The organism is Candidatus Symbiopectobacterium sp. NZEC127, assembly GCF_025962675.1.
Classification (GTDB): domain Bacteria; phylum Pseudomonadota; class Gammaproteobacteria; order Enterobacterales; family Enterobacteriaceae; genus Symbiopectobacterium.
Genome location: NZ_JAGFPG010000003.1, coordinates 288,358 through 346,028 on the forward strand (window position 1 = coordinate 288,358; position 57,671 = coordinate 346,028).

Below are 57,671 nucleotides of genomic sequence, written 5' to 3' on the forward strand. Positions count from 1 at the left end.
CCCAAACTGTCAGATGTGATTGAACAACAGCTGGAGTTTTTGATCCTCGAAGGAACCTTGCGCCCCGGCGAGAAACTCCCCCCGGAGCGCGAACTGGCGAAACAGTTTGATGTCTCCCGTCCTTCTTTGCGAGAAGCCATCCAGCGTCTGGAGGCAAAAGGCCTGCTGCTGCGTCGTCAGGGCGGGGGGACCTTTGTCCAGAACAACCTGTGGCAAAGCGTGAGTGACCCGTTGTCGGAACTGCTGAGCACCCATCCTGAATCTCAATTTGATCTGCTGGAAACCCGCCATGCGCTGGAAGGCATCGCTGCCTACTACGCGGCGTTGCGTGGTACTGAAGAAGATTTCCAGCGCATCCGCGAGTGCCATACCCAGATTGAGCAGGCACGTGCCTCGGGCGATCTGGTCGCAGAGTCAGAAGCCGTTATGCATTATCAAGTGGCTGTCACAGAAGCAACGCACAATGTGGTTTTGCTACACTTGCTACGCTGTATGGGACCGTTACTGGAACAGAACGTGCGACAGAATTTTGAATTGTTGTATCTGAGCCGAGAAGTTCTGGCCCAGGTAAGCAGTCATCGCGCCGGGATTTTTGAGGCGATTGTCGCTCGCGAACCTGAAAAGGCACGCGAAGCGTCGCATCGTCATCTGGCGTTTATTGAGGAAGTACTGCTGGATCTTAACCGGGAACATAGCCGAAGAGAGCGTTCGCTACGTCGGCTCCAGCAACGCAAGGATTGAGCGCTCTGATTGGGGCGTTGAACGCGTAAATGACGAGATTGGACCTGTCTTACTGTGCTTTGACAACCGTCGATGACATGACAGCCGTCGATGCTATGACGACAATGGCAGAGTACAGCAAGACAGGCTCCAGAAAATTAACTGATTAGAAACAGATAAGGAATACACCATGTCAGAACGTTTGAATAATGACGTGGATCCGATCGAAACTCGCGACTGGCTACAGGCGATCGAATCGGTTATCCGTGAAGAGGGTGTTGAACGTGCGCAGTACCTGATCGATCAGGTATTGTCAGAAGCGCGCAAGGGTGGCGTAAACGTAGGGGCAGGCAGTGCCGTTAGCAACTACGTAAACACCATTGCTGTGGAAGACGAACCCGCCTATCCGGGTAACCTGGACCTTGAGCGCCGCATTCGTTCCGCTATTCGTTGGAACGCCATCATGACCGTGCTGCGCGCGTCCAAGAAGGATCTGGATCTGGGCGGCCACATGGCGTCCTACCAGTCTTCCGCGACTTTCTACGAAGTGTGCTTTAACCATTTCTTCCGTGCACGCAGTGCACAGGATGGCGGCGATCTGGTGTATTTCCAGGGCCATATCTCTCCGGGTATCTACGCGCGTGCCTTCCTGGAAGGGCGTCTGACCGAAGATCAGATGAACAACTTCCGTCAGGAAGTACACGGTCAGGGGCTCTCCTCTTACCCGCACCCGAAATTGATGCCGACCTTCTGGCAGTTCCCGACCGTATCTATGGGTCTGGGCCCGATCGGTGCCATTTATCAAGCTAAGTTCCTGAAGTATCTCGGAAACCGTGGTCTGAAAGACACCTCCAAACAAACCGTTTATGCTTTCCTGGGCGACGGTGAAATGGATGAGCCGGAATCCAAGGGTGCTATCACCATCGCGACCCGCGAGAAACTGGACAACCTGGTGTTTGTCATCAACTGTAACCTGCAACGTCTGGACGGACCGGTTACGGGTAATGGCAAGATCATCAACGAGCTGGAAGGCATCTTCGGTGGTGCTGGCTGGCAGGTGATCAAGGTCATGTGGGGCGAGCGTTGGGACGAACTGCTGCGTAAAGACACCAGCGGTAAACTGGTCCAACTGATGAACGAAACCGTTGACGGTGACTATCAGACGTTCAAATCCAAAAACGGTGCCTACGTGCGTGAGCACTTCTTCGGCAAATACCCGGAAACGGCTGCGCTGGTTGCTGACTGGAGCGACGATCAGATTTGGGCCCTCAACCGCGGTGGTCACGATCCGAAGAAAGTCTTTGCTGCACTGAAAAAAGCGCAAGACACCAAGGGTAAACCGACCGTTATTCTGGCGCACACCATCAAAGGTTACGGGATGGGTGATGCGGCAGAAGGCAAAAACATCGCTCACCAGGTCAAGAAAGTTAACATGGACGGCGTGCGTTACTTCCGCGACCGCTTCAATGTGCCGGTGGCTGATGCTGACATCGAAAAACTGCCACTCATCACTTTCGACAAAGATTCTGATGAATACAAATACCTGCATGAGCGCCGTCAGGCTCTGGGTGGTTACCTGCCGTCTCGTCAGCCGAATTTCGACGAAAAACTGGAACTGCCGACGCTGGAAGACTTCAGCTCTCTGCTGGAAGAACAAACCAAAGAAATCTCTACTACCATCGCCTTTGTGCGTGCCCTGAACGTGATGCTGAAGAACAAGTCGATCAAAGATCGTCTGGTGCCGATCATCGCTGACGAAGCGCGTACCTTCGGTATGGAAGGTCTGTTCCGCCAGATCGGTATCTACAGCCCGAACGGCCAGCAGTACACCCCGCAGGACCGTGAGCAGGTGGCTTACTACAAAGAAGACCTGAAAGGTCAGATCTTGCAGGAAGGCATCAACGAACTGGGTGCCGGTTCATCCTGGCTGGCGGCGGCAACGTCTTACAGCACCAACAACCTGCCGATGATCCCGTTCTACATCTACTACTCCATGTTCGGGTTCCAACGTATTGGCGACCTGTGCTGGGCAGCGGGTGACCAACAGGCGCGCGGCTTCCTGGTCGGCGGGACTTCTGGCCGCACCACGCTGAACGGCGAAGGTTTGCAGCACGAAGATGGTCACAGCCACATTCAGTCGCTGACTATCCCGAACTGTATTTCCTACGACCCGTCCTTCGCTTACGAAGTGGCTGTGATCATGCATGACGGTCTGGAGCGCATGTACGGTGAAGCGCAGGAAAACGTCTACTATTACATCACCACGCTGAACGAAAACTACCACATGCCAGCCATGCCGCAAGGCGCGGAAGAAGGTATCCGTAAGGGTATCTACAAACTGGAAACGGTAGCGGGCGCGAAAGGCAAGGTTCAACTGCTGGGCTCGGGTTCTATTCTGCGTCACGTTCGTGAAGCGGCACAGATTCTGGCCAACGACTACGGCATCGGTTCCGATGTTTACAGCGTAACCTCCTTCACGGAACTGGCGCGCGATGGTCAAGACTGCGAACGTTGGAACATGCTGCACCCGACCGACGCGCCGCGCGTACCGTACATCGCTCAGGTGATGAACGATGCACCGGCTGTTGCGTCCACTGACTACATGAAACTGTTCGCCGAGCAGGTACGTACTTACGTTCCGGCCAGCGATTACCGCGTACTGGGTACTGATGGCTTCGGTCGTTCTGACAGCCGTGAAAACCTGCGTCACCACTTCGAAGTGGACGCGTCCTACGTAGTAGTTGCCGCACTGGGCGAATTGGCTAAACGCGGTGACGTTGACGCTTCTGTGGTGGCTGAAGCCATCAAGAAATTCAACATCGATCCTGAAAAAGTTAACCCGCGCTTGGCATAAGAGGGAAAGAGTAATGGCTATCGAAATCAACGTACCGGATATCGGTGCAGATGAAGTTGAAGTCACCGAGGTGATGGTGAAGGTGGGCGACAAAGTAGAAGCTGAACAGTCGCTGATCACCGTGGAAGGCGACAAAGCCTCCATGGAAGTACCTTCTCCTCAGGCTGGCGTGGTGAAAGAGATTAAAGTGGCTGTCGGCGACAAAGTGGCGACGGGCAAACTGATCATGGTCTTCGAAGCAGAGGGTGCGGCAGCAGCGGCACCGGCTCCGGCGGAAACCAAAGCCGCTGCGCCTGCCCCTGCGGCAGCAGCCAGCGCGGCGAAAGAAGTGGCCGTGCCGGATATCGGCGGCGATGAAGTTGAAGTTACCGAAATCATGGTGAAAGTGGGCGACAGCGTAAGCGCTGAGCAGTCACTGATCACGGTAGAAGGTGACAAGGCTTCCATGGAAGTCCCGGCACCGTTCGCAGGTGTGGTGAAAGAGATCAAAATCAACACCGGCGACAAAGTGAAAACCGGCTCGCTGATCATGGTGTTTGAAGTCGCAGGCGCTGCTGGCGCGGCGGCTCCGGCACAGCAAGCGGCTCCGGCGGCTGCGCCTGCCGCTGCGGCGTCTGGTCCGAAAGAAGTGAACGTACCGGATATCGGCGGCGACGAAGTTGAAGTCACTGAAGTGATGGTGAAAGTCGGAGACAAAATTGCCGCTGAGCAATCGCTGATCACCGTAGAAGGCGACAAAGCCTCTATGGAAGTTCCGGCACCGTTCGCGGGCACCGTGAAAGAGATCAAAGTCAGCACCGGCGATAAAGTGAAAACCGGTTCGCTGATCATGGTGTTTGAAGTAGAAGGCGCTGCGCCTGCTGCTCCGGCCGCCAAACAAGAAGCCGCACCGGCAGCGCAACCGGCGAAAGCCGCAGCACCGGCACCGGCTGCTGCCAAGGCAGATGCCAAAGGCGAATTTACTGAAAACGATGCTTACGTTCACGCAACGCCGGTTATCCGCCGCTTGGCGCGTGAGTTCGGTGTAAACCTGGCGAAAGTGAAAGGCAGCGGTCGTAAAGGCCGTATCCTGCGCGAAGATATCCAGGCTTACGTGAAAGACGCGGTTAAACGCGCTGAATCTGCACCTGCTGCGGGCGCTGCGACCGGCGGTTCTCTGCCGGGTCTGCTGCCGTGGCCGAAAGTGGACTTCAGCAAGTTCGGTGAAGTGGAAGAAGTTGAACTGGGCCGCATCCAGAAGATCTCGGGTGCCAACCTGAGCCGTAACTGGGTGGTTATCCCGCACGTTACGCACTTCGACAAAACCGATATCACCGATCTGGAAGCGTTCCGTAAACAGCAGAACGTGGAAGCAGAAAAACGTAAACTGGACGTGAAGATCACTCCTGTGGTGTTCATCATGAAAGCCGTTGCCACTGCGCTTGAGCAGATGCCGCGTTTCAACAGCTCGCTGTCTGAAGATGCTCAACGTCTGACGCTGAAGAAATACATCAACATCGGTGTTGCCGTTGATACGCCGAATGGTCTGGTGGTTCCGGTGTTTAAAGACGTGAACAAGAAAGGCATCATCGAGCTGTCTCGCGAACTGATGGCTATCTCCAAGAAAGCCCGTGACGGTAAGCTGACTGCGGGTGAAATGCAGGGTGGCTGCTTCACTATCTCCAGCATCGGTGGCCTCGGCACCACGCACTTCGCGCCGATCGTCAACGCGCCGGAAGTGGCTATCCTGGGTGTGTCCAAGTCTGCGATGGAACCGGTCTGGAATGGTAAAGAGTTTACGCCGCGTCTGATGATGCCGATCTCTCTGTCCTTCGACCACCGTGTCATTGACGGTGCTGATGGTGCTCGCTTTATCACCATCATCAACAACACCTTGTCTGACATCCGCCGCCTGGTGATGTAATCGAAAAAGCCGGCCTTACGGTCGGCTTTTTTCTGATAAGCTGTTATTTGCTACAGCTGTCAGTGATTAAGGACAAATCGTTAGTCGCTTGTTGTTTCAAAATTGTTAACCATTTTGTAAACTACAGTGGCAAAAGACACGTCCCGGTGGAAGAGGGCGTTAAGACTCAATAATAATGACGTCACAGACCCGCCGGAAATCAATTAAGAGGTCATGATGAGTACAGAAATTAAAGCTCAGGTAGTGGTACTGGGTGCTGGCCCTGCGGGTTACTCTGCGGCGTTCCGCTGCGCGGACCTGGGGCTGGAAACCGTACTGGTAGAGCGCTACTCCACGCTGGGTGGTGTGTGTCTGAACGTGGGCTGTATCCCTTCTAAAGCGTTGCTGCACGTAGCAAAAGTTATCGAAGAAGCCAAAGCGCTGGCGGAGCACGGTATCGTGTTTGGCGAACCGCAAACCGACATCGACAAAATCCGTCTGTGGAAAGAGAAGGTTATCACCCAGTTGACGGGCGGTCTGGCCGGTATGGCGAAAGGCCGTAAAGTGAAAGTGGTCAACGGTCTGGGTAAATTCACCGGTGCCAATACGCTGGAAGTTGACGGTGCCGAAGGCAAAACCGTGATCAACTTTGATAACGCGATCATCGCCGCCGGTTCTCGTCCGATTCAACTGCCGTTTATTCCTCATGATGACCCGCGCGTGTGGGATTCCACCGATGCGCTGGAACTGAAAAGCGTTCCGGGACGTCTGCTGGTGATGGGCGGCGGTATTATCGGTCTGGAAATGGGCACCGTGTACCATTCGCTGGGTTCTCAGATCGACGTGGTTGAAATGTTCGATCAGGTGATCCCGGCTGCGGATAAAGACATCGTTAAAGTCTTCACCAAGCGCATCAGCAAGAAATTCAACCTGATGCTAGAAACCAAGGTGACGGCGGTAGAAGCCAAAGAAGACGGTATTTACGTCTCGATGGAAGGCAAGAAAGCCCCTGCTGAACCGCAACGTTATGATGCGGTGCTGGTGGCTATCGGCCGTGTACCGAACGGTAAAAACCTCGATGCCGGCAAAGCGGGCGTGGAAGTTGACGAGCGCGGCTTTATCCACGTTGACAAACAATTGCGCACCAACGTGCCGCACATCTACGCTATCGGCGACATCGTCGGTCAGCCGATGCTGGCGCACAAAGGCGTGCATGAAGGTCACGTAGCCGCTGAAGTTATCGCGGGCAAAAAACACTACTTCGATCCGAAAGTGATTCCGTCCATTGCCTACACCGAGCCGGAAGTGGCATGGGTTGGCCTGACAGAGAAAGAAGCGAAAGAGAAAGGTATCAGCTTCGAAACGGCTACCTTCCCGTGGGCGGCGTCTGGCCGTGCCATCGCGTCTGACTGCGCAGACGGCATGACCAAACTGATTTTCGACAAAGAAACGCACCGTGTTATTGGTGGCGCGATTGTCGGTACCAACGGCGGCGAGCTGCTGGGTGAAATCGGTCTGGCGATCGAAATGGGCTGTGATGCGGAAGACATCGCGCTGACCATTCACGCCCACCCGACGCTGCACGAATCTGTTGGCCTGGCGGCTGAAGTGTTCGAAGGCAGCATCACCGACCTGCCGAACCCGAAAGCGAAGAAAAAATAAGTTTTCAGGTTTGCAGGCATGAAAATCCGGCGCTCAGACGCCGGATTTTTTTTATCTCTGTTTTATCCCCGACAAAAGCTAGCACGCTAACACTTTTTACTTTTCCTGCTATACATCGAAAATCAAAACGGTATTTTAAAAACCGGCATTTTAAAAATAGAGCAGGTTGATAGAGGAAAAGAGATGGCAACCATCAAATGGGCAATCATGGGCACCGGCACTATTGCGAAAAGCTTCGCACAAGGGCTGGGCCAGTTAAGCGATGCGGAGCTTTATGCCGTAGGTTCTCGTTCTTTGCAACATGCCGAACAGTTTGGCGAGCATTTTCCCGCGCAGAAATACTACGGCAGCTATGAGGCGTTGGTGAGCGATCCCGATGTCGACGTGGTCTACATTGCCACCCCCAACAGCGCCCATAAAGACAATATCTTGTTATGTCTGAATCACGGTAAATCAGTGCTGTGCGAAAAGCCGTTTACCCTGAATCGTCATGAAACCGCAGAGGTAATCCGTGTCGCGCGCGAAAAAAATCTTTTTCTGATGGAAGGCATGTGGACGCGCTTCTTCCCGGTTTATAGACAAGTCCGTGAATGGCTTGATGCCGATACTATCGGCCCGGTGCGTATGGTCAGCGCCGATTTCGGTTTTCGCCGTGAAGGGCCCGCCGAGGATCGCAAAGTGGGCTTGCATCGCGGCGGTGGCGCATTAATGGATGTCGGGGTTTACCCTATTTCATTTGCGTCCTGGGTCTTCCAGCAGGTTCCGTCCACGATCACCGGCGTTGCCAGCCTGTATGAAACCGGTGTGGATGACCTTTCTGCCATGACGCTGCTCTACCCGGATGGACAAGTGGCGGTGTTGTCCTGCTCGATCAACACCCCAACGCAAAAAGAAGCGCGGATTATCGGCAATAAAGGGACCATCGTTATTCCCGAATTCTCCAAAGCGACCTCCGCCACGCTGGCGGTGATCGGCGAAGCACCTATAACGGTAACCTCCCCGCTTGAAGGCAATGGCTATAACTACCAGGCCGCCGCTGTGATGGCATGTTTGCGCGCAGGAAAAACCGAATGTGAGCTGATGCCGCTCGATGAGAGCCAGGCGATTATGGCGCAGATGGATGAATTGCGGCGGCAGTGGGGGGTTGTGTTTCCGGGGGAAAATAAACAGTGATTTAAACAAGGTCGTGTGTGCGTTGGGCAATCACGACCTTGGTCTCTCTATTAGCAAATACGTTTTATTTGACAGCTTAAGTCGGAGTACGAGTAAATATGGGCGCTTGTTTGTTTTGCTCAAGCAAAGTGCCCGTCAATATCGCATCTTTTAAACTCGTATGTGACATTTTGGTGTTTGTCAGGCTGGCATATGTCAGGTTTGATTTGTCTAATCTTGCTCTCGTTAGATTTGCGTATCGGAAATTGGCATTGAGGAGTTTCGCGTCGACCACGCTTGCTCTGCTCAGATTGGCGTTAGAAAAATTGGCGCGCTCTAAATCAGCCCTATTCAGGATGATATTGTGTGCTTTGGCATGTGAGAAATTGGTATCAAAGCCCGTCACCGCCACTAATTTTGCATCTTGAAGATTTGCTTCTGTGAAGTCGGTTGCACTGAGCGTTGCCTTATCCATATCCGTTTTGGACAAGTTCGCCCGGGAAAAAGAGGCTCCAGCCAAGTTGGCACCCGATAAGTTAGCCTTGTACAGATTTGTGCCTACTAACAATGATCCCGTCAGATCTGCGCCGGATAAGTCAGTTTTTGCCAGTTGCGCACCGCTCAAATCCATGTTGGTGAGATCGTTATCAGCTAATGAGGTTTTGGCTAAATTAACATTGCGTAAATCAATTTTTCCTTCATTGGTTAACGGGGAAGAGGGAAGAGGTAGGTGATGTTGGGCTCGAAATACCAGAGACTTACATACGTTTTGATAGATGGACGATTGAATTTCCCCCTGCGCTTTTTTACCATTCTTCTCAACCTGAACATTTATTTGCGCACCTTCGTTATTTTTACCAGGAGAGGTGAAGGTGATGGTGTACCCCGAATGGTAGACCGTCATTATTTCGTGTATTTCTCCCTCATGAGTATCGGCGACAAGGGTGTTTGTTAATGCCTGAATAAACGCATCGTGCTTTCTTGCATTGGTGTCACGTATACCGCCAAAACTAAAGAAATTCATAATGTATTCTAATAGTGTGCGGGGAGCGATGGCTTTGTCTTTGGCCGAATCAGTGCCTACACCGGTAACACAGGATACTATTTCTGACATGCTTGCGATGCTCATCTTTCGATCCCTCAATAAAGTGAAAGGATTTATAATGACGAATTCCTTTTCTAATGCCATAGGGTGAAAGGAGGGGCTGGGAGGGTGACTGCATCAATTCCATTGCCAGTATGCCCGTCGTTGTGTCTTCTGCGGGCAGTTGGCTGCCTGCAACGTGAAGCATGACGGGTATATGTGGCTAAAGAAAGCCACATATACCCTTGATACTCAGAATAACCTGTTGTTACATCTTGTTTTTACAGCGTGAAAAGGCCAGGCGCAACGCGGCACCTATTTCTTCCGGCGTGCTGTTATCAGGAATGATAACGTAATCGGATTCAGCAATGCCATTTCCTGACCAGCCATCGAGTCTGTCATGTACGGAAGGTCTTATGGTGATGATGCCATTGAGTTGTCGCACTCCGCAACTTAACATATTTTTAAACAGTGCCCTCTTTGTTTTGTAGCTGTAAGTATTCATCATCTCACCCACCCATTGTTTGAATGAAATAGCGGCGCTATCACGGTCGAAAAAATCATGATCATCAGGGTCGACAACCCTACTGGCCGATAATGCAGTCAGTAGGGTAATTCCGAGTACTTCATTACTGCATTCTGGCATAAGGAGATGACTTTTGGTTTCAGGGTCATCTCGTAATAATCCATAACCAGAATATGTTTCAATGCAATAAAAATCGTTATTAAATAGCGCGCCAGCATTAAGCCCCTGCTTTTGTGCCTGATTCATTCTTTCACCACCGTGATTTTAACTTTCACATTTTTCTCAGAACCATAGACTATGGCTTTGTTGATTTGTTCCCACTGCTGGGTCGATGTGGTTTTCGGGATTGCAATGATAACTTCTCGTTTAGTAATATCACTAGGTTCTAGTATCACTTTTAGTTTCCTATCACCTTGAAACTTCACCACATCATCAATATTCCCCTTTATCGATGTATAAAGCTGTTTAGGGTCTTTTATTCTTGACGGCGTATTGGTGTTTAATGTTTTAACACTGATCGCCGTTTTGGTTTTCACATCATAAAAATCAAAGGCTTTAAAACCTTCTGGCAAACGACTCCCCTTTGGTAACTGTGTCACCATATAGTCTTCGAAGGGATACCCCTGCTTATAGTTTCCTTCCATCCAGGACATTTGTGTTTTGCTGCCGTTCTTTTCGATACGCACCACATTACGAATATCGACCAGACTATGAGCATCTTTTACTGCCGCTTTTTGTAACGCCTTGACCGTATTCGCGGTTAGCTTTGTGCCGATTTTCGCAATGCCTGCGCCACCGACCAGAACGCCCGCCGCCTCTGTCGCCAGCTTACCAAACTCCAGACCGGAGTAATAGGCACCCTCCACGCCAGCTTTCTCGTAATATGCCTTCATGGTATTGATGCGGTTGATATAGCCTTGTTTTACGCCAGTACTCACCTTTTCCCAGGCATCGTCCTCGTTAATGAGTGCTCTGAGCGCATCCCAGGCTTCTCCGGGGTTGGTGACCAGTGCAATCAAACTTTGAGCGGTTTCGACAAACTCGACAGGCACACCGGAGACCACGCCAGCGGCAAATGCGCCATCCTGCTTGCCGCTGGTCACGCCCCAGCGCGCCAGTACAAAGGCTTTATCCAGCATGGTTTTCGCTGCGGCAAGATCTTTATTCATCAACATTTTTTGTTGATGGCTTAGGTAGTTATAGCGGAACGCGTTTTCTCCACCGGTGGCACCACTGTAGACGCCACTGGCTTTTCCGGTAAAGGCACCACCGGCGACGGCGCCTAATACCCTAGCCATCTGGGCCTGTTGTTCAGATTTTCTCTGCCACGCTTCGGGTTTGATCAGGTTATCGCCAAGCATCACCCCTGCCAGTTCTGCCGCCAGTGCGCCTACTGCGGCCCCCTTAGCATTTCCTCCACCAATTTCGGCAGCGACGGCGGATACCACGGCATGGCTCACTGCTTTGCCAGGGATATCAAGAATCTGGCCGTTATCCCCAATCAGGGATGCCCCTTCCGCGTGCAGTTGACTACCGATATTGCTTAACAGAGCGAGTTTGAGGTTGTCAGCAAAACTGCCGCCCTGAATGGCGGTGCCCAGCGCAGAGCTGACGACGGAGTGTGCCGCAACGCGTTGGGCAACGCTGTTCCAGGTGGCATTATCCGTGATAAGCAGCTTACTGGTGACGGGCGTGGTGCCCCCTTTCACGGCTGCGGTCCACCCCATGGCTTTGTCGAGTCCACCCAGGGCACCGCCAATAATCATGCTGGTGGCGAGTGATTTTACCGAGTCGCTGTTAGCCAGCGTTTTAAAGGTGGCGGGAAGGTCTCCTTTGTTCTGGGCCAACGCAACGGCGGCCTGTGAGGCGATGGTCGCCAGGCCCGCTTGTGCGGCGGCACCGGCGGTAGCGGATGCCATGGCGGCGGCGGAGGCAGAGGCACCAGCACTGGCTGCTGCACTGCCTGCGCTGCTGGCCGCCATACCCCCTACTGTCGTGGCTAACGAGGAACCATACGTTACCACCGCAGCGGCAACGGCAATAATGGCACCGAAGACCGGGTTGAGATTTGACACTTCATCGTACCAACTGGTGTAGGTGTCTTTGACCTGATTCCAGTTAACGTTCTCTTTGCTTTTAAGCGGTTTTAACCATTCGTAGCCCGGCGAGTTGCCCAGAATATCGATGGCCTGTTCAAGGGATTGACCCGCTTTGGCTTTGACATCGGCATTGATGCCTTTTGCCGCAGTGACCGTGAGCTTACCCCCGGTGTAGATGCTGGGTAGTACCCATTTTCCGTGAATAAAGCCTTCGTCTTCATGGGTGATATAGACGCTTCTGGTTTTTGTTATGGTTTGCTCAAAGCGGGTATCTTTCACCGCCTTGTAATTGATTTTCCCTTTTTGACTGGTGAGCTTGGCATTCTTGGCGGTGTTGATTTTGGCGGCTTCCAGCGTGATATCATCACGGGCCATCAGGGTAATATCGCCCCCGGCAGTGAATTCGGTGACTTTATTGGCTGCATGGGCTCTGTGTTTGGTGATGGTTTTTTTGCCTAAAGGGCACCAACCACCAATGCCAAAACGCCCCTTACATCTTTTCTTCTCTTCTTCCCATCGATAAAACTCTTCCATGGCCTGAGCGTAGAGAAATCCGCCTTTTGCGGCGATATCCATCGCGCCTTTGGCCGCTAGTTTGGTCGCCTGAAATAAGATGCTGCCATTGGATATTACGGTGAGATTGGCACCGCTGTTTAATTCGGTGCTTTGTTGGGTGTAGTTTTCTGTACTGCCATCAATCTGGATATTGCGGACGGATTCAAAACGCATATTGCCATTGCTGGACAATCTAACATCACCGGCAGAGTGCAATTTGCTGCCGTGTACAGTAAGCGCACCGTTTGCCGCCAGGGTTAATCCTTTGCCACCCTGGATATCGGCTCCCCAATGGCGATCGTCTTTAGGATTTTGTCCAGGGTTAGGGATGGCAGAGTAGGGAATGGCACCTATCGTAAGATTTCTTCCGGCAAATACCGTGGTGTTGTTCGCCGCACTTGCTGTGACACCTTGCAGATTGATATCCCGTGCTGCGTTGAGGGTGATATTGTCTTTCGCGGTTAACTGCGTACGCATTTCCGGGCGACGTTGGAATTTAAACACGTCATCATCGTTATTATTGCTAGCGCGCGGAGCAAGATTGATGTCCTGGCCTGCGCCTAAGGTGATGGATTTATCACTGGTTAACGTCATCCCTTGCAGTAGTATATTTTTTCCCGCTGAAAGGGTGATATCGCCGCTGCTTTCCCACAGTCCAGCCTGTTTTATCAGTACGTCATCAATGGGTAATTTTGTGCCGAGTAACGGATATGTCAATGTGCTCTCATTGCGAGCAACCTGAATATCGCTACCCGCAGTGAAGGTGATCTGTTTAGGTTTTTCTAATGAGACATTTTCAAAAGAGATTGTTTTTCCTGCAAAGATATCCAGATTACCCTGTGCAGAAATCTGTGATATTTTCTGTTTTTTATCGGGGCCATAATCCCGAGGCTCAATGGGATTGAAGCGTACATCACCAGTTCGTGATAGTAAGTTGATATTCTTACCTTTTAGCTGACTTTGTGTAGTGGTGATATTATTAATGGATGTTATTGCAAGTTCATTTCCCGCCTGAAGTATTGCGCTGTCAATACTTATAGTATTGTCGACGATAGCAGTGAAGTTTTGACTCGCTTTAAAACCGCTGTTAAGGGTGACACTCTTACTTTTTATTAAAATATTTTTTGCGGTGGCGATGTCAATGTGGTTTTTTAATGCTCTGTTGGGGTAACCATACTCCTTGATTTTTGCCAGAGTTCGATTTCCAAAGGCAATGCTATCTTTAAAATCAAGAATCAGCCCTCCCCCTGCCTGTAGCTTTCCTGAGTAGGTTTCATCATTTACCCATATTTTTTCTGTAACTTTTTTATTGGAAGGCAGTAGCAGGTTGGTTGCAATTTCGAAACCGGTTATCAGCCTTGAACTTTGGAAATTATTCCCGGTTAAAATGAGGTTTTCTTTGGCTGTAATATCACTTTGGTTATTATTGAGTGAGTCGGCTCTGAGGTAAATATTCCGTCCACTGGCGATAACCGATCTGGGTGTTTGTGATTTTAGTATGAATTTTTTTATTGTGGTCTCATTTGGGTTTATCTTTATAGGCGTTGGTTGTACTCTTTTTCCCATGGGAAAATCCATGCCCCAAATTTCGCGATATAATTGGATTTTTTGATTATAAAACGGGAGTGTTTCATGGGTAGTCTTGTCAAGTAACGAATTTTTAGTTTCTCCAGAAATATTTTCGGCAGGGATCTCAAACTTCTCCCTCCGATTCTCCAACTTCTTAGTCCGAATAATCACATCACCCGTATTTGTCTCAATCGTGCCTGAAATATTATCCACTAACGTACTCAGCGCGCCGGAGGCGTCTTTTTGTATCCACAAATTATCATTGGCCTGAATGAGCGCGTTACCTCCCTGGTTGGTCGCGGTATCCGCAAACAGGCGCATATCCTTGCCAGCCACGATTTTGCCGGTGTTTTTCAGTGTGTGGGTGGCAAGCGTAATGTCGCGGCCCGCATTGATGCTGCTGTTATTAACCTCAATGGCTGAGCTGCTCACATTAAGGTCGGTTTTGGCATTGATGTTGCCAAGAGAGACTTTGCCATCCACCGTCAGGGTGAGGTCGTTTTGTGCAGTAACGACGTTGGCCAGATTAACGCCCACGCCGCTTTCACTGGCGACCAGCCGGATTTTATTGGCATACATGCCGCCCAGCGCTTTGGTGTCTACTGCCAGTGTCGGACGGGTGCCTTGCCCGGCAAGGTTTTTGACTGAGCCATCACGGTAGCTGATGCGGTTAGCCCCCTGTGTCAGCGCCAGATTCTGTGCGGTTATCTTGCCGTTCAGTTCCGTGGCACGGCTGATGATGTCAACGTACTCCTGTGCCTTTACGTCCATCCCTTTGCCGCCGATGATGACACTGCCTTTTTGCACCTCCAGCGCATCCAGTGCGCCCTGCTTGTCAAACTGCGGTTTGCCGGTGGTCAGCGTGACGTTAGGGGTATTGATAAACCCGCAGCCGTCGCAGGTGATGCCGTTGGGGTTGGCAATCACCAGTTGGGCTTTATTGCCAAATACTTCCAGTTTGCCCATCAGCTCAGAGCGGCTGCCGCCCGTGACTTCATTGATAATCAGTTCAGCCGCGTTGCCCTTGAGGTTGGCGTTTGCATTCAGTTTGCCTGCCAGTTGCGATGCTCCCGCTGCGGTGGCGTTATTGAGCACGGCACCGGACGCATTGACGTTGAAATCCTGATACACATTGTGGGAAATGCCGGCGGCGTTGGGCGTTGCAATATTCACCACCGGCACATTGCCTGCCTGCACGTGGGTGTTGCCATTAGCGGACTTGATACCCGCCGCGAAGGCAGGGTGTAGCGGATACACCGCCGTCATATAAATCAGCAGATAGCTGATACCGCGGCTGATTGGGGGGGAAGGTGTCTTCATCGTGTTATCTCCTTTCAGTGTTGTCCATGTTGTGTCGGGTTGACGTAACCTGTTGAAACTAGAAAGCGAGTGTGGTTTGCCAGTAAAGTGCCCAGCGATCGGGGGCCAGCGTATCGGGATGGATGAGGGGTTTTCCGAGCGTGATGCTGTGAGCGAAATGTCGTGCATTGAGCGTCAGACCTAATGCGGCACCGACGATGCTGCCACCCTCGGTGCGGCCACGCTGTTTTTTTACCCAGCCACCGTCAAGCGCGGCAATCAGCGTTATATCGCCCAGTGCGGAGAAGATGCCCGGTTGCCAGTTGATCTCGTTGCGCCAGTACGCGCCCTGTATGCCGCTGAGTGATTGCTCTTTAAACCCGCGCACCGAGTAATGGCCGCCAACCGCAATCTGCTCGTTGGTGTGAAGATTGTGTTGCGAGGTTTGGGCATAGGCGCTGGTGAGGTAATAGAGCGAAGGGGCGAGGGGAAAGAGATAGCTGGCGCTGATGCTGTATTTAAGGAACTGGCTGCGCGGGGCATCTGGTGCATGCGGTCGATCTTTTGTGGCGCCCAAGCCGCGCAGCCCCCAGCTCACGGTGGGATTAAGGGTGGCAAATCCCTTGCCTATCCGGCGGCTGTAATGTGGACTGAGAGCTACACTGTTTACCGTCGTGCTGCTATTGGTCAACACACGGTCGGCGAGGCGGTTCTCTGTGCGTCGGCGTGTGAGCGCCACATCGAATGCCAGTTTCTGGTTACCATCACGAAACAACGTGCGGTTAATGCCAAAGCGCTGTGACTGCGACATCCCCTGATAGCGCCAGCGGCTACCGGGAATGGGCTGATGAAAATCATTCCAGTGGTGTTGATAGCTAAACAGCCAATAGCCATAAGGTAATGTGACGCCGCCTGAAAGACTACGATTACGCCTGTCTCTCTGAAATGTCGCATTGTGGGTAGCTGAGAGATTCCAGCGTTCGGCAAGCTGGAACGGGTTATCCAGCGTGGCGGAGCTGCTCATCTGGGCAACGCCGGTTTTTTTTTGTCCGCTGTTATCTGCACTGAAACTCACGCTGGCGGGAAACGCTTTGCGCTTACTCACAATCAGTATCCGCGAGTAGCCTGATTGATGACCGGGTTGGATATCGATCGTCACCGGTTGGGATGTCAGTCGGTTGAGCTGCTCTAACCCTTGCTCGAGATCGCGCAGGTTTAAAAGGCGTCCCTGATTGCCGGGAAAAACCATGGCAAGTGAGTGCGGTGTTTTTCCCTGCTGAGTGATGGACTCGATTCGGCCTTCTGTTATGGCAATGCGCAAGACGCCCGTGGAGACATCCTGTTCCGGTAACCACGCCTGTGAGGTGACATAGCCGCGCTCCAGATAGCGTTGAGAAATCGCGCGCACCAGTTGGCGCATGTGAGAGACCGTCAGGCAGCGATGCTGCCAGGGCGCAACGATGGTTTTTTGGGTAGGCAGGGAAAGAACGGTACTTCCCTCTATAGCGATGTGGCGGACATTGCGGCACACACCTTCGTCTTGTTCAGGCTGTACTTCTGGCGGGGCGGAGGGAGACTGCTGTTGCCGCAGTGATTCACGCTGCTGTTCCGCCTGTTCTAACAGCGCTTTTTGCTGCTGTTCCACTTCTGTTCGGTCTGTGGGGAATGTTTCACTGGCTGAAGGCGTTGTTCCATAAGCATGCATGGATAAAAACAGTAATAACAGTGATATAGACCTCATAATGCATCTCCCCTTTACATGGAATTACATTTTTCTCAGTCTACGCGCGGCGAAATTTTCAGGTTTAAATAGGATTGAATCGTATATTTATGGTTTAAAATATTGCAAATAATGATCATTATAAAATTTATTATTGTTCGCATTGAAATGTGCTGTATGTCACGTAACAGTGCGCGCAATACAACATATTCGCCTGCTAAGGGATGCTTGCGGTGATTGCTCATAGTGTGGCGAGCGCACATTTATTTTTTTCCCAGCGCCTTACAATAAATTCTCAAAAAGAAACGGTGTTTTATTTTAAGGGCTCTTATCATGCGCATTCCGGTACGTTTCTGCGCTGCGCTTATGGCGGCGTGTTTCTGTAGTGCTTCAGCGATGGCGAACGACATGACTTACCAAACGTCTGCGGTAACCGAAGAGGGGTTGCCGGTGTTCTATCCCGAACTCAAACAGCAGCTTACCTATTCGGGATCCTGGCTGTCAGGCAATGAGAAGGATTTTGCTGCTTGGAAAATCGAGGCGCGCCAGAAACTGCGGGCAATGTTGCTGACGCCGGATTCGCACCGCGATTTTGCCCCTGCGACCCTAGAACGCGAAGAGCGGGATGGCTATATTGCCGAGAAGGTGGCATTCAATATCACCGACCAAAGCAGGGTGGCTGGGCTGCTGCTAACGCCCAAAACGCCGGGTCCGCACCCAGCGGTTATCTTGTTGCACGATCACGGCTCGAAGTTTGATATCGGCAAAGAGAAGATGATCAAGCCGTGGGGCAACGCTGAGAAACTGGCATCGGCGCAGGCGTGGGCCGATAAATTTTTCACCGGGCGTTTTGTCGGTGACGAGTTGGCTAAACGCGGCTATGTGGTGTTGGCGGTAGACGCTATTGGCTGGGGAGATCGCGGCCCGCTGAAGTATGAGCAGCAACAGGCGCTGGCGAGCAACTTCTTCAATCTGGGCCGATCGCTGGCGGGCGAGATGGCATATGAAGATATGCGCGCTACCGATTTTCTCGCTTCGCTCAAGCAGGTGGATGCCAAACGTGTAGGTGTCGTCGGGTTCTCGATGGGGGCTTACCGCGCCTGGCAACTGGCGGCGCTTTCCGACAAGGTGGCGGCAACGGCCGCCGTTTCGTGGATTGGCACCTATGACGGGCTAATGACGCCGGGCAATAACGTGCTGCGTGGTCAGTCTGCGTTCTATATGTTGCATCCCGGTTTGCCTGCGCAGTTTGATTTCCCCGATGTGGCAAGCGTAGCGGCACCCAATCCTATGCTGTTCTTTAACGGTGGCAAAGATAAGCTGTTCCCAGAAAGTGCGGTGCAAGGGGCCTACGATAAGATGCACCGCGTGTGGAAATCACAAAATGCCGACAGCAAGCTGGAAACCAAAATGTGGCCTGAGTTAGGGCACGTGTTCTATCAGGAACAGCAGGCGGAAGTGTTTAGCTGGCTGGATCGTTACTTAATGCCAAAACCGTAATGTCATAGGCGCGGGGTACATCGCCGCGCCTATGGGTAGCGCTTTCTCCGTTAACTGAGCAACAGCTGATTCAGGTAGGCGATATCGCCCGGTTTATTCAGCGCGCAGCTTGCCTGAATCCGCGCAATGTCGAGCTGCGGCAGTGAGTGGATGTTTTGTCGCAGTTTGGCGTTCAGGTCTGTTTTGCGCGCTACGGTTTGCTGACGTGTGACGCACTCAGTCAGGCTTGAGCCATCTGTCAGGTGCAGCGTCACACGGTGAAAGCGCGCGTCAGGGTTAAGCTCATCCGGCGGTGCGCTGGCATCCGGTTGACGTTGCACTTTATCCGCCAGCGCCGCGATAACCTTATCAACCGGGCCTTCGGCAAAGCGCGCCAGCGTCAGTTCTCCTTCCAGCAGGCCCGCCGCAATCACATACTCCAGGCTGAAGCGTCCCTCCATGCCGGTGGTGGCTGTATGAATAAACGGCGCAACGTCTCCACCGGGGGGATACGCAACGGTAATGCTCTCAACGCGGGCGATCAGCGAGTGGATATCATCGTGCTGCGCCAGCCATTGCTGGCGTAGTGCAAACGCGGCTTCTCCCGCGCTGTGTGTGCCGCCACAGGTGGGATAGCTTTTGAATTCCAGACCGGGCGTGACAATACGCCAGGGCGCACCCCAGTTTTCGTGCAATTTCTCTGGGTGTTGCTGACCGTCACCGTGTGATGACAGAAAATCATCCAGTACCTGCGTGGCGTTTCCGCTAAACCCCGCCAATGCCAGCTTAGTGGCGGTTAACCCGGCGCGCGCCGCCAGCCCGGCGTGCAGCGGTTTTACCGCCGATCCAAACTGCGCACGCAGCCCTGCAGCCTGCGTTGCCGCCAGCCCGAGAATGTTCTGTGTTTGTGCCACCGAAGCGCCGAGCAAGCGCGCAGCGGCAGCCGCGGCGGCAACCGCACCGAGTGTCGCGGTATTGTGATAGCCGAGGCCGTAGTGACGTGCGCCAGCCGCGAGCCCGATGCGCCCGGCAACTTCCACGCCAATCACATAGGCGGCAAGAAAATCCGCTTCGCGTAAGCGGGTATCTTCGGCGCTCAGTGCAAATAACGCAGGTAGAATCACCGTGCTCGGATGGCCGCGAAAGGCGGGATGGTAGTCATCAAAGTCGAGCGCGTGCCCCACATAGCCCAATATCACACTGCGCGTCAGGCTGTCCGGCGCGGAAAACACCTGACGCAGTGGCGTCAGATTGCTGTCGTGAATGGCACCTTGGGCAATGGGCAGGGCAGTGGCAACAAAATCCATCACGCCGTCGCGCGCGGCGTCGAGCGCGGCAGTATCCGGTAGGGTATTAACGATGTGATGAGCGAGCGTGGCGGTGATATCGTGCGATGTGGTCATTTGAAAAGGCAATCAAGTAAATACATGAATGCCTATAGGTATAATTGAAACCACCGTACGCTGTATAGCGCAAATTTTGCATTATACCCGTCATACTTCAAGTTGCAGGTGCGTTGGCTGCCCTCACTCACCCGAATCACTTACCTGAGTAAGCTCATCGGGATAAATGAATCTCATCCCTGAGATTCACCCTACGGGCCAGCGCAGGCGCTGTTCAAATCTGTTCCAGACAGATTTGTCCCTCGCTTGCCGCCTTCCTGCAACTCGAATTATTTTGGGTATAGCATTGCATCGCGATCAGAAACGGTCTTTAAGCTGTCCCGGTGTGATGCCAAAGGCGCGGCGAAAAGCCGTGGAGAAGTTGGCCGGGCTGTTATAGCCCGCGACATGGGCGGCCTGCGCGATACCGAGTCCCTCTTTTTGCATGGCGACCATGGCGCGTTGCAGTCGATTGCGGCGCAGGTACTCAAACACGCTCATATTAAACGCCTGACGAAAATGGCGCTGTAAGGTGCTTTCACTCATGTTGACCTGCTTAGCTATCTCTTCCATCGACAGTTGATCCGCCGCGCCGCTTTCCAGCATATCGCGTACTTCCTGCACCCGATGGTAGATACGCAGGGGTACACGCGCATTTTTTTCCTGCGCGGTGCTCAGCAATGAGCTGAAGGCTTCAACGATCAGGCTCAGGCATTGGGATTCCAATTGCAAACGCTGCAACGGCGTGGAGCAGGGATCGGAATTGAGGATCTGCATGGCGATCGCCATCGCCTGACGTGACGGCATCCAGTGGTGCACCGCTAAATGCGTCTGGGTGAAGTCATAGAGCGTGCGCCACTCGTCAACGGAGTCCAAAAGATTGCCGTACAACCACTCGCGGCTAAAGGTGAGCGACAGGGTGCGTTCGTACTCATCGCGCTTGCCGATGCGGGTGAACAGCACCGGAGACATCAGCGATACCAGCGAGGCGGGCTGCGCCTTGTTGAGAAGCAATTGCTGGTGGTCATAGCTGACCTGTGCCTGTCCATTGACCACGATAGCCAGTTTGATCGCATCTTCCAACTGACCCTGCGTTTTCATGTTGTGCAAATTGATCACATCAGCGGTGTGCAAAATCAGGTGGCGATTGAGCGGCATCACGCTAAAGCTGCCGTACAACACCGGTGTTTCATCAATCAAGCGCGGCCCGACAAAGCGGTACTGGTTAGAGACCAGGCTGGACTGCTGAACGATATGATCTTTGTAAATCGCCTTGGAGGATGGAACGCTGCTATGCACGAGTGTCTATCACCTATGGTTAACGTGGTTTTTTACCATCCATATTGGCGCTTATGCAAAAGACTTTGCGTCTGGCGCAAACCCTTTCCAGAAGCACAAATGTAACAATGTCGGCGTCAAATTGGTAATGCAAATACTTCTCAGTAGCATTTTTCGTCTTTATGATGTCGAATGACTGCAATGAGAGTGGCGCATGCCTGACAAGCGGAGAGGGTAACGCCATACAGAAGACCATGACGCACTGCGCACCTTCCCGATAAACCGCCGCTCCCGCCGGTTTTCTCTCCGACTTCGACAACTATTTTCCGATGCCGCCCATGTGCACATTCGCCATGGCTGAGGGCATTTTTCTTACTTATGACAGCATTACAGGGCGACTCTGATGAAAAAACGATTTTCCCGCCACACTCTGGCGACCTTGATCGGTGCCAGCTGTGGCGCTGCGTCTTTGCTGGTCTCAGCGCAAGCGGCAACCCCCACTGAGGTTGAACAAAACAGCGGCGATACCATGGTGGTGACGGCAGCGGAACAAACGCGTCAGGCACCGGGCGTGTCAGTCATTACCCAGGAAGATATCCAGCGCCGCCCGCCGGCGAACGATCTCTCTGAGATCATCCGTACCATGCCGGGTGTCAACCTGACCGGTAACTCGAACAGCGGATCGCGCGGCAACAACCGCCAGATCGACATTCGCGGCATGGGGCCGGAAAACACCTTGATTCTGATCGATGGCAAACCGGTTTCCAGCCGCGCATCTGTACGTTACGGCTGGCGCGGTGAGCGCGATACCCGCGGTGACACCAACTGGGTACCGAGCAATATGGTTGAGCGCATCGAAGTGCTGCGTGGCCCGGCGGCGGCACGCTACGGCAACGGTGCTGCGGGTGGCGTGGTGAATATTATCACCAAGCAGCCTACCGATGAGTGGCACGGCGCGTGGAACAGCTATATGAGCTTCCCTGAGCACAAATCGGAAGCGGCCACCAAACGTACCGATTTTAACCTGATGGGCGGCCTGACCGATACCCTGAGCATGCGTCTGTACGGTAACTACAGCAAAACGCAGGCCGATGCCTGGGATATCAACAATGGCCATCAGCTATCGCCGAAAGCGGCTATTCCTGCCGGGCGTGAAGGGGTGCGTAACAAAGATATTAACGGCTTGCTGCGCTGGGAGTTTATGCCACAGCAAACGCTGGAATTTGAAATGGGTGCCAGCCGCCAGGGTAATATCTATGCGGGTGATACCGAGAACAACAACGGCAAAGTAGATACCCAGTCGCTGTACGGTCAGGAAACTAACCGTATGTACCGTCAGAAATATGCGGTTACCCATCGTGGTTATTGGGATAGTGGTATAAGCACGCTGTCTTACCTGCAATATGAAAGAACCCAGAACACGCGTATTGATGAGCCTACCTCGGGTGGTCCTGCGGGACGTCCGTTGCCGAATAAGCCATACAGCACCATCAAGTTAGATGCATACACTGCCCATAGCGAAATGAATATTCCGTTTGAGGCGTTGTTTAATCAAACGGCGACAGTGGGCTTGGAATGGGTTGAACAGAAGATGCAGGACCCTTCCTCTAATAACCAAGCGACAGATGAAGGCGGAAGCATCGGTACTATTGCGGATACTAACCGCAGCCATGATATCTCTGCCCGTATTGCTTCCGTATTTGTCGAAGACAATATCGAAGTCACCGACAGCACCATGCTGACACCAGCACTACGTCTCGATCATCATAGCATTGTGGGTACCAACTGGAGCCCGTCGCTGAATCTATCACAGCAATTGGGCGAGGACTTTACCCTGAAAATGGGTATCGCGCGTGCTTATAAAGCACCAAACCTCTATCAACTGAACCCGAATTACCTGCTGTATAGCCGTGGTAATGGTTGTAATGGTGCGGGCTCGTGCTACTTGATGGGGCGTGACGATCTCAGCGCAGAGACTAGCGTCAATAAAGAGATTGGCCTTGAATTTAAACGTAATGGCTATCAAGCGGGTGTGACGTATTTCCGTAACGATTATCGCAATAAGATTGAATCTGGTGTTACCAAGATTGGTAACGCTGTTGGCGGAAGCACGACAGGAAGCACCGCGAGGTATGCCAATGCCAACATTTTCCAATGGGAAAACGTACCTAAAGCGTTGGTGGAAGGGCTGGAAGGTTCTTTGACGGTACCTGTTACGGAAACCATCAGTTGGAATAACAACATCACCTGGATGCTGCGTTCTGAAAACAAAACGACGGGAGAATACCTGTCGATTACGCCAGAATTTACGCTGAACTCCTCTGTTAGTTGGCAGGCAACCGACGATCTTTCCTTCCTGGGTAAAATGACCTGGTATGGTCGTCAAAAACCGAAGAAATACAACTATCAGGGTACGCCAGTGGCATCAATTCCACTGACGGCTGCCTATGATACTAACGAGGTGAGTCCGTATGCGGTGTTTGGTTTAAGTTCAACCTATAAAGTGAACAAAAACCTGAGCATTACCGGAGGGGTGGATAACCTGCTCGATAAACGTCAGTTCCGTAAAGGCAATGCTCAATCATTGACCAGTACCGATGATAACACTGGAGTGACTTCAATCACTAGCTACGGTGCAGGCGCAGCCACCTTTAACGAACCGGGTCGTACGTTCTATGTAAGCGTCAACACCTCGTTCTAAGCGGTATAAAAACCAAACCCCCTGCGAGCGCGAAACTCGCCGGGGGTTTTTTTATGCGGTGTAGAACCGTGGATTAGCCGATAATCAGCTTGCCCAGCGTCAGCCCCACCACCACGGAAACCACCACATTGACCAATCCAGGGCGCATAAAGCTGTGGTTTAGCACGTACTTGCCAATGCGAGTGGTGCCGGTGTCGTCAAAGGCCAGCGCGGCGAGGCACTGTCCGGCAACCGGAATAAAGAAGTAACCGTTTACCGCAGGCCAGGAGCCAATCAGCGCATAAGCCGGTAACCCCAGTGCCAGCCCGAGCGGCAGCAGGATCAGCGTGGTCGCCGCCTGACTGCTGACCATGGCTGAAACAAAGAACATCATGATGGCAATAAGCCAGGTGTGGGACTGAAGCAGGGTCTGCACTTCCGCTTTGATCAGCCCAATATGGCTGCTGACAAAGGTTTCGCTCATCCAGGCCAGGCCAAACGCACACACGATAGCCAGCGCACCGGCACGAAATACGGTGCCGCTCAGGATGTTATCAATCGGTGGGCGACACAGCAGTACGATGATGCAGGAAAAACTCAGCATCACCATTTGAATGGTGGCGGACATCGACAGCGGCTGAAGGCCCTTGGCGGTTTCCACCAGCGGGCGCAAGCCGGGGATCAGGCCAAGCAGCACAATCACCACCGCACCGGTCAGAAACAGCAGCACCGACAGCTTGGCATGCGGTGCGATTTCGACGCTTTTCTGCGTGTGTTCGACAGGTTTAAGCAATCCTGCCGCCAACCGGCGCTGATATTCCGGGTCATCTGCCAGCTCTTTGCCCTTGTTAAACGTAGCCACAGCGCCAGCCGCGACGCCGATCAAGGTGGCAGGTACGCAAATCATCATAATGGTGGCGATAGAAACCCCCAGTGGTGCCATCAAACCGATCATGGCTGCCATCGCGGCCGAGATCGGGCTGGCGGTAATCGCCTGCTGCGAGGCAATCACGGAAATCGACAGCGGACGTTCCGGGCGGATCCCTGAGCCACGGGCAACTTCAGCGATGACCGGGAGCAGGCTATACACCACGTGCCCGGTGCCCGACATAAAGGTAAAGAGGTAGCAGATAAAGGGGGCCAGCAGGGTAATGTGGCGCGGGTGGCGGCGTAGCATTTTCTCCGCTAACCGTACCAGAAGATCCAGGCCGCCGGATGCTTGCAACGAGGAGGCTGCCAGCACCACAGCCAGAATAATTAAAATCACGTCAATCGGTGGGGAAGAGGGTGTCAGGCCAAAAACAAACACCAGTACGGCGACGCCGAGACCGCCCACCATCCCTAAAAATACCCCTCCGACCCTGGCACCAAAAACCAAAGCAACGAGAATAAAGGCTAATTCCGTCCAAAACATACCTACCCCCAGATTATTACGGGCTGAATGCCAGACATCAGTACCCGTCATACTTCACGTTGCAGGCGCGTTGGCTGCAACCCGAACTATTAAGGGTAAATTGTATGAAGGGCCTTTTATTATTCGGAATACGATTTTCCGAACCCGAAGGCACCATAATGATTAAGCACATGGCGTGCCGCTGTTCCGCCTGCCGTCATGGCTCGAAGGACGTCGTCTTCGCTCGGTTCAGACGGCTTGGCGGTTAACAGCGAGAGCATAAAGCCGGTTAAAAATGCATCTCCGGCACCCAGCGTATCGACCGGTTCGATATATTCTGGCTGCCAGGTGATACGTATTTTTTCAGAATGGTAATAAACATGTTCATGTCCCCGGGTGGCGATAATATGGCGACAACCGTAATCATAAAGTTGCCTTATTTTTATTTGTGTTTCGTCGGGTGTTAACGTACCGCAGGAGACAAAACCATAATCCACCCACGGGCAAACCTGTTTAAAATAGTCATCTGTTCCTCGCGCGGAGAAATCAAATGACAGAGTGATATTGCGCAGTTTTATTTTTTCCAGTTCCGTTTCGAGGTGTCCGTTTAAACTGGAATGGACCAGGTCAAACTGTGCGATATAATCCATATCCTCGGGTGTCAAATGCAGGGGATGTTCGCGCAATACGCCATTCTTATTGCTGGTAACAAACTCCCTGTCTCCCTGATTCAACCGAATGCAGGCATAGCCGTTCTCGCCGTCGTAGTGACGACAGCGCTGTGTATCAACGGCCAACTCGCGCAGCGTTGCCAGCACGTGGCGAGCGGCATCGTCACTACCGAACGCCCCTAAAAACGCACTCTCATGACCGGCGAGTCGCGCATAGGCGGCAAAATTCAGCGCATTGCCGCCGGGATACATGATGCCGGTGTGCAGATATTTATCGACGACATTGTCACCAATGCCTATCACCTTAATGCTCATCGTGATTCCTTATGCGCGAACGTTATTGGGGGCGTCCCTGCCAGTCTATTTCCCCAGGTGGTATCAGTATTCCACTTTCCACATATAACGGCGGGTGGTTAATGGGTGTTGGCGAATCTCTGCCAGCGCGCGGTTATATACCGGGTACACGTTGTTAAACAGTGAGTGGTTAAAATAATCAATCACGCTGGGTTTGATGGTGGAGAGGCCCAATTCTTTCGCATCTACCACTTCTATCCGACGGCCATATTTTTTCAGAAAGTTAAGGGCGCGCTCATCGACGGCGCGCGTGCTGCCTTCAGAAAACTGGAAAAAGAAGGGGGTGTTGGCATCGGTAATTTCAAAAGGACCGTGGAAAAATTCGCCGCTGTGAATACAGGCAGAATGGATCCATTGCATTTCCATAAAAATGCAGATGCTTTGCAAATAGGCCGCACCGTAACCGGCTCCGCTGGCCATGGTATAAATCACCTTGTCATCTTTATATTCCTGAGCGAAGGCCGCAGCCCGTTTGCTCAGGTGTTCACAGGCACGATAAACAATGCGGTTGATTTTGCTCAGACCATCCTGGAAATCATCATAATGGGCATAGCCTTCGGTCTGGTGCAGGATCTCTACGGCGCTGATAAGCCCTTTCAGCGTTTTCTCCTGCGCGATATCTTTGCCATCGCCAAAGCTGTAGCTTTCAACAAAATCGCAGTGAGCTACCAGCGGTGAATCCGTTACCCAGGTTAACCCGATAACCGGCACGCCACGGCTTTGCGCCAGCGCTGCCGCCTGAATGGTTTCCGGCGTGTTTCCCTTGTGAGACGCTACGACGACGATGGCATTTTCACCCAGTGCTACCGGCGGGTTATGGATAAACTCTCCGCTGTTATACAGCCCGACAGACACCGTTGTTGCCTCTTTCTCAATAAAGGCTTTCGCCGGATAAAACGCCGCATAGGAGCCCCCGCAGGCGACGTAGTAAACGTGCTTAACGCCCCCTTTCTCCGTTTTGCTGGCTACGATGTCGCTGATAATCTGTTTAATACTCATCACTTTTCCTCTTCGGTCGCTGCCGACATTGGCGCTATCACGTCATGCCTTGCACATTGAATCTTCAATGTATCTAAATGTATTGTTATATGTGTATAACATTGAGATACATTTATGGCAATACACGCGACCATAAAAAATCGGGACCCGCGATGCGGATCCCGATTTAAGCCGTAACAGGACGCGATGAACACAAAGAAAAAGTGATTACACGGTGAAACGCAGCTTGTCACCGACCACCAGTTGGTGGGAAATGCATGAGATATCGCGGTGGTTGTCTACCATTTCACTCATGATCGAGATGAGCGGATGGCGCTCGGCGACGCCAAGGTAGTGTGCGACGTCGAAATTGGCGTACACCAGTTCGATTACTTTGCTGGAGTGGGTAAACCACAGATCGTAGCGTTGGCGCAGGACGTCATACAGCGAGTTATTATTCAGATCTTCGTTGATCAGGAAGGCAAAACGCGGCGGAAACCATACGGTTTCCAGCGAAACGGGCACCTCGTCGGCATAGCGAATGCGCTCCAGCACCACCGCTTTTTCCTCTTTGCCCATGCCAAAGCGCTCACGAATCTCTTTACCGGCGGGTTCGAACACGGATTTGATGGTGCGAGCGCCGGGTCGCCGCCCCTGTGAACGACACAGTTCACTAAAGCTCATGATACCCGTCATGCTGCGCTGAAATTTCTCTTCTGATACAAAGGTGCCTTTACCCGATACGCGGGTCAGCAGCTTCTCACGCGTCAATGCATCCAGCGCTTTGCGTACCGTGACGCGGCTGACATTCCAGCTGGCGCTCAGATCGTTCTCGGTCGGGATTTGCTGGCCGGGCGGAAATTCACCGCTGAGAATCGCCTCTTTCAGCGCTTCTTCAAGCTGTTTATACAGCGGTGTTGCACTCGTGGTATCCGGCAGATTCACATTAAGTATCCTTTTGTATTATCCTCGCCCTCGCGCAAGGATAGCATACAATACTTTCTCTTATGGATACCGTTGGCCTGCGTCACGCATACCGGTCGTGTGCAACGCCCGCTGTCGTTGATTTTAACCGCTCAGGAAGAGGCCGCCAGACGCGGAATAAACGCGGTTGTCTGCTCCTGATAGCGCGGTACATCGTTGACCTGGAAAATCGCCACCGCCTGCGTGAGCTGGCGTGCTTGTTCTTCCAGCGATGCCGCTGCGGCAGCGGATTGTTGCACCAGCGCGGCGTTTTGTTGCGTGACGCCATCGATATCATTAATTGCCTGGCTTACCTGATGGATGCCCTGACTTTGTTCATCGGACGCGGTAGCAATCTCTTCGATCAACGCATTCACCTGACCGATGGCCTCAATAATGCTATCCATCACATCGCCGGTGCGGGTTACATGACGGGCACCGGCATCGACGCGCTCGACGGATTCGGCAATCAGGGTTTCAATGTCTTTGGCGGCCTGCGCACTTTTTTGCGCCAGATTGCGCACTTCACTGGCAACCACGGCAAAGCCTCGTCCTTGCTCACCGGCGCGCGCCGCTTCGACCGCCGCGTTCAGCGCGAGAATATTGGTCTGGAACGCGATGCTGTTGATCATGCTGGTGATGTCAGTGATTTTATGCGAGCTGGCGGCGATGCTGTCCATAATGCCACCCAGCTCTTTGCCCATTTCCCAGCCCTGTTTCGCCACGCCGGTGGCCTTTTCTGCCAGACGCGTGGCCTGATGGACATTGTCGGTGTTGTGCTTGAGCGTGGTCCCCAACTGCTCCATGCTGGCCGCCGTTTGTTGCAGTGCTGCCGCCTGCTGCTCGGTACGGCTGGAGAGATCGTTATTGCCCGCATATATCTCCGACGTACCCACGTAGATGGCGTCGGCGCTGCCGCGAATAGCAACGACGGTTGCCTTCAGGCTGTCCTGCATTTCCCGTAAATAGGGCACTAACTGCCCGGCATCGTTGCGGCCAAAGCCATCCAGATTTTTCTCCAGCTTGCCTTCGGTCAGGGTGCGGAAATGATGGCGGATCGCGGTGAGCGGCTTGATGACGCAGCCGACCAGATAGCGATCGGTGAGCAACAGAATCACCGCACCGGCCAGCAGTGCCGCCATCAGGATGTTTTTGCACCATGACACCAGACGATCGATGGTTTGCACGGTTTGGTTATCGGCGGCGACCGCCTGATAGCCATTGACGGCCGCAATAAACTTTTCATTCAACGGATGAAAATCATCGCGGAATACGCGCCGATATTCGGCAAATTTTTTCTCTTGCAGCGCGCTCATCATCGGTTGCAGACCCTGTTGCAGGACGTTCTGCCAGTTTTGCACGGTTTCATCGACCGTTTGCTGCGCAACCTGCGGGTGGGGCATGACTTTGAAGGCGTCCAGACTGGCGGCGCTGTTTTTGTATTCGTCGACCGCCTGCGCCAGCGTGGCATCGACGTCGGTCAGTTTGCCGCTTTGCATCAGCGTCACCACCTGATTAAGGCGGATTGCGGTGTTCATGGATTGATTGGCACCCTTGGTCAGCATATTCAGCCCTTCCACCTGGGTGTTACCCACGATCAAATAGTGCGTTGCCTGATTAAGGGCGGAGAGCGTAAACCACGCCACGCCGCCCCACAGCAAAAGAAACAGCGTCAACACCATCAGCAGCACCTTTCTGATGGTCATATTGCGTAAAAAAGACATGGTGATACCTATCCATTTTCCAACCCCTGGTGATGTTAAGCTACGGCAAGATACGGGAATTCTTACATACGTCTTTTTTATAGGTCGAGGGCAGTATAACAAGCTGAAATTGTTGAAAGTTACCTAATGTAAACCCCAATCGCGTTCGGAGGATATGTCGATAAGGGATGCTCGTGGTATGCTCAAGTAAAAAACGTTTATTCCCATCATGCTTTACAGGGCGTGTGCCTTTGCGTGAGCAGCCAATGCTGCGTTATTTATGTTGCTTTTATGTAAACGGAATTAACAAAACGTTCAAAAATTGATATGCTGGAGTGCATGACGATCTTACTGCCGGATACGCCACCCTACATTTTCACAGGCGGAGGACACATCGCCTGACGCGTAACCGGGTATGGACATCACAACCGGGAGCGAGAGCGCCGGACATAACGAAGACAATGAGAGCGAGGAGAGAATCGTGCTAGAAGAATATCGCAAGCACGTGGCCGACCGGGCTGCACAGGGCATCGTACCCAAGCCGTTAGACGCTTCACAGATGGCAGCGCTGGTAGACGCGCTGAAGAAACCGCCTGTTGGCGAAGAAGAGGTGTTGCTGGATCTGCTGGTGAACCGCGTACCGCCGGGCGTTGATGAAGCCGCCTATGTAAAAGCCGGTTTTCTGGCGGCTGTCGCGAAAGGGGAGGCCCACTCTCCGTTGGTCAGCCCGGAAAAAGCCGTCGAACTGCTTGGCACCATGCAAGGCGGTTATAACATCCATCCGCTGATTGACGCGCTGGACAATGAGGCGCTGGCTCCCATTGCCGCCGATGCGCTGTCGCACACGCTGCTGATGTTCGATAACTTCTACGATGTGGAAGAGAAGGCTAAAGCAGGTAATGTGCACGCCAAACGCGTGGTGCAATCCTGGGCCGATGCCGAATGGTTCCTGTCTCGCCCTAAACTGGCGGAGAAAATTACCGTCACCGTTTTTAAAGTCACCGGTGAAACCAATACCGATGACCTCTCTCCGGCACCCGATGCCTGGTCTCGCCCTGATATCCCACTGCATGCGCTGGCGATGCTGAAAAACGCCCGCGATGGCATTACGCCGGATCAACCCGGTGCCGTTGGCCCAATCAAACAGATTGAAGCGCTCAACCAGAAAGGATACCCGCTGGCTTATGTGGGCGATGTGGTGGGAACCGGTTCTTCGCGTAAATCCGCCACCAACTCGGTGCTGTGGTTTATGGGTGAAGATATCCCTCACGTGCCGAACAAGCGCGGTGGCGGTGTGGTGCTGGGCGGCAAAATCGCCCCCATTTTCTTCAACACCATGGAAGATGCGGGCGCGTTGCCGATCGAAGTGGATGTGAATGAATTAAACATGGGCGATGTGATCGACATCTACCCCTACCAAGGCGAAGTTCGCCTGCACGACAGTGACACCGTGCTGGCAACCTTTGCACTGAAAACCGACGTACTGCTGGATGAAGTGCGTGCGGGCGGGCGTATTCCGCTGATCATTGGTCGCGGTCTGACCACCAAAGCGCGCGAAGCGCTGGGCCTGCCGGTGAGCGATGTCTTCCGTCAGGCAAAGGATGTGGCGCAGAGTACGCGCGGCTTCTCACTGGCGCAGAAGATGGTGGGCCGCGCCTGTGGCGTTGCCGGGATTCGTCCGGATCAGTATTGCGAACCCAAGATGACCTCCGTCGGCTCTCAGGACACCACCGGTCCGATGACCCGTGATGAACTGAAAGATCTGGCCTGCCTTGGCTTCTCTGCCGATCTGGTGATGCAGTCATTCTGTCACACGGCTGCCTATCCGAAGCCGGTTGACGTCACCACGCATCACACGCTGCCGGACTTTATCATGAACCGCGGCGGTGTTTCCCTGCGTCCGGGCGATGGGGTTATCCACTCCTGGCTCAACCGCATGCTGCTGCCGGATACGGTAGGCACCGGCGGTGACTCCCATACCCGTTTCCCGATTGGTATTTCCTTCCCGGCGGGGTCCGGGCTGGTGGCGTTTGCTGCCGCCACCGGTGTGATGCCGTTGGATATGCCGGAATCGGTGCTGGTGCGCTTTAAAGGCAAGATGCAGCCGGGGATTACCCTGCGCGATCTGGTGCATGCCATCCCGCTGTACGCCATCAAACAGGGCTTGTTGACCGTTGAGAAGAAAGGCAAGAAGAACATCTTCTCTGGCCGTATTCTGGAAATCGAAGGGTTGCCCGATCTGAAAGTGGAGCAGGCATTTGAACTGACCGATGCGTCAGCAGAGCGTTCTGCCGCCGGGTGTACCATCAAGCTGGATAAAGCCCCGATCATCGAGTACCTGAACTCTAACATCGTGCTGCTCAAGTGGATGATCGCCGAAGGCTACGGCGATCGTCGTACGCTGGAGCGTCGCGTGCAGGGCATGGAAAAATGGCTGGCCGATCCGCAACTGCTGGAAGCCGATCCCGATGCGGAATACGCTGCGGTGATCGATATCGATCTGGCGGACATCAAAGAGCCGATTCTTTGTGCGCCGAACGATCCGGACGATGCGCGCTGGCTGTCGGATGTGCAGGGCGAGAAGATTGACGAAGTGTTTATCGGCTCCTGCATGACCAACATCGGCCACTTCCGTGCGGCGGGTAAGCTGCTGGATCAGCACAAAGGCCAACTGCCGACGCGCCTGTGGGTTGCGCCGCCGACCAAGATGGACGCAGCGCAACTGACGGAAGAGGGCTATTACAGCGTGTTTGGCAAGAGCGGTGCGCGCGTCGAGATCCCAGGCTGCTCCTTGTGCATGGGTAACCAGGCACGGGTGGCCGATGGCGCAACGGTGGTGTCTACCTCCACCCGTAACTTCCCGAACCGTTTAGGCACCGGCGCTAATGTCTATCTGGCGTCTGCGGAGCTGGCGGCGGTGGCGTCACTGCTGGGCAAACTGCCGACCCCCGACGAATATCTCGCCGCAATGGCTCAGGTGGATAAAACCGCGCAGGATACTTATCGCTACCTGAATTTCGATCGGCTGGATCAGTATACGGCGAAAGCGGACGGGGTGATTTTCCAAAGCGCTGTCTAATTTCTGTGTGTGATAAATACGACAAGAGCCCCTGATGATAGGGGCTCTTTTTTTTGTCCGATCGCCGTTGAGCACGCAGGTAGGCTTCTGCATGGCCGATGCAGCGCTTAAACAGCGCGTCCAGAATGCGTTTATCCTCCGGAGTCATTGACGGTGTTATCTTAGGGCGCTCAAGCGTGTTGGTGATGCGGTTGAACATCGCGGCTATGCCAACCGGCCTTCCTTTTGAATCCTCATAAATACGGTCGTCCCTTGGGGAGACGCCGCCCGCTGCTACGCCAGGTATATCCATATAGTGCTCCATGCAGTATTCCGTGTCTGGCGAGTGTAAAGCATTTTTTTTTCAGCCGGGGCAAGCGGCTGGCTTATTGTCACAGTATTTATTGTTGGTTTCTTCCAGAGAAACGTGCGCGTTTTGTCGCAATAGCGGGTATCATCCCCGCCGCGCTGCGCGACCTTGCAATATTTGCAGGCTATCACTGTGAGATGCAGTGTGGCCCGCTACACTTGATAGTAAGCACTACCGTGGGAGGATGGCGTCATGGATTATGAATTTTTGCGGGATGTCTCAGGCCAGGTCATTGTGCGTATGTCAATGGGGCACGAAGCCGTTGGCCACTGGTTTAACGAAGAAGTCAAAGAACAGCTGGCTCTGCTTGACGAGGTAGAAGAAGCGGCGCGCGATGTGGCTGGCAGTGAGCGCCAATGGCAAAAAGTCGGGCACGAATATACCCTGTTGCTGGATAGCGAAGAGGTACTGATTCGCGCTAATCAGCTCTCCTTCGCCATGGATGAGATGGAAGAGGGCATGAGCTATTACGATGAAGAGAGTCTGGCGCTGTGTGGGTTGGATGACTTTTTAGCGCTGGCAGCCAAGTACCGGGAATTTGTGCAACACCCCCGATAATCAAACGCCTGCGTTGCTAAACGCAGGCGCTGTTTCCTTCAGATGCTGTGCTCTAGGCCCCTTGGAGCGCATTACCGTTGTTCTGTTACTTTTGCGCTTCCACCCAGACGTCAGACAGGGTGTTTTCAATGCCATCCGCCGTGAGTGAGTGATCGTGTACGCGCCGATTGTAAATCGTGATGTACTGCGGTGAAATCAGGCTGATATCCGGCAGTTCACGTCCGACAATTTTCTGAAATTCGATAAACTTCTGTTTACGCACTGCCGGATCGTTTTCGGTTTGCGCCTCTTCCAACAGGCGATCAACCTCAGCATTCTGGTAGTGAGACGCATTGGAGAACGGTACGCCTTTGCGGAAATTCTTCGACCAGTAAACGCGTTGTACGCCAACCGTCGGATCGAACAGATTGCTGTGTCCGTTTAACGTGAATGAGAAATCGCGATCGGTATAAACGCGTTTCACAAAGGCGGATAAATCCTGCGAACGCAACGTGACGTCAATGCCGATCTTTGCCAGCGATGAGCGCACAATCTCACCGGTGGGTTTCAAGCCGTCGGAGATCGGGTTGTAATCCAGCGTGGTTTTAAAACGGATGCCTTTGGCATCGCGCGGATAGCCCGCTTCATCCAGCAGTTGATTGGCACGTTTGATATCCAGCGCGTAGGGCGAGGGTGACGGATCGTGGAAATCCTTTAACCCCGGCGCGATGGGCGAGGTGGTCACCGTGGCATAGCCGTAATAAGCCACTTTGCGAATCAACTCTCTGTCTAACGTGTGTGCAATCGCCTGACGCACTTTCAGGTTTTTGAAATGCTCGTCATCCAGATTGAACTGGAGCGAGGAGACGTTATAGGAATAGCTGGTGCCCTTGGTTTCAAACGCCAGTTTTGGTATCGCCTTCAAACGATCCAGATCGCTGAGCGCCACCGGTGAGCGATAGCCAAGATCCACGGTGCCGGTTTCAAAGGCAACCGAACGCGATGAGGCGTCAGGAATAAAGCGGATCACAATCTGATCGACATACGGCTTTTCTTTATCCCAATAATTAGGATTACGCTTGAGGATCAGATGGCTACCGCGCTCCCACTGGCTAAACAGGTAGGGGCCGGTGCCGATCGGTGCGCTTCCGTTCGGGTTTTTAAGCGGATCGGTATTCTCGTAGATGTGCTTGGGCAACATCGGTGATTCTGCTGCGGTCAATGCACGTAACAGATAAGGTGCAGGCTGTGACAGCTCAATCATCGCCGTGTTGGCATCCGGCGTTTTCACTTCAGTGACGCTGGCGAAGGTGCTGGCACCGCGCGGGTGATACTTTTTAAGCAGTTCGATCGAGTAGGCCACGTCCGCTGAGGTGAAATCCTGTCCATCATGCCATTTCACCCCTTTGCGCAGGTGAAAGGTATAGGTTTTGCCATCGGGACTGACCTCCCAGGCGGTAGCCAACTGCGGCTGTGGATTGAGATCGAAATCGTATTTCAGCAGCCCCTCCGTCACCTTGCCGCTAACACTCAGGCTCGGCGTAGCAACGGTGGACAGCGCCACCAGCGTCGGCGGCTCGGCGTTCAAGACGATGTTCAGCGTGCCGCCGCGCTGTGGCTCCGGCGTTTGCGCGTATACGGTGGCACCGCTGGTGGCTAACAGAGCGTACAGCGCCAGCGTTGCCGCTAGCTTCACCGGACGCGGTTGATGCTTTTTCCCTAAACGAAAGTCAAACCAATTCATAAGCACCTCAATATCGTTATTTGTTTTCATCACCGTGGTGATAATCGCGGCTGGCAGCTTGTGCGCTGACCAGTCCGCTACGAACATCCTGCGCGATAGCCTGTGCTGAACGCTCACGTGCATCGCCCAAACCGCCGCCGCCCGGCGTTTCCACCACCAGATGTTCTCCCGGTGGGATCGCCTGTCGGCCTTTACCTTTCAGCAGTGCGCCGGAGGCCAGACTGACTTTGCCCGGCGCGCCGTCCGCACCGCCTTCTGCGCCACGGGCGGGATAAACGATGCGATCCCAGGCTGCGCCCAGTAACATCGGTGCCTGCTGCCCATGGGAGATTTCGATAACTTGCCCCAACCCTCCGCGTTGCCTTCCTGCACCGCCGGAATCCGGTCGATACTCTTTACGCCAGAACACCAGCGGACTCATGGTTTCCAGTATTTCGATGGAGATATTGCGCACGCCGCTGGGGAACGAGGTGGTAGAAAGCCCATCCAGCGCCGGGCGACCACCGGTGCCACCGGTGGAAAAGCTGGTGATGGTAAAGCGCTGTTCGTTGACCAATCGTTCATTGGAATAGCCCGCAATCGGGTGGCCGCCCGACAGGCGGATATTCCACAGCGACGAGGAGCCTTCGGCAGGCACCGCGCCGGGGCGCGCCTGACGCAGGCAGCCAAACACTACATCCGGCAACAACTGACCGATAATGTGGCGCGCGGCCACTGCCGCAGGGTAAGGCGCATTGACGATGGAACCTTCCGGCGCGCTAACGCGAATCACGCCTAACGATCCGGCATTGTTGGGAATATCGGCACCAATCAGGCAGCGAATACCAAACGAGGTGTAGGCATCGGTGTAGGCTTTAACCACGTTAATGCCTTGCGGAACATAAGGATCGGTGCCGGTAAAATCGACCTCAATCTCGCCGTCGCGGATGTGCAACGTGGCGCGAATGCGGATCGGCGCATCATAGCCGTCCACAAGCAGTTCGTTGCTCCAGCTCCCTTGCGGCCACTGGCGCACCGCATCGCGCATCGCCTGCTCGGAGTGCTGTAAAATATGCTCACCCACCGGCACCAGCGAATCGAGGGTGAATTCATCCATTATGCGGTTGAGGAAGCGAGCGCCGACGTCGTTACAGGCCACCAGCGCCAGCAAATCGCCTTCGACCTGCTCCGGTTCACGCACGTTGGCGCGAATAATATCCAGCACCACCTGATTGATCTGGCCGCCATCGATAAAGCGCAGCAGTGGCAGAAACAGCCCTTCGTGATAGATCAACTGACCGTCTGGGCCTGGGCCCAAGCCGCCGATATCCGCGACGTGCAGCGTAGAGGCGAACAGGGCAACCGCCTGTTCCTGACGAAATACCGGCGTTACCATCGTCATATCGTACAGATGGCCGGTGCCTTTCCAGGGATCGTTGGTTAAAAACACATCGCCCGGACGCATCTGCTCCAAGGGGAACGCGTGCAGGAAGTGTTTGACCGACTCCGCCATCGAATTGACATGGCCCGGTGTGCCGGTAACCGCCTGTGCGATCATGCGTCCATCCGGCAGAAAGACCCCGGCGGACAAGTCACCGGCTTCCCGGGTTGAGGTGCCAAACGCGGTGCGGATCAGCGCTTGTGCCTGCTCCTCCACCACGGAAATCAGCCGGTTCCACATCACCTGATACTGCAATGCTGCCACTGGCGCGGAGGCGGATGTTAGGTTACTCATGATGAAAATCCTCAGTGCCAAGCTCAAGAATCAGATGCCCCTGCGGGCTGAGATGGGCAGAAAAACCGCTGTCCACCACGGTAGTGGTTTCCTCTTCTACCACCAGTGCCGGACCGGATACGAAGTGTCCCTGCGCGAGCGCCGTACGCTCATAAAGCGGCGTGGCGATAAAGGCGTTGTCCTCAATCTGATACACCGAACGCTGATGTAGCGATGAGGCGGCGGTAAGCGTGTGGCTCGGCACCCAGCGAGCGGTCGCCGGGGCAAGATCGTCATGAGTCGAGGCGGCAACCGACCAACTGATGGCCTCAACCGGTACATGGTCGAGACTGCGGCCATACAGCTCGCGATAGCGCTGTGCAAAACGCGCTTGCAGTAGGTGGACGGTTTGTACCTGCACGGCACCGTCCGGCAATTCGATAGGCACCTCATGCCCTTGGCCGGCATAGCGCAGATAGACGATGCGCTGTACTTGAATATCCCCCTGCGGCGCGGCCTGACGTACGATAGCGGTCGCTTGCTCGGTCAATCCGGCCAGCAGCGCGTTGACCTCATCGTAGTTCAAGCGATCTAACCGTTGATAGAAGCTGCGTACGGCCTGATAGGCTATCGGTGCCCAAAGAAAACCCAGCGCCGAGCCGACACCGGCAGAGCGGGGGATCACCACGCGGGTAATGCCCAGCTTGCGTGCCAGCCGTGCCGCCTGAAGCGGCGCGGCACCGCCAAAGGCGATAAGGGTATAGTGCTCCACGTGTTTGCCCTGTTCGCTGGCATGCACACGTGCGGCGTTAGCCATATTCTCTGCCACGATCTCCGCGACAGAGAGCGCCGCCAGCTCGGAGGAATAGCCCAGCGGTGCACCGATCTGCGCGGCGAGCGCCTGCTGTGCGGCTTCAATATTTAAGGCCACTTTACCGCGGGCGAAGCGCGCGGGGTCCAGCCGACCCAGTACCGCATTGGCATCGGTTACCGTGGCCTGGGTGCCGCCTAATCCGTAGCTGACCGGTCCCGGTTCGGAACCGGCACTGTCCGGGCCAACCTGAATGCGTTGCAGGGTATCCACGCGGGCGATCGAGCCGCCGCCTGCGCCGATCTCCACCATTTCGATCACCGGAATGCGGATCGGCAGCCCGGAACCTTTCTGGTAACGGTGCACGCGACCAAATTCGAAGTTGCGGGAAATTTGCGGATGATAATCATCGATAAAGCAGATTTTTGCCGTGGTGCCGCCCATATCAAACGACAGCGCTCGGGTTTCACCCAGTTCAGCGGCCACGCGCTGGGCCAGAATAGCGCCACCCGCCGGGCCGGATTCCACCAGACGCACCGGCTGTTCGATGCCGGTTTGCAGCGTGGTGATCCCGCCGCCGGAGGTCATCAAAAACAGTGGGATGTGTAATCCGCGTGCGGTCAACAACTGCTCCAGACGTGACAGATAGCCGGCCACTTGCGGTTGCACGTAAGCGTTCGCGCAGGTGGTAGAGAGCCGTTCGTATTCACGGATTTCCGGGCACACCACGCTGGAAAGCGACACGGCGAGGTGAGGCAGTTCTTGTTGCAGGATCTCAGCAACGCGCTGTTCATGCTGCGGGTTGCGATAGCTGTGCAGCAGCACTACGGCGACGCTGTCGATATCTTCCTCGCGCAGTGACTGTGCAATGCGCCTTACGTCGTCCTCATTGAGCGGCAGCAGCACCTCCCCCTGCGCATTGATGCGCTCGGTGACGCCAAAGCGCCAATAGCGTGGCACCAGCGGAGCGGGTTTTTGCAGGAACACATCGTACTGTGCGAAGCGATCTTCCAGACCAATTTCGACCAGATCGCGGAAGCCCTGGGTGGTGATCAGTGCCGTGCGCGCCCCTTTGCGTTCAATCAGCGCATTGGTGGCAAGCGTGGTGCCGAGGATCAACAGGTCCACATCGTGCAGCGTCCGGCCTGCTAGCTTCAGGTTCTCTTCGATACCTTGCAGCACGCCCTGTTCCGGTTCAGTGGGGGTGGTCAGGGTTTTTGACGTGTAACGTTGTTCACCATCGAGCAATACCACATCGGTAAAGGTGCCGCCAACATCAACGGCCAGGCGTATTGCGGGCTCTGGTTTATCTTGCGAGGAAAGCGGTAATTCAGACATAACGCGAACGTGTTCCAATACTGTTGCCAAACCATCACCGCGCCGCGCGTCAACACACGCAACAAGCGGCAATGCTCAGGGGAGATGAGGAGATGGAAGCACTATCGGGTGATATAACGGACAAAACAATAAAGTATATTTGCTAACCATATGCAGAATAAGCAATAGGGTGCTATGCGGTTTGCCGCCATCTGTATACTCATCACGGAGGGCGGCAATCAGGTGGGTCTCTATTGAGAAACTACAATGATGCTCCACCGCATATCACCAACTGCTGTCCGGTAATGGCGGCGGCAGACGGCGAGAGCAGATAGCACACCAGATCGGCCACTTCCTGCGGCTGGATAAAACGCCCGATGGGGGGCAGCTTCGGCGGTGAACTCTGTCTGCCGGGCTGGTTTAGCATCGGCGTTTCAGTGGCTCCCGGTGCCACGATATTGACTGTGATACCGCGCGGTGCCAACTCTGTCGCCCAGCTTCTTACCATACCGATCATGGCAGATTTGGTGGTGACATACTGGCTGCGCCCTGCCGCGCCGCTCGAGGTGCGGCTGCCCAGCAGAATGATACGACCACCGCTCGGCAATTTATCGACCAACCTGTCGGCCAGCACTTCGGCAACCTGCACATGCAAGCGCCACAGCGTTGCGCTGTCAGCCAGGTTGAGTTGACCCAGCGGGGCCGCTTTCATCATGCCTGCGGCGTGAATCACGGCATCGACCTGTGCGATGTGCGCAAGATAACCTTGCAGCGCGTCGAGATCGGTAACGTCCAACGCCTGATGGGTAAACTGCGGATGCGTGAGCGCGCCGGGTTGGCGCGACAGCCCCGTCACTTTCCATCCCTGATCCAATAACGTTTGGGCAATGGCGGCACCAATGCCGGAGCTGGTGCCGGTAATCAGCGCATGTTTGCGTTCGCTGACAGCCATAAGGTGCTCTCCTGTATCAAGACCCGTCAGTACTACCGTTGGGTAACATCGCTGACGGGCACTTTAAACACCGCTTTTTTCACCGGTGCGGGAATATCGCCTACCGCGCACAGCGCCTGATGCGGTTCTCCAGGGTAGAACGTGACAAAATCGCCGGCGCGCAAATGGATCTGATGCGGCACTTGCGGATTGTCCAGAATATAGAGATCCGGCTTACGCTCGGTCGCGGGTTGCCCAATCACACTGTTCAGCCCATAACCGATGATCTCTTCCCCGGCCAGAATCAACTGAATATCCAGAAAGTTGTGGTGGAACTCGGTGTGACGTTCTGCCTGCGGTGCGGTAGATACGGTGCCAATACTGTAAAACCAGTCTGCCCCTTCCGGTTGGTATTTTCCTTCCGGCTTGGCGTTCAGTTCATCCAGTGTCATACCGGGTGAGGAGAGAATCGCTAACAGCGGTGCGGGCAGCGTCGCCAACGGCAGATGCTGCAAATTGCCTGCAATCATGGTGTAGCTCCTGAAAAAAAGAGACACCGCAAAGGCGGTGTCTCTCGGTGTATCAGCCTTTTACCCACGCCTCATCGACACATACATACTTGATGGCCTGACGGAAATAGGTGAAAGCCACATGCAATTTCCCTTCCGGTCCCTGCTTGATGCTGGGATAGGAGAACTCGCGGTTCAGCTTTTGCTGCGAGTTGTTGGTCATGCAATAACCGTCGCCCACTTCGATATTGCGCTGCCACGGCCAGGTCTTGCCGCCATCTTCCGAAATGGCCAGCGTCATGGGAGCGCGCGGTGCGCCCCAGAAGGCGCTGCGCCCTTCGGTGATTTCCGGCATTTTGGCGTCATTGCCGCCTTCTTCATCTTCGATTTCGTCATACAACGACACGCGACGCTCAGTGGCATCGGCGGCGCTCATGTGGTTGAACACCAGCGCCAGATGGCCGTTTTGCAGCGTCGTCACCTGAATCGACGAGTTGTTGTTCGGTAACGTGGTGGGCACCGGTACCGACCAGGTTTTGCCGCCATCCGTGGAATGGCTACGATAGATAAAGTCAGCCCAACGGCTGCGGAACAGCGCCAGCAGTGAACCGTCCGCCAGCGGCGTGATGTTCATGTGGACGCAGCCCGTGCTGTTTGGCACCGGGTATTCCTGCCAGGTTTTACCCTGATCGCTGGAGATTTTGACTGCGCTGTCATCGTTGTTACCCACCCACTTTTCACCCGGCTCGACGCGGCAATAGAACACCGGCAGCACCCAGTCGCCGTTTGGCAGCACAGTGATCGGCTGGCGGATAAAGGTGCCCGGCTGGTCCAGCAGCGTACCGATTTCCCCCCAGGTGTAGCCCTGATCGGTGGACTGGCGATAACGCACAATGGCGGTGTCCTGATTACCGGATTTCTGCGCGGTATAGAGCAGCCACAGCACGCCGTCTGGTGCCAGAAACAGCACCGGGTTCTGCTCGGAGCGGGTCGCATCTTCCGATAGCTTAACCGCATCCGACCATTGTGCGCTGCCGTTAGCCAGACGCGACTGGTAAATCGAGATATCCGCGATCCCTTCCTGCGTACCGCCAAACCAGACGCACAGCACATCGCCATTCGGCAAATGTAGCAGGTTGGCCGCGTGGTTTTGTGGGCAGACGGAAGGCAGGTAGGCATCAATGCGCTGCGCATCCCCTTCGGCCTGGTGAATCACGCCGGTACGTTCTACGGTGATGGTTTCAGTCGTCATGACGATTAGGCTCCTGTTTGAGAGACGGATGTTTTCTTTTCTGACTGCGGTGCGTTCTTGTTCGGAATCAGACGATCCAGCAGCATCACAACCGCAGGGGTGACCAGGGCCACATACATGTTATCGATGCCGAACGGATTGCCCATCACATACCATACCGAGGTGACTACGCAGGCAGCAATCAGGCTGGCGTTGGCACCGCGAGTGCTGTTAAAGAACGGCAGGTAGAAGGCAATCATCGCGACCACCGAGATGGACAGACGGATGGCACGGGTAAAGAACGACAGCTTCAGCACTTCTGGCACCAGCAGCACAAATACCAGCGGCAAGAACCCGATGATGAGCGAGAACACGCGCGTCATCTTCATCTCTTTTTCCGGCGTCGGGTTGTAGTACGGGACGTAGAAGTCTTTCACGATCAGAGAAGCAATCGCCAGCGCCACGGTACTCACGCTGATAAAGATGGACGCCACCAGCGAGGTAGTAACCAGACCCGCGACCCACGGGTTCATGTCTTGCAGGAACACCGGCAGTGCGTACAGGCTCTTGATTTCCGGGTGGACGAACTTCGCAGCCACACCAATCACGGCGATAGCCAGAGCAATCGGCATACAGAACAGGAAGGCAATCCAGGTGGCGCGTTTGGCGGATTTTGCATCTTTGGTCGCTGAAATCGCCTGAATCACGAACTGGGTACAGAAAATCGAACCGATAGTACCGATCAGCCAGGCAAAGATGGTGCTCGCGCCGATGTTGCCATCCCAGGTCCAGTAGAACTCTGGCATCTGCTGAACCATCGGGGTAATACCGCCAGTCATCTTCAGGGCCACGTACAGGATGATCATCACGCCAATGTACTTCACGCCACTGTGGATCAAGGTGACATACGCTACGCCTTTCAACCCACCGAAGTAGAAGTAGAAAGTACTAACGATCGCCGTGATCAAGGCAGCTACTGGCAGAGAGATTTTCAGTACGGTGGAGATAGCCGCCGCGCCGCTGACGTAGTTACCCACGTTCACCAGCAGCAGCGCGTAGATCATGATGATCGAAATAATGTTCTTGGTGGAAGTACCGTACTTCTCGGCGATGGCGCCAGAAATGGTCACTTTACCGGTGTTGTAGATCTTCTTCACCAGGATCATGCCGAACAGCAGGAAGCCGATGGCAGCACCGATCACGGACCAGGAGGCGGCGATGCCACTTTCGAACGCGGCTTGCGCGGTACCTACCGTGGATTTTGCGCCGATAAACTCGGTCATCAGCAAAATACCGACGATAAACGCGGGCAGCGCACGCGACCCTTCCATAAATTCGGAGCTGGATTTACTGCGTAATTTCAGCGTCAGCCAGGAAGTGAATGCGATATAAAACACTATCATCCCAATGATGATGAGGGTATCTGTCAGATCAAAATGGTTCATATCTTTCGACCTATCGTTGTCGTTGTTGTCGCAGGGTGGTTGTTATCAAACAGGGTAATAAACGTTGTTAGGCAAAGGCGCTGACGATTCGACGGATAGCCGCTTCATCCTGTTCAGAGAACTGGATGGGATAGCGACTGACGCCAACCTCATGGCCCATTAATGTCAGTGCCTTTTTCACCGCAGCAGGCGAGAACGCAATGGCGTACAGCGTTTTTCTCAGCTCGCTGACCTGTTCCTGTGCCTGACGTGAACCGTCGATGTCACCGGCGTGGAAACGGTGCCAGATTTGACTGATAGGCTCTGGTGCCACGTTAGCCAGCCCGGAAATACAGGCAGAACAGCCTTCGACGAAGCCCTGATGAATCAATGAATCCGGCCCGTTGAGCACGTCAAAGTTCGGAATACCTTTGGCGGCTTGCAGGAAGCCGTTCAGGCTTTCATAGCTGCCTGCGCTGTCCTTGATGCCGATGATGTTGGGATGATCGGCGAGAATGCGCACGGTTTCCGGCGTAAGCGTATTGCCGGTACGTGCAGGAATGTTGTAGAGGAACACCGGAACCGTTAACGCATCCGCCACCGCGCGGTAGTGGGCGATCAGTTCTTCTTGTTTCAGCGGAATGAAATAGGGGGTGATAACGGAAACCGCATCGACACCCAGTGCGGCGATACGCTTGCCGAGCTTGATGGTTTCACGCGTAGAGATTTCACCGATATGGCCTACCACCGGCACCTTGCCTGCAACTTCATCCACGCAGGTTTCGGTGACCGCGACTTTTTCATCGGTGTGTAATACGAAGAATTCGCCGTTGGTACCGTTGCAGAAGATACCGTTGCCATACTGCATCTGGCGCTGAATCTGCGCGCGCAATGCTGTTGGATTGAATTCACCCTGACCGTCAAAGGGCGTGACGATTGCGGTCAACACGCCAGTAATACGTTTGCTCATTGTTTTTCCTCGTTACTGCGTAATCAAAAAAGAACACCAAGTCTGTGAATCAGAACAGCGTCAGATAAATATCGCGCACGTCGTCCGCCTTCACCGTGGCGGGCACGTTTTTCATAAGACGCTGAACCTGCAAAGCCCCTTCGACCAGATCGGGCAAATGCGTTTTTTCGATACCTAATTGTTGCAGTGAGCTGGGCAGCGACAGGCGCTGAACCAGATCGGTGAAATAGGTGACCAGCGCGTGCGATTTCTCCGTGACGGAGAGCGACAGGTTGGCGTCGGGCAGCAGGTCGTAGGCCTGCGCGAATTTTTCTTCCGCCGCCGGGCGCACAAAGCGCATGCAAGGGGCCAGTAAAATGGCATTCGCCACGCCGTGGGGAATGTGGTACTTGCCGCCGAGCGGATAAGACATGGCGTGCACCAGATGCGTGCCCGCGTGGGCAATGGCGGCACCGCCGTAATAGGACGCCCACAGCATGTTCAGTCGTGCTTCCAGATTCCCGGGTTCACGGATGGACAGCTCGATATTGGCAAACAGCTTTTTCAAACCGATCAGCGCGTAGTTATCACCCACCGGGTTGGCGATGGTCGCGGTGAAGCATTCGATCAGGTGGCACAGCGCATCGATACCGGTGGACGCCGCAATGTGAGACGGCATGCTGGTGGTCAGTTCCGGCACCAGTGCCACGTAGTCCGGCAGCATGACCGGTGTGATGATGCCCACCTTGGTGGCTTTCTCAGGGATCGCCAGAATGGCGTTCGGCGTGGCTTCGGAGCCGGTGCCCGCCGTCGTCGGGATCAATAAGGAGGCGGTGCGGCGCGTCGGTTTTTCACCGGCCAGCAAGCTGTCGAGAGAGACCGCGTCATCACCGACGCACAGCAGCGACAGCAGCTTGGCCACGTCCAGCACGCTGCCGCCGCCTACGCCAATCACCAGTTCGGTGCGCGCATTGGGCAGCGCTTCCAGAATATGAGCGACATCGTGCTGGCTCGGCTCCGGCGGCACATTATCAATCAGGGTGATGGCCGGAACGCACGCTTTAACCTGATTGAGCAGTGCCTGTACGCCGGGCTGCTGCACGATGTTGCGGTCCGTCACGAACAGCACGTGCTGGCGTGAGGTTAACAGGTAGCGGATATCGTTAATGGCCTGGCTGCCGCTGATGATAGTGCTATTGATGTTCATGGCGTTCCTTTACAGTGTTCACGCAGTGAAAGTGATTTTTCTCAATCAATACGTGCTTGGCGATCGTGTATTGACGTAATGACGTCATTTTGTAGCGTAATTTATAGGCTAGATTGGTTTTAAATAATTTGACGTTGCTCACATATAATCAAATATGATTCAATATAATCATTATCAGGTAATCGACACACCATCGTCGTTATGCCGTTATCGATAAATAAGGGGTGGGTATGCCACAGCGGCAAGATGTCAGCCTGGAACTTACAGCTAACCAGGTGTTGGTCGTCGCGGATGATTTCACCGGGGCTAACGATGCCGGGGTTGGGCTGGCACTTCAGCAGGCGCAGGTCAATGTGATTCTGGAGTTGGACGCATTGACGACGGGAGCTTTGCATGAGGTGACGGTTATCAATACCGACAGTCGGGCGCAGGCAGCGCAAGATGCCGCGCTGCGCGTGGTGCACGCCGTGACCCGCTGGCGTGAAGCGGGCGGAAACGGATGGGTATTCAAGAAGATTGACTCCACGCTGCGCGGCAACCTCGGCGCGGAAATCGCGGCAGCGTTGACGGCCAGCGGCGCTGACATGGCGCTGATTGCACCTGCTGTTCCGGCGCTTGGGCGCATCACCCGTGACGGGAATGTGTGGGTCAACGGAACATTGCTGACCGAAACCGAATTTGCCAGCGATCCAAAAACGCCGGTACGCAGCGCCGATATTGCCGAACGTATCGCGGAACAAAGTGCCTTGACCACGGCGACCTTAAGTGTGAGTGAAAATAATCATTCTGCTCTCGCCGCGCAGCTGCTGCGCTTGCGCGATGCGGGTATCAAGGGAGTGATTATTGACGCTGAGACACCGCAGGCATTGGCTCTGATCGTGGCGGCTGCGCAGACGCTGCCTGTGAAACCGCTGTTGGTTGGCGCCGCCGGCCTGAGCGATGCGCTGGCTCAGGCCCTAAGCTTCACGCCGCCACCGCGCCCCGCATTGCTGGCGGTGGTGGGCTCGATGAGCGAAATGACGCAAAAACAGATCGCGGCGGTGAGCGCGCTGTCGCAGGTGACGCTGCTTGATGTGGATGTCCGCCCTTTGCTTACGTCTGCGGGAGCCACATTGGCGCAAGACACCGCGCGCGCCGCGGCCGACGCACTGCTGGCAGGCAGACATTGCCTGATTCGTACCTGCCGTGACGAGCAACAGCGCCACGAGATTGCGCAGCTATGCCAGCAGCACGGCCTCAGCCGTCAGCAATTGGGTGAACGTATCAGTGATTTTCTGGGAGAAATGGCCCGTTGCACGGTGGCGTTATGCCGTCCGGCAGGGCTCTATCTCTCCGGTGGCGACGTGGCGATTGCCGTGGCCGCTGCGCTCGGTGCTACCGGGTTTCATATCAAAGGACAGCTTGCGTCCTGTGTACCTTGGGGACGCTTCATCGACAGCATCGTCGGCGATATCCCTGTCATGACTAAAGCAGGCGGCTTCGGTGATGAAGCCACCTTGCATCACGTTTTACGCTTTATTGAGGAGAGAGTGAGTGAGTAAAATTATTGCAATAACCATGGGTGACCCGGCGGGTATCGGTCCTGAGATTATTATTAAATCCCTGGCAGAAGGGGAATTGTCTGGCGCATCCGCCGTGGTGGTGGGCTGTGTGCAAACCCTGCGTCGTATCCTTGCGCTGAACATTGTGCCGCAGGTTGAGCTGAATGTGATCGACGAACCGGCTCAGGCGCGTTTTGCCCCCGGCATTATTAATATCATTGATGAGCCGCTGGCCGATCCACAAGCGCTCGTCCCTGGCGTGGTGCAGGCGCAGGCAGGGGATCTGGCCTACCGCTGCATTAAAAAAGCGACGGCGCTGGCGTTGGCCGGAGAGGTTCAGGCGATTGCGACTGCACCGCTGAACAAGGAAGCGATGCACTCTGCGGGACACATTTACCCTGGGCATACCGAACTGCTGGCCAAGCTGACCAACAGCCGGGATTACGCCATGGTGCTGTATACCGACAAACTAAAAGTCATTCATGTGACAACGCACATTGCATTGCGCAAATTCCTGGATACCCTAAACCGCGACCGTGTAGAAACCGTCATCGGCATGGCGGATACCTTCCTGAAACGCGTGGGTTACACCAAACCGCGTATCGCTGTCGCTGGGGTTAACCCGCATGCGGGCGAGAACGGCTTGTTCGGCGATGAAGAAATTACCATTGTCGGCCCTTCCGTTGAGGCGATGAAGGCGAAAGGGTTGGACGTCTACGGTCCCTGTGCGCCGGATACTGTCTATCTGCAAGCCTATGAAGGACAATATGACATGGTGGTGGCGATGTATCACGATCAGGGCCATATTCCGCTTAAGCTGCTGGGCTTTTACGATGGGGTGAATTTAACCGCAGGCTTGCCGTTTATTCGTACTTCGGCCGATCACGGTACGGCATTTGATATCGCCTGGACAGGTAAAGCGAAGTCTGAGAGCATGGCTATCTCGATTCAACTCGCCATGCAGCTTGCCTGACAGGGGAGGGGATTCAACTCATGGACATCGTTGTGGGGCAAACAGTGAGTGATGCTTTCCGCGTTAGCGGAGATAGAGTAAAAGGGCAGAGCCGTCTTGACCAGATTATGGATTATCTGAAAAGCCATAATCTGGTGACGGTAGACGAACTGGTTGCCGTGATCGACGCCTCGCCGGCGACGATCCGCCGCGATCTCATCAAGCTTGATGAACAGGGCGTGATCAGCCGCAGCCATGGCGGCGTCACGCTCAACCGTTTTATTCCCTCGCAGCCGACCACCAATGAGAAGTTGCATCGTAATCTGGCAGAGAAGCAGGCGATTGCCCGCTACGCGGCGTCCCTGGTGCAACCGGGTGATGCCGTGGTGCTGGATGCGGGCACCACCATGCTCGAACTGGCGCGTAACCTGACGCACCTGCCGCTGCGTGTGATCACGGCAGATTTGCAGATTGCGCTGTTCTTGTCGGAATTCAAACAGATTGAAGTGACCATTATCGGCGGCCGCATTGATGACAGCAGCCAGTCTTGCATTGGCGAGCATGGCCGCCGCCTGTTGCGCAGCATTTACCCGGATATTGCCTTTATCAGTTGCAACTCGTGGAGTATGGAAAAAGGCATCACCACGCCAACCGAAGAGAAAGCCGGAGTAAAACAGGATCTGGGCATGAATGCCAGCCGTCGTGTGTTGCTGGCCGACAGCAGCAAGTACGGCGCCTATTCGCTGTTTTGCGTTACGCCGCTCACGGCACTGACCGACATCGTCACCGACAGCGCGCTGGCACCGGAAACGCAGCAACTGCTGCACGCGCAGCCAGTGCAACTGCATCTGGTGTAACGCCCTTTGCCGCGTTGCATCACGCGGCTCACGTTATGATTCGATGGGCGGGCAGCGGTAACGTTCCGGTTCGACAAACTGATCGATACTCACCGGCCGACCAAAATACCACCCTTGTACAATCGCATGCGGGCAGTGTCGCGCCACATAAGCGGCCTGTTCCTGCGTTTCCACCCCTTCCACCACGATGCTGGCGTCCAGCTTTTGCACCAGTGAGAACAGCACATCGGTAAAGGCGGCGTTGACGGAGTCTGTGCCGATGGCACCGACGAATATTTTGTCTATTTTCACCAGATTAAACGAGAAGCGGCTCAGGTAATCCAGGTTTGAATAGCCGGTGCCGAAATCGTCCAGCGCGATTTTATGCCCTTGCTGCTGCAACGATTGCAGCGCAACCTCCAGTATGTGCGGCGATGCGGTAGAACGTTCTGTCAGTTCTAAAATCACCCGCTCGCGCTTCACTCCGTTGCGCTCGCACTCCTGCTGTAAAAAATGGTGGTAGTCGGGAGAGATTATGTCACTAACCGCAAGGTTGATGCTGAGCGTAAAGGATGATGGTTGCGTCAGATAAGGCCGCATGTCTCGTATGGCACAGCGGGTGATGGCGCGGGTTAACTCATCGATCATGCCGTTTTCTTCGGCGATGCGCACAAACACCTCTGGCGAAATCTCCTCACCTGCGCCGTTGCGCCAGCGTGCCAGGGCTTCAACGCCAATCAGAGAGCGCGTGGCAAGGCTGACCAGTGGCTGGTAGTGGGCGCGCAGTTGATCGTTCTTCAGCGCACGTTCCAGCTGGCACGGCAGGGAGCGCCGCTTTTCACGGTAAAGTGAGTAGCATAGTGTGAAGCTGCCGCCCAACGCCGCCCCCATCAGAATGATGCCCGCTATCACATACCACGGGCGATATATCACACCCGCATCCTCAAACTGTGCCAGCACACAGATATCAAAGCTGTTTGAGCAGGTGAAAAAATGGCGTGTACCCAAGGTGAGCCAGCCATTTTTTAATCTGCTTAAGTCTTCTTTATGGGGGAGTGTCAGGGAACCGAAGGTTTGGTAGGGGTGGTCGAGATTCTTGTTGATTAAGGTGGCGCTGTATCCCTGTGGCGGTTGTGAATAGCGGCGGAAAGCAGCCGAAGCGGTGATCGTCGCTACGCCTCCGCTGCTGGCGATATCGGCGGTGATCCTGGGATCAACCAGCCTTTCCATGGCGGTCCACAGCTGTGTGCCCGTCGAGGTAGTCAGGTCGGGTGGCAACAGCGCGATAGGGGGATTCAGCCTTCCCCATCCCGCAGAGCAAATCAGGCGATCGTTTTGGATGCGTCCCACGTCGCGCAGATTAAGCGCATAAAAGGACAGTAGGCGTAACTCGCGCAGATCGGCATCGGAGCAAGGGATATTGCCCAGTAGCAGTATGCGGTGCACCGTGTCCCGACTCTCTTGCGCGACGGCGACCCCTTGCGCCAGCACGTCTTGTGCGTAACTCACCAAACGCTTTTGTTCTGACTGCGCAATAAAGGATTGACCAATGAACAGCGCCAATACCGCGCTGAGCAGCATGAAGATGGTTAATCTGAACCATAATCCGGCATTGTTGGAGGATAGCATCGTTATTATCCAATCAGTGGTGATGAACATAACTCGGCATGTGGATTCAGATATCGCATCCTTGCCAATCAGGTGAAGTTATCGGCCATGTCTACCGTGGCTTGAGAAAAGGCGTTTCAGTTTGCCGCATGACGCAATGTTTAACCTGTGTTTGTTGAACTCATTGCAGTGTAGGTGCGGGTATATGTGCTACAAGCCACTGAAAACCGTCTCTGTACCCTGCATGCTATCGACGTTGCTGAGAATGATAATTATAAATGCCGATTATCAATCAGGGTAATTTTTTAATTAATATAACTTACTTGAAGTGTTAGGTTTTTTATACAGATATCCGTATCGAGATCGCGCAGCGGTACGTTGTTCTTTGGCAACGCGGGTGATACCGCCGCAGGTGATCCCCGTCAGGATTCGGCGTATGGTTGGCGAAGCATTGGTGAAAGGGAGGCTGGGAAACAATGGTTGATATTCACATCAAAACGCTGATTGAGCGCGATCCGCTCATGGCCTGTCTGGTTGCGCTGCGTGACGTGACCTGGTTTAACCCGGAAAGCGCCACGCTTGCCGAGGGATTGCCCTACGTCGGGCTTGGGCACGCGGATGTTCAGGCTGCGGAGGCGCGCTTACGCCGTTTTGCTCCCTATCTCCGTCAGGTTTTTCCCGCGCTGGAGGCAAGTGAAGGCATCATTGAGTCCGATATGGTTGACATCGCCGCGATGCAAAACGCGCTGGACGCACGGTATGGCAAGACATTGCCCGGCAAACTGTGGCTGAAAAAAGACAGCCACCTGCCGATTTCCGGCTCGATCAAAGCGCGCGGCGGTATCTATGAAGTGCTGGTGCACGCGGAACAATTGGCGTTACAGGCGGGGTTGATGACTTCCACCGATGACTATCGTCAACTGGACAGCGAAGCCGCGCGGCAGGTGTTTAGCCAATACCGCATTGCCGTGGGGTCGACCGGCAATCTCGGTATGTCGATCGGGATTATGGGGGCGACCCTTGGCTTTAAGGTCTCGGTACACATGTCGGCGGATGCGCGCCAATGGAAAAAGGACAGATTGCGCGCACACGGCGTTGACGTCGTGGAATATCAGCAGGATTACGGCGTCGCCGTCGCACAAGGGCGCAAAGCCGCACAGGATGACCCCTACTGCTTTTTTATTGATGACGAAAATTCTCGCTCGCTGTTTCTCGGCTATGCGGTTGCCGGTGATCGACTCAAAGCCCAGTTTGCTGAACGCGGTATGGTGGTCGATGCGGATCATCCCCTGTTCGTCTACTTGCCGTGCGGCGTGGGCGGTGGGCCGGGCGGGGTGGCGTTCGGGCTGAAGCTGGCGTTTGGCGATCACGTGCACTGTATCTTTGCTGAGCCGACGCACTCGCCCTGTATGCTGCTGGGCGTGTACACCGGCTTGCACGATGGCATTGCGGTGCAGGATTTGGGCATCGACAATCTGACCGCTGCCGATGGACTGGCGGTGGGGCGTCCATCCGGTTTTGTCGGGCGCGCCATGGTGCGACTCATTGACGGTTATTACACCCTGAGTGACGACGAAATGTATCACTTGCTGGCGATGTTGGCTCAAACCGAAGCGCTCCGTCTGGAGCCCTCGGCGTTGGCCGGGATGGCCGGGCCGTGGCGCGTGGCGGGCAATGCGGATTATCTGTCGCGTTTGTCGTTATCCGCGTCGGCGATGCAACAGGCAACGCATCTGGTGTGGGCGACGGGCGGTGGCATGGTGCCAGACGCGGAGATGCAGAAGTACCTGGCGCAAGGGGCGAAATAGCCCGCGCGCCAGAGGCCCTATTTATTTCATGCTGGCGGCAAGGGTGTCCACATTGTGTTTAAACGCCGCGGTGTAGCTGGCGGCCGGGCCAGTGCTGTCGGTTAACGCTTCCGGGTAGAGCTCACCGCCCGGCTGTGCGCCGCTGGCGTTGGCTATCTGTTTCACCAAACGGGGATCGGTCTGGTTCTCGATAAAATAGCTGGCGACCTTCTCTTGCTTGATTTGACGGATGAGTTCTGCGACTTGTTTGCTGCTGGCTTCCGCTTCCGTTGAATAACCCAGCGGTGCCAGGAAGGTTACGCCATAGGCCTGGCTGAAATAGCCAAACGCATCGTGGCTGGTGAGCACTTTACGTTTTTCTGGCGCAATGGCGGCGAAGGTCTTCTTGGCATAAGCATCCAGCGCCTGAAGCTGCTGAATATAGGCTTTGCCCTGCTGGCGGAAATAGTCAGCATCCTGCGGTGCCGCGCTGACTAACGCATCGATGATATTCTGCGCGTAGATCACCCCATTCGCCGCGCTGTTCCAGGCGTGCGGATCGGTCTGGGTTTTCCCCTCTTCTTCCATTTCCAGCGTGTGGATGCCCTGCGAGGCGGTCACCACTTTCCCCTGATAGCCGGAAGCGGATACCAGACGCGTTAACCAGCCTTCCAGACCGAGTCCGTTGACGAAAACCAGATCTGCTTTTGCCAGCGTTTTGCTGTCTTGCGGTGAGGGTTCGAATTCATGCGGATCGCCGTTCGGTTTGACCAAATCGGTGACGGTGATGCGATCGCCGCCAATGTGACTGACCATATCGCCTAAAACGGAAAAGCTCGCGACAACCTGCAACGGCTTCGCCATCGCAAACGTGCTGAATAACAGGCTGGAAAATGCCAGTGCGATAACAGGATGTTTCATGATGTCCTCATTGATGACAGGGGGATGATATTAGCGACGCAGGCGCAGCATGCCGCCCTCGGCGCCGAAAGCGGCCGAGAACGCGAAAAACAGCGTAGCGGTCAGGATGATGGCAGGCCCGGCGGGCAGTGAGGCATAGTAGGACCACAGCAGGCCGATAAAGCTGGATGCGATGCCCACCAGCACCGAGACCGCCAGCATCACGGGCAAGCGCGCTGTCCAGAAGCGGGCGCAGGTGGCGGGCAGCATCATCATGCCGACCGTCATTAGCGTGCCTAGCAGTTGAAACCCTGCCACCAGATTGAGTACCACCAGTGCGAGAAATAACGCGTGAATCAGCGTGCGTCCGCGCGGTGAGGCGAGCTGCATAAAGGTGGCATCAAACGATTCGATCACCAGCGCACGGTAGAGCCACGCCAGCAGCAGTATCGAGACCGAACAGATCAGGCCGATATCGATCAGTGCGCCGCGATCGACCGCCAAAATCGATCCAAACAGCACGTGCAACAGATCGACGCTGGAGCCGCGCAGTGACACTAACGTTACGCCAAGCGCCAGCGAGCCAAGATAGAGTCCGGCGAAGCTGGCATCCTCTTTTAACGCCGTGTTGCGACTGACAAAACCGGACAGCAGCGCCACGGCCAGCCCGGCGATAAACCCGCCGGTACCCATTGCCAACAGCGACATGCCGGAGAGCAGATACCCGATGGCGACGCCGGGCAACACCGCGTGCGACAGCGCATCGCCGATCAGGCTCATGCGGCGTAGCAACAAAAAGCAACCCAACGGTGTGGCGCTGAGCGTGAGCGCGATACATCCCACCAGCGCGCGCCGCATAAACCCGAACTCCACCAGCGGTGAAAGGAGACTTATCGTCATCATACCACCGCCCTGACTCGCGCCTGCGCGCCGTGGGACGCGGGGAGCGTCGAGGTGAATATGTCATGGGTTGCGCCCCAGCGATGGCCTGCGGCGCTGAGCTGTAGCACCAGCGGAAAATGGCGGTCGACAATGGCACGATCGTGCAGCACCGCCAGCACGGTGCATCCTTGCTGATGACGTTGGTGGATCAAGGCCAGCAGTGCCTGGGTGGTGTCGGCATCTACGCCGGTAAACGGTTCGTCCAACAGCAGCACCGGTGCGTCCGTCAGCAGCAAGCGGGCAAACAGAACGCGCTGTAGCTGGCCTCCCGACAAATGGCCGATAGGGCGGGTGGCGAACGCGGTCATCGCGACCGCCTCCAATGCTGCCTCTGCTTTGCGTCGCCAGACGCGGGTGAGGCCGCCGAACAGCCCGCGCTGCGGCAGGCTGCCCATCAACACCAAATCCATAACGCTCAACGGAAATTGGCGATCGAACTCCGACAGCTGCGGCAAATAGCCAATGCGCGGCAGTGCGTTGCCATCGTGAACCAGCGTGCCTGCCAAGGGCGGAATCAGCCCGGCAAGGGTTTTTAACAGCGTCGATTTGCCACTGCCGTTTTCACCGACGATGGCCGTCAGTGAACCTGCGCTGAAGCTGCCGCTCAGCGTGCCAAGCGGTGAAGACGGCGTGTAGCCGAATGTCAGGTTGTGCAGCGCGATCATGGCAGCGATACCGCCCAGGCGACCAGCGCCCATAGCAACGCCAACAGCGCCAGCGCAATGCTGATACGCGCCCAGGCTGAAAGAGAATAGAAGCTCACTCGAGAGTGCCATGCAGAGGGATATTTAACGTTATGTTATAATATAACAAATAAAGCGCTAGCAGAAAGGCGTAAGAGAATGTGACATCGCAGCTTTGGCCCTGGTCTGTGTGCAAATGTTCTTGTGGTTGTTATTGCGTTAACCCTCGACAGTGTAGAGATAAACGGTAGGAGAGTGGGCTGATGCGTTGAGTGATTTCTGGCTAACACCGTCTATCGTGAGCCTCGCAAACACAGGGATAAAAGAGCAATGGCGACATTAAAGGATATCGCGGAGTGTGCAGGCGTTTCTATCAGTACGGTTTCTCGTGTATTAAATGGCACTGCGCCTATCAGTGCCAAAGTCAAACAGCAGATCCTGGCGATCGCCGCTGAACAGGGCTATCCCCTGCATAAACTGGCGAAACCGGTGACCGAAGCCTTGGAGCCCTTGCGCCATGTTTTGCTGGCAGCACCGCGCAACCTGATGCTGGAAAGTGATTACCACCTGGTTTCTCTGTCATTGATCCATGCGCTCAAAACCTTGTGCGTGCAGCGTAATATCCGACTGCGCCCCTTTCCCTCGGAGCATGATGCCATGACGGAAGATCAACTGGTCGCATCGCTGCAAGGTGTACGGCAGACAGGCATTGTGATCGTCAATGACGAGCGAGCCCCCTTATTGCAGGCGGTGGTGAAAAGTGGCATACCTGCCGTGTTGATCAACGGTGAAGATCCTGCCATGTGTTTAAACCGCGTCACACCCGCTAACTATCCCGCTGCGGCCTGTGCCGTTCGTCATCTGATAGAACACGGGCACCGGCGAATTCTTCATTTGACCTGGTCGTCTTGCATCACCATCAAACAGCGGGAGCGCGGCTACCGTGATGCTTTGCTGGAGGCAGGGATTGTTGTCGATGAGTCACTGATTCTTTCTTTGCCTGATTTCCACCCGCTCACCGCGCGCGATGCCATGCTGCGCTGGCTTTCCGCACATCCTGACCGCCTTGGCGTGACCGCGATTTTTTGCGCGGCGGACAATCAGGCGGTGGGCGTGGTGGATGCGCTGGCACAGCGAGGCATTCGCGTTCCGGATGATATATCGTTGGTGGGAATGGATAATATTTTGCCGCTGGATATGCTGCCGGTGTCACTGACCACGGTGCACTTGCCGCTTGATGCGGTTGCCAGAGCCGCACTGCAACTATTAACGCAGCAACTGGTGCCTGCACAGTCGCTTGGGGTGACACAGCATGTTGAATTGGCCGGGCATTTGGTGGTGCGAGAATCGGTAAAACGTCTCAACGCACTCGCCTGATGCCTGCCTAAAATCGTGCTGCGGTGGCCGCGACCAGCGCATCTATTGCCAAACGCAGGCGGGGCAACATCACCGGTGTTGCCCGCCATAAGGCATGAATCGCCAAATGTCCGGCAATGACTTCGTCCAGCACGCTAACCAGCAAGCCGTTCTCGAGTTCTTCCTTGACTAACCAATAGGGCACCCTGCCGAGACCGTATCCCGCCTTGATGGCATTGACGGTCAACAGTGCACCATCCAGCAATAAACGGCTATCCGGAGTCAGCACCCGGTGTGTTTTGTCAGCCAACTGAAAGTGCCACGGGGCGGCGTAGCCCTCTTTCAGCGTGCCGATCAGGGTGTGGTGATGAAGATCGTCTATGCCGTGCAGCGGCGGTGAATGGGCAAAGTAACCCGGTGTGCCGCACAGTACGATGCGTTGTGTGCCTAACTTTTTGGCGACAATTCCCGCCGCATCCGGCAGTTCTCCTACGCGCACGGCAAGATCGACAGATCCATCGAACAGGTCGGCCATCTCGACAGAGGCCGAGACACTGATACTCAATTGGGGCCACTGCTGGCACAGCGTCAACAGGGCGGGCGTGACGACGTGCGCGCCGAGCAGCGGCGGTACACTTACCGCTAGCTGGCCTGCGGGTTCTGCTGTGATGCTGGCAAGCAGCGTTTCGACGCGCTCAACCTCGTTCCTTGCCGTCCGGCAGGCATCCCGATAGGTCACACCCTCTGCCGTTATGGTCTGCTGGCGGGTGGTACGGGTGAATAAGGGGGTTTTCAGGCGGTTTTCCAATCGTCGAATGGCTTTGGTAACCGCCGAAGGGGTGAGCCCAAGCAGGGCGGCCGCTGCGGTAAAGTTGCCGCTGTCACATACGGCCAGAAATACGCCGATGTCATCTCCGGGGTAATGTCGCATAATGCCTATTGCTGAATGTCAGGAATAAATATTGGTAGTGTATTTCATTTTACCGGAATGATATTCGCCAATAAGCTCTGTTTTATGAAAAAGACACAGACTTACGCCATTCTTGGTGGCACTTCAGGCATTGGGTTCGCTCTGGCTCAGCGACTGGTCGCGCGCGGCGATCGCGTGGCGATCGGCGGGCGTTCGGCGGAAAAACGGGCCATTGCGCTCAGGTTACTGGGCGAGCGGGCATCCGCCTATGCTGTCGACACTACCGATCGCGCTTCTCTGGCCGCCTTCTTTGCGCAAACCTCCGCGCTTGCCGGGCTGTTTACGCCCGCCGCATCTTACACCACGGGCGCG

General features: G+C 54.7%; 40 protein-coding genes (2 of these 40 only partly in view). 15 read left to right on the plus strand and 25 right to left on the minus strand.

From position 1 onward, the window contains the following. From pdhR to J5069_RS14770, 5 genes are all read left to right on the plus strand, one after another. Positions 1 to 741, plus strand: partial view of a pyruvate dehydrogenase complex transcriptional repressor PdhR gene (gene pdhR / locus J5069_RS14750; protein WP_196907846.1) — the 3' portion only. The gene continues 24 nt to the left of window position 1, outside the view; the window shows 741 of its 765 coding nt (coding positions 25-765); its start codon lies off the left edge, out of view; it ends in the stop codon at positions 739 to 741. 169 nt (positions 742 to 910) lie between these two features. After that, positions 911 to 3,574, plus strand: coding sequence for a pyruvate dehydrogenase (acetyl-transferring), homodimeric type (gene aceE / locus J5069_RS14755; protein ID WP_264644593.1), 2,664 nt, complete (start codon positions 911 to 913; stop codon positions 3,572 to 3,574). Positions 3,575 to 3,587: 13 nt separating this feature from the next. Further along, positions 3,588 to 5,477 carry a pyruvate dehydrogenase complex dihydrolipoyllysine-residue acetyltransferase gene (gene aceF / locus J5069_RS14760; RefSeq protein WP_264644594.1) on the plus strand — a complete coding sequence of 630 codons (1,890 nt, stop codon included), beginning with the start codon at positions 3,588 to 3,590 and terminating at the stop codon, positions 5,475 to 5,477. A 216-nt stretch (positions 5,478 to 5,693) separates the two neighbouring features. Beyond that, on the plus strand, positions 5,694 to 7,118 hold the full coding sequence (lpdA, locus tag J5069_RS14765) for a dihydrolipoyl dehydrogenase (RefSeq protein WP_264644595.1): 1,425 nt from the start codon (positions 5,694 to 5,696) through the stop codon (positions 7,116 to 7,118). A 183-nt stretch (positions 7,119 to 7,301) separates the two neighbouring features. Beyond that, positions 7,302 to 8,291 (plus strand): Gfo/Idh/MocA family protein, encoded by a 990-nt coding sequence (locus J5069_RS14770; RefSeq protein WP_264644596.1) that lies wholly within the window; start codon positions 7,302 to 7,304, stop codon positions 8,289 to 8,291. A 76-nt stretch (positions 8,292 to 8,367) separates the two neighbouring features. Here J5069_RS14770 and J5069_RS14775 read toward each other — a convergent pair whose 3' ends face one another. The 4 genes from J5069_RS14775 to J5069_RS14790 all read right to left on the minus strand — a co-directional run bounded on the left by J5069_RS14775 (position 8,368) and on the right by J5069_RS14790 (position 17,143). Further along, positions 8,368 to 9,399 (minus strand): pentapeptide repeat-containing protein, encoded by a 1,032-nt coding sequence (locus J5069_RS14775; RefSeq protein ID WP_264644597.1) that lies wholly within the window; start codon positions 9,397 to 9,399, stop codon positions 8,368 to 8,370. A 223-nt stretch (positions 9,400 to 9,622) separates the two neighbouring features. Next, positions 9,623 to 10,126 carry a contact-dependent growth inhibition system immunity protein gene (locus J5069_RS14780; RefSeq protein ID WP_264644598.1) on the minus strand — a complete coding sequence of 168 codons (504 nt, stop codon included), beginning with the start codon at positions 10,124 to 10,126 and terminating at the stop codon, positions 9,623 to 9,625. Next, on the minus strand, positions 10,123 to 15,423 hold the full coding sequence (locus tag J5069_RS14785; protein WP_264644599.1) for a DUF637 domain-containing protein: 5,301 nt from the start codon (positions 15,421 to 15,423) through the stop codon (positions 10,123 to 10,125). Before J5069_RS14785 ends, J5069_RS14780 begins: the two co-directional genes overlap by 4 nt. Positions 15,424 to 15,481: 58 nt before the next feature. Continuing rightward, entirely contained in the window at positions 15,482 to 17,143 is a 1,662-nt protein-coding gene (locus J5069_RS14790; protein WP_264644600.1) for a ShlB/FhaC/HecB family hemolysin secretion/activation protein, read from the minus strand. Between the two features lie 312 nt (positions 17,144 to 17,455). On the opposite strand from J5069_RS14790, the gene J5069_RS14795 reads away from it, so the two are divergent. Then, the gene (locus J5069_RS14795) at positions 17,456 to 18,622 is read left to right on the plus strand and encodes a dienelactone hydrolase family protein (RefSeq protein ID WP_264644601.1); all 1,167 of its coding nucleotides are present in this window, start codon (positions 17,456 to 17,458) and stop codon (positions 18,620 to 18,622) included. A 50-nt stretch (positions 18,623 to 18,672) separates the two neighbouring features. Here the strand turns inward: J5069_RS14795 and J5069_RS14800 are convergent, their stop codons facing one another. After that, entirely contained in the window at positions 18,673 to 20,004 is a 1,332-nt protein-coding gene (locus J5069_RS14800) for an MmgE/PrpD family protein (protein WP_264644602.1), read from the minus strand. 297 nt (positions 20,005 to 20,301) lie between these two features. Further along, positions 20,302 to 21,282 carry a helix-turn-helix transcriptional regulator gene (locus tag J5069_RS14805; protein WP_264644603.1) on the minus strand — a complete coding sequence of 327 codons (981 nt, stop codon included), beginning with the start codon at positions 21,280 to 21,282 and terminating at the stop codon, positions 20,302 to 20,304. A gap of 382 nt (positions 21,283 to 21,664) precedes the next feature. Here J5069_RS14805 and J5069_RS14810 point away from each other — a divergent pair, with 382 nt between their 5' ends. Further along, the gene (locus tag J5069_RS14810; protein ID WP_264644604.1) at positions 21,665 to 23,962 is read left to right on the plus strand and encodes a TonB-dependent siderophore receptor; all 2,298 of its coding nucleotides are present in this window, start codon (positions 21,665 to 21,667) and stop codon (positions 23,960 to 23,962) included. A 73-nt stretch (positions 23,963 to 24,035) separates the two neighbouring features. On the opposite strand, the gene J5069_RS14815 is transcribed toward J5069_RS14810, so the two are convergent. The 5 genes from J5069_RS14815 to J5069_RS14835 all read right to left on the minus strand — a co-directional run bounded on the left by J5069_RS14815 (position 24,036) and on the right by J5069_RS14835 (position 30,024). Then, positions 24,036 to 25,355: an anaerobic C4-dicarboxylate transporter family protein gene (locus J5069_RS14815; protein WP_222158163.1), complete on the minus strand. Its 1,320-nt coding sequence runs from the start codon at positions 25,353 to 25,355 to the stop codon at positions 24,036 to 24,038. Positions 25,356 to 25,474: 119 nt separating this feature from the next. Continuing rightward, on the minus strand, positions 25,475 to 26,320 hold the full coding sequence (locus J5069_RS14820) for a fructoselysine 6-kinase (RefSeq protein WP_264644605.1): 846 nt from the start codon (positions 26,318 to 26,320) through the stop codon (positions 25,475 to 25,477). 63 nt (positions 26,321 to 26,383) lie between these two features. After that, positions 26,384 to 27,358 (minus strand): 6-phosphofructose-aspartate deglycase, encoded by a 975-nt coding sequence (fraB, locus tag J5069_RS14825; RefSeq protein WP_413542236.1) that lies wholly within the window; start codon positions 27,356 to 27,358, stop codon positions 26,384 to 26,386. Positions 27,359 to 27,565: 207 nt separating this feature from the next. Beyond that, complete coding sequence (locus J5069_RS14830) at positions 27,566 to 28,282, minus strand: GntR family transcriptional regulator (protein ID WP_264644607.1); 717 nt, start codon at positions 28,280 to 28,282, stop codon at positions 27,566 to 27,568. 131 nt (positions 28,283 to 28,413) lie between these two features. Continuing rightward, positions 28,414 to 30,024: a methyl-accepting chemotaxis protein gene (locus J5069_RS14835; RefSeq protein WP_264644608.1), complete on the minus strand. Its 1,611-nt coding sequence runs from the start codon at positions 30,022 to 30,024 to the stop codon at positions 28,414 to 28,416. A 460-nt stretch (positions 30,025 to 30,484) separates the two neighbouring features. Here J5069_RS14835 and acnB point away from each other — a divergent pair, with 460 nt between their 5' ends. Then, on the plus strand, positions 30,485 to 33,082 hold the full coding sequence (acnB, locus tag J5069_RS14840; RefSeq protein WP_264644609.1) for a bifunctional aconitate hydratase 2/2-methylisocitrate dehydratase: 2,598 nt from the start codon (positions 30,485 to 30,487) through the stop codon (positions 33,080 to 33,082). A gap of 541 nt (positions 33,083 to 33,623) precedes the next feature. Beyond that, positions 33,624 to 33,989, plus strand: a complete 366-nt coding sequence (yacL, locus tag J5069_RS14845; protein ID WP_264644610.1) for a protein YacL — start codon at positions 33,624 to 33,626, stop codon at positions 33,987 to 33,989. A gap of 85 nt (positions 33,990 to 34,074) precedes the next feature. On the opposite strand, the gene J5069_RS14850 is transcribed toward yacL, so the two are convergent. The 9 genes from J5069_RS14850 to J5069_RS14890 form a co-directional block, all read right to left on the minus strand. Then, complete coding sequence (locus J5069_RS14850; protein WP_264644611.1) at positions 34,075 to 35,712, minus strand: ABC transporter substrate-binding protein; 1,638 nt, start codon at positions 35,710 to 35,712, stop codon at positions 34,075 to 34,077. A gap of 16 nt (positions 35,713 to 35,728) precedes the next feature. Continuing rightward, the gene (locus J5069_RS14855) at positions 35,729 to 37,426 is read right to left on the minus strand and encodes a hydantoinase B/oxoprolinase family protein (protein WP_264644612.1); all 1,698 of its coding nucleotides are present in this window, start codon (positions 37,424 to 37,426) and stop codon (positions 35,729 to 35,731) included. Next, positions 37,419 to 39,554: a hydantoinase/oxoprolinase family protein gene (locus J5069_RS14860; protein WP_264644613.1), complete on the minus strand. Its 2,136-nt coding sequence runs from the start codon at positions 39,552 to 39,554 to the stop codon at positions 37,419 to 37,421. Before J5069_RS14860 ends, J5069_RS14855 begins: the two co-directional genes overlap by 8 nt. Before the next feature lie 241 nt (positions 39,555 to 39,795). Continuing rightward, positions 39,796 to 40,485 (minus strand): SDR family NAD(P)-dependent oxidoreductase, encoded by a 690-nt coding sequence (locus tag J5069_RS14865; RefSeq protein ID WP_264644614.1) that lies wholly within the window; start codon positions 40,483 to 40,485, stop codon positions 39,796 to 39,798. A 32-nt stretch (positions 40,486 to 40,517) separates the two neighbouring features. Beyond that, complete coding sequence (locus J5069_RS14870) at positions 40,518 to 40,994, minus strand: YhcH/YjgK/YiaL family protein (protein WP_264644615.1); 477 nt, start codon at positions 40,992 to 40,994, stop codon at positions 40,518 to 40,520. A 52-nt stretch (positions 40,995 to 41,046) separates the two neighbouring features. Beyond that, positions 41,047 to 42,225: a sialidase family protein gene (locus tag J5069_RS14875; RefSeq protein ID WP_264644616.1), complete on the minus strand. Its 1,179-nt coding sequence runs from the start codon at positions 42,223 to 42,225 to the stop codon at positions 41,047 to 41,049. 5 nt (positions 42,226 to 42,230) lie between these two features. Then, positions 42,231 to 43,649 carry a sodium:solute symporter family protein gene (locus tag J5069_RS14880; RefSeq protein WP_264644617.1) on the minus strand — a complete coding sequence of 473 codons (1,419 nt, stop codon included), beginning with the start codon at positions 43,647 to 43,649 and terminating at the stop codon, positions 42,231 to 42,233. Between the two features lie 67 nt (positions 43,650 to 43,716). After that, entirely contained in the window at positions 43,717 to 44,598 is an 882-nt protein-coding gene (locus J5069_RS14885) for a dihydrodipicolinate synthase family protein (protein ID WP_264644618.1), read from the minus strand. A 49-nt stretch (positions 44,599 to 44,647) separates the two neighbouring features. Next, positions 44,648 to 45,784 (minus strand): iron-containing alcohol dehydrogenase, encoded by a 1,137-nt coding sequence (locus tag J5069_RS14890; RefSeq protein WP_264644619.1) that lies wholly within the window; start codon positions 45,782 to 45,784, stop codon positions 44,648 to 44,650. Between the two features lie 230 nt (positions 45,785 to 46,014). On the opposite strand from J5069_RS14890, the gene dtnK reads away from it, so the two are divergent. From dtnK to J5069_RS14905, 3 genes are read left to right on the plus strand one after another with little or no spacing between them, the layout of a single operon-like run. Continuing rightward, a complete protein-coding gene (gene dtnK / locus J5069_RS14895) occupies positions 46,015 to 47,325 on the plus strand; it encodes a D-threonate kinase (RefSeq protein WP_264644620.1) in 1,311 nt (436 codons plus the stop codon). Next, complete coding sequence (locus J5069_RS14900; protein ID WP_264644621.1) at positions 47,318 to 48,298, plus strand: D-threonate 4-phosphate dehydrogenase; 981 nt, start codon at positions 47,318 to 47,320, stop codon at positions 48,296 to 48,298. Before dtnK ends, J5069_RS14900 begins: the two co-directional genes overlap by 8 nt. Before the next feature lie 20 nt (positions 48,299 to 48,318). Continuing rightward, entirely contained in the window at positions 48,319 to 49,134 is an 816-nt protein-coding gene (locus J5069_RS14905; protein WP_264624628.1) for a DeoR/GlpR family DNA-binding transcription regulator, read from the plus strand. Between the two features lie 33 nt (positions 49,135 to 49,167). Here J5069_RS14905 and J5069_RS14910 read toward each other — a convergent pair whose 3' ends face one another. Beyond that, the gene (locus J5069_RS14910) at positions 49,168 to 50,742 is read right to left on the minus strand and encodes an EAL domain-containing protein (protein ID WP_264644622.1); all 1,575 of its coding nucleotides are present in this window, start codon (positions 50,740 to 50,742) and stop codon (positions 49,168 to 49,170) included. Between the two features lie 455 nt (positions 50,743 to 51,197). On the opposite strand from J5069_RS14910, the gene J5069_RS14915 reads away from it, so the two are divergent. Further along, positions 51,198 to 52,529, plus strand: a complete 1,332-nt coding sequence (locus J5069_RS14915; RefSeq protein WP_264644623.1) for a D-serine ammonia-lyase — start codon at positions 51,198 to 51,200, stop codon at positions 52,527 to 52,529. A 21-nt stretch (positions 52,530 to 52,550) separates the two neighbouring features. On the opposite strand, the gene J5069_RS14920 is transcribed toward J5069_RS14915, so the two are convergent. Genes J5069_RS14920 through J5069_RS14930 form a run of 3 tightly spaced genes read right to left on the minus strand, consistent with a single transcriptional unit; the run spans position 52,551 to position 55,048 of the window. Continuing rightward, a complete protein-coding gene (locus tag J5069_RS14920) occupies positions 52,551 to 53,429 on the minus strand; it encodes a metal ABC transporter substrate-binding protein (RefSeq protein WP_264644624.1) in 879 nt (292 codons plus the stop codon). Between the two features lie 30 nt (positions 53,430 to 53,459). Further along, entirely contained in the window at positions 53,460 to 54,311 is an 852-nt protein-coding gene (locus tag J5069_RS14925; protein ID WP_264644625.1) for a metal ABC transporter permease, read from the minus strand. Then, positions 54,308 to 55,048 carry a metal ABC transporter ATP-binding protein gene (locus J5069_RS14930; protein WP_264644626.1) on the minus strand — a complete coding sequence of 247 codons (741 nt, stop codon included), beginning with the start codon at positions 55,046 to 55,048 and terminating at the stop codon, positions 54,308 to 54,310. Before J5069_RS14930 ends, J5069_RS14925 begins: the two co-directional genes overlap by 4 nt. A gap of 315 nt (positions 55,049 to 55,363) precedes the next feature. Here J5069_RS14930 and J5069_RS14935 point away from each other — a divergent pair, with 315 nt between their 5' ends. Next, entirely contained in the window at positions 55,364 to 56,410 is a 1,047-nt protein-coding gene (locus J5069_RS14935) for a LacI family DNA-binding transcriptional regulator (RefSeq protein WP_264644627.1), read from the plus strand. A gap of 7 nt (positions 56,411 to 56,417) precedes the next feature. Here J5069_RS14935 and J5069_RS14940 read toward each other — a convergent pair whose 3' ends face one another. Beyond that, the gene (locus J5069_RS14940; RefSeq protein WP_264644628.1) at positions 56,418 to 57,320 is read right to left on the minus strand and encodes a LysR family transcriptional regulator; all 903 of its coding nucleotides are present in this window, start codon (positions 57,318 to 57,320) and stop codon (positions 56,418 to 56,420) included. An 84-nt stretch (positions 57,321 to 57,404) separates the two neighbouring features. On the opposite strand from J5069_RS14940, the gene J5069_RS14945 reads away from it, so the two are divergent. Beyond that, positions 57,405 to 57,671, plus strand: the 5' portion of a protein-coding gene (locus tag J5069_RS14945) for an SDR family oxidoreductase (protein ID WP_264644629.1). The gene runs 444 nt beyond the window's last position; only the first 267 of its 711 coding nucleotides appear in the window; its start codon is at positions 57,405 to 57,407; its stop codon lies beyond the right edge, outside the window.

Excerpts from the sequence above, each read along its gene's own strand:
- aceE (WP_264644593.1), top strand. The coding sequence starts at position 911 with ATGTCAGAACGTTTGAATAATGACGTGGATCCGATCGAAACTCGCGAC.
- aceF (WP_264644594.1), top strand. The coding sequence starts at position 3,588 with ATGGCTATCGAAATCAACGTACCGGATATCGGTGCAGATGAAGTTGAA.
- lpdA (WP_264644595.1), top strand. The coding sequence starts at position 5,694 with ATGAGTACAGAAATTAAAGCTCAGGTAGTGGTACTGGGTGCTGGCCCT.
- J5069_RS14770 (WP_264644596.1), top strand. The coding sequence starts at position 7,302 with ATGGCAACCATCAAATGGGCAATCATGGGCACCGGCACTATTGCGAAA.
- J5069_RS14775 (WP_264644597.1), bottom strand. The coding sequence starts at position 9,399 with ATGAGCATCGCAAGCATGTCAGAAATAGTATCCTGTGTTACCGGTGTA.
- J5069_RS14780 (WP_264644598.1), bottom strand. The coding sequence starts at position 10,126 with ATGAATCAGGCACAAAAGCAGGGGCTTAATGCTGGCGCGCTATTTAAT.
- J5069_RS14785 (WP_264644599.1), bottom strand. The coding sequence starts at position 15,423 with ATGAAGACACCTTCCCCCCCAATCAGCCGCGGTATCAGCTATCTGCTG.
- J5069_RS14790 (WP_264644600.1), bottom strand. The coding sequence starts at position 17,143 with ATGAGGTCTATATCACTGTTATTACTGTTTTTATCCATGCATGCTTAT.
- J5069_RS14795 (WP_264644601.1), top strand. The coding sequence starts at position 17,456 with ATGCGCATTCCGGTACGTTTCTGCGCTGCGCTTATGGCGGCGTGTTTC.
- J5069_RS14800 (WP_264644602.1), bottom strand. The coding sequence starts at position 20,004 with ATGACCACATCGCACGATATCACCGCCACGCTCGCTCATCACATCGTT.
- J5069_RS14810 (WP_264644604.1), top strand. The coding sequence starts at position 21,665 with ATGAAAAAACGATTTTCCCGCCACACTCTGGCGACCTTGATCGGTGCC.
- J5069_RS14815 (WP_222158163.1), bottom strand. The coding sequence starts at position 25,355 with ATGTTTTGGACGGAATTAGCCTTTATTCTCGTTGCTTTGGTTTTTGGT.
- J5069_RS14820 (WP_264644605.1), bottom strand. The coding sequence starts at position 26,320 with ATGAGCATTAAGGTGATAGGCATTGGTGACAATGTCGTCGATAAATAT.
- fraB (WP_413542236.1), bottom strand. The coding sequence starts at position 27,358 with ATGAGTATTAAACAGATTATCAGCGACATCGTAGCCAGCAAAACGGAG.
- J5069_RS14835 (WP_264644608.1), bottom strand. The coding sequence starts at position 30,024 with ATGTCTTTTTTACGCAATATGACCATCAGAAAGGTGCTGCTGATGGTG.
- yacL (WP_264644610.1), top strand. The coding sequence starts at position 33,624 with ATGGATTATGAATTTTTGCGGGATGTCTCAGGCCAGGTCATTGTGCGT.
- J5069_RS14850 (WP_264644611.1), bottom strand. The coding sequence starts at position 35,712 with ATGAATTGGTTTGACTTTCGTTTAGGGAAAAAGCATCAACCGCGTCCG.
- J5069_RS14855 (WP_264644612.1), bottom strand. The coding sequence starts at position 37,426 with ATGAGTAACCTAACATCCGCCTCCGCGCCAGTGGCAGCATTGCAGTAT.
- J5069_RS14860 (WP_264644613.1), bottom strand. The coding sequence starts at position 39,554 with ATGTCTGAATTACCGCTTTCCTCGCAAGATAAACCAGAGCCCGCAATA.
- J5069_RS14865 (WP_264644614.1), bottom strand. The coding sequence starts at position 40,485 with ATGGCTGTCAGCGAACGCAAACATGCGCTGATTACCGGCACCAGCTCC.
- J5069_RS14870 (WP_264644615.1), bottom strand. The coding sequence starts at position 40,994 with ATGATTGCAGGCAATTTGCAGCATCTGCCGTTGGCGACGCTGCCCGCA.
- J5069_RS14875 (WP_264644616.1), bottom strand. The coding sequence starts at position 42,225 with ATGACGACTGAAACCATCACCGTAGAACGTACCGGCGTGATTCACCAG.
- J5069_RS14880 (WP_264644617.1), bottom strand. The coding sequence starts at position 43,649 with ATGAACCATTTTGATCTGACAGATACCCTCATCATCATTGGGATGATA.
- J5069_RS14885 (WP_264644618.1), bottom strand. The coding sequence starts at position 44,598 with ATGAGCAAACGTATTACTGGCGTGTTGACCGCAATCGTCACGCCCTTT.
- J5069_RS14890 (WP_264644619.1), bottom strand. The coding sequence starts at position 45,784 with ATGAACATCAATAGCACTATCATCAGCGGCAGCCAGGCCATTAACGAT.
- dtnK (WP_264644620.1), top strand. The coding sequence starts at position 46,015 with ATGCCACAGCGGCAAGATGTCAGCCTGGAACTTACAGCTAACCAGGTG.
- J5069_RS14905 (WP_264624628.1), top strand. The coding sequence starts at position 48,319 with ATGGACATCGTTGTGGGGCAAACAGTGAGTGATGCTTTCCGCGTTAGC.
- J5069_RS14910 (WP_264644622.1), bottom strand. The coding sequence starts at position 50,742 with ATGCTATCCTCCAACAATGCCGGATTATGGTTCAGATTAACCATCTTC.
- J5069_RS14915 (WP_264644623.1), top strand. The coding sequence starts at position 51,198 with ATGGTTGATATTCACATCAAAACGCTGATTGAGCGCGATCCGCTCATG.
- J5069_RS14920 (WP_264644624.1), bottom strand. The coding sequence starts at position 53,429 with ATGAAACATCCTGTTATCGCACTGGCATTTTCCAGCCTGTTATTCAGC.
- J5069_RS14925 (WP_264644625.1), bottom strand. The coding sequence starts at position 54,311 with ATGATGACGATAAGTCTCCTTTCACCGCTGGTGGAGTTCGGGTTTATG.
- J5069_RS14930 (WP_264644626.1), bottom strand. The coding sequence starts at position 55,048 with ATGGGCGCTGGTCGCCTGGGCGGTATCGCTGCCATGATCGCGCTGCAC.
- J5069_RS14935 (WP_264644627.1), top strand. The coding sequence starts at position 55,364 with ATGGCGACATTAAAGGATATCGCGGAGTGTGCAGGCGTTTCTATCAGT.
- J5069_RS14940 (WP_264644628.1), bottom strand. The coding sequence starts at position 57,320 with ATGCGACATTACCCCGGAGATGACATCGGCGTATTTCTGGCCGTATGT.